This is a genomic window from Halobaculum halobium, assembly GCF_030127145.1.
GTDB classification, from domain to species: domain Archaea; phylum Halobacteriota; class Halobacteria; order Halobacteriales; family Haloferacaceae; genus Halobaculum; species Halobaculum halobium.
The window spans coordinates 1551617-1607082 of sequence record NZ_CP126158.1 but is presented as its reverse complement, the minus strand read 5'-3'; the positions used below and the strand labels follow the sequence as shown (position 1 = coordinate 1607082).

The following is a 55466-nucleotide window of genomic DNA, read 5'->3' as shown; positions in this document are numbered from 1 at the left end:
TCGGCGCGCACACGACCGCCGACGACCCCAGCGTCTACCGCGAGGAGGGCGAGGTGGAGAAGTGGAAGGCGAAAGACCCGATCCCGCGGCTGGAGCAGTTCCTGCGGAATCAGGGCATCCTCGACGACGACCGCGTCGCCGAGATCGAGGAGTCTGTCCGCGAGGAGGTCGCCGACGCCATCGACGCCGCCGAGTCGACGGTTCGTCCGGACCCCGACTCGATGTTCGAGCACGTGTTCGCCGAGCAGACCCCGGAGATCCGGCGACAGGCCGAGGAGTTCGCACAGTTGCGCGAGACGCACGGCGACGAGGCGTTCGTCGAGGAGTGAGACCATGAGCACCCAAGAACACGAAGCCACGCAGAACCTGACGCTGGTACAGTCGGTCCGCGACGCGCTCGCGACCGAGATGGAGTTGGACGACGACGTGCTCGTCATGGGCGAGGACGTCGGCAAGAACGGCGGGGTCTTCCGCGCCACCGAGGGCCTGTACGACGAGTTCGGCGAGGACCGCGTCATCGACACCCCGCTGGCGGAGTCGGGGATCATCGGCACCGCCGTCGGGATGGCGGCGATGGGCCTGAAGCCGGTCCCCGAGATCCAGTTCTCCGGGTTCGCCTACCCCGGGTTCGACCAGATCGTGAGCCACATGGCCCGGCTGCGCACGCGCTCGCGGAGCCGCTACACGCTCCCGATGACGCTGCGCATGCCCTACGGCGGCGGCATCCGCGCGCCCGAGCATCACTCGGAGTCGAAGGAGGCGTTCTACACCCACGAGGCCGGCCTGAAAGTGGTCATGCCCTCGACCCCGTACGACGCGAAGGGGCTGCTCATCTCGGCGATCCGCGACCCCGACCCGGTCGTCTTCATGGAGCCGAAGCTGATCTACCGCGCCTTCCGCGGCGACGTGCCCGAGGGCGACTACGAGGTGCCGATCGGCGAGGCCGTCACCCGTCGGGAGGGCTCGGACGTGTCCGTGTTCACCTACGGCGCGATGACGCGCCCGACCATGGAAGCCGCCGAGGAGCTCACCGAGGAGGGAATCGACGCGGAGGTCGTCGACCTGCGCACCGTCTCCCCCATGGACCGGGAGGCGATCGTCGAGTCGTTCAAGAAGACCGGGCGCGCGTGCGTCGTCCACGAGGCGCCCAAGACGGGCGGGCTCGCGGGCGAGATCACGGCGACGCTGCAGGAGGAGGCTCTCCTCTATCAAGAGGCGCCGGTCAAGCGCGTCACGGGCTACGACGTGCCGTACCCGCTGTACGCGCTGGAGGACTACTACCTCCCGAACGCGGCGCGAGTCGCCGACGGTATCAAGGAGGCCGCGGAGTTCTAACCCATGGCCGAGAAGGAGTTCAAACTCCCCGACGTCGGCGAGGGCGTCGCCGAAGGGGAACTCGTCAACTGGCTGGTCGCCCCCGGCGACACGGTCACCGAGGACCAGCCGGTCGCCGAGGTCGAGACCGACAAGGCGCTCGTGGAGGTCCCGTCCCCGTACAACGGGACGGTGAAAGAGCTGCACGTCGAGGCGGGCCAGATGGTCCCCGTCGGCGACGTGATCGTCACGTACAACGTGCCCGAGGAGGGAGAAGACGAGCCGAGCGAGAGCCCGGCGCCGGCCGCGGAGCCCGAACCGGATGCCGGAGCTGAACCGGAGGCCGAATCGGACCGCGACACCGCACCCGCCGACGACGGCGCCGCCACCGAGGCGGCCGCGGAGTCGTCGGGACGCGTGTTCGCGCCGCCGTCCGCGCGCCGCCTCGCCCGCGAACTTGGCGTCGACATCGGCGCCGTCGACGGCAGCGGTCCCGGTGGTCGCGTCACCGAGGGCGACGTGCGCGCACACGCGGAGTCGGGCGGCGCCGCAGACGACGGCGCCGACGGGGGATCGTCCGGGCCGAAACAGGTCGACATCGGCAGCAAGACAGCGGCCGTCTCGAAGACGGGCGACGGCGAGTCCGGCGGCGCGGCCGCCGCGGGCGCAACGCCCTCCTCCGTCGAAGCCGCGGGTCGCGACCGAACGCTCGCGGTGCCGGCGACCCGCGAGGCCGCCGGGGAGGCCGGGGTCGACCTGGACGACGTTCCGACCGACGAGTCGCGCGACGGCGAGGCGTTCGTGACGACCGAGCAGGTCCGGCAGTACGCACAGGCGGTGAAAGAGGCGAAGGCCGCGGAGTCGGCCGCCGGCGCCGACGACCCCGGCGCACCCGCCGCTCCCGCCGAGACGGGCAACGGCGCCGCCGCCTCCCGAGAGCCGGAGTCGGTGCCGTATCGGGGGGTGCGTCGGACCATCGGCAAGCAGATGGCCGAATCGAAGTACACCGCGCCGCACGTCTCCCACCACGACACCGCGGTCGTCGACGAGCTGGTCGACACTCGCGCGGATCTGAAGGCGCGCGCCGAGGAGCGCGACGTGAAGCTCAGCTACATGCCGTTCGTGATGAAGGCGCTCGTGGCCGGGCTGAAGGAGTTCCCGACGCTCAACTCCGAGTTGCGCGAGGACGACGAGGAGATCCTCCTGAAGAAGGAGTACAATCTCGGCATCGCCGTCGCGACCGACGCGGGGCTGATGGTCCCCGTCGTGAAGCACGTCGACGAAAAGTCGATTCTGGAGCTCGCCGAGGAGGTCAACGACCTCGCCACTCGCGCCCGCGAGCGAAAGGTGACGCGCGAGGAGATGCAGGGGGGCACGTTCACGATCACCAACTTCGGCGCCATCGGCGGCGAGTACGCCACCCCGATCATCAACTACCCCGAGACGGCGATCATGGGGCTGGGCGCCATCGACGAGCGCCCCGTCGCCGAGCACGGCGAGGTGCGCGCGGCGCACACGCTGCCGCTGTCGCTGTCGATCGACCACCGGGTCATCGACGGCGCGGAGGCCGGTCGGTTCACGAACTTCGTGATGGAGCGGCTGGAGAACCCGAGCCTCCTCCTCCTGGAGTAGTTCGGAGCGTCCGCCCGGGACCGCGCTCGCGTCCCCGTAACCGACCGGCGATCCGCGCAATTTTTGCACCCCGATAGCGACACCGCGAGCAACGGCCATGCCCGACCCCGTCACCGTCACCGACATCCGGCGGGCGCGCGAGCGGTTCGATCCCGACGTCGTCCGCGAGACGCCCGTCGAGCGCTCCCGATCGCTCTCGGAGATGAGCGGCGCGGACGTTCGCCTGAAGATGGAGCACCTCCAGCGCACGGGGTCGTTCAAGACCCGCGGCGCCTCGACCAAGATCGCCGCCGTCGCAGACGAGGGCAACGCCGAGCGTGTCGTCGCCGCCAGCGCGGGCAACCACGCCCAGGGCGTCGCGCTTGCGGCCTCGAACGCCGGGATCCCCTCGACGGTCGTCATGCCCGAAGACGCCCCGCAGGCGAAGGTCGATGCGACCCGCGGCTACGGCGCGGAGGTCGTCCTCCGCGGCCGGGAGTTCCAGGAGGCGGTCGCGCACGCCCGGGATCTGGCCGAAGAGCCCGGATCCGTCTTCGTCCACGCCTACGACGACCCCGCGATCGTCGCCGGACAGGGCACGCTCGGGCTGGAGGTCGCCGAACAGGTGCCCGACCTGGAGACCGTGATCGTCCCCATCGGCGGCGGCGGGCTCATCGCCGGGACCGCCACCGCGCTCGCGGCCGTCGCGCCCGAGGTCCGCGTCGTCGGCGTGCAGGCCGAGGACGCTGCGACGGTCCCCGAGAGCCTCGACAAGGGCGAGCCCGTCGACCGCGAGCACACGCGGACCATCGCCGACGGCATCGCCACGGGCGGCGTCGCAGACCTCACCTACGACCTCATCGAGCGCCACGTCGACGAGGTGGTCACCGTCAGCGACGACGAGATCGCCCACGCGATCCTCACGCTGCTCCAGCGCGCCAAGCAGCTGGTCGAGGGCGCCGGCGCCGCCAGCGTCGCCGGCCTGCTGTCCGGTCGCGTCGACGTGACCGACGAGACGGTCGTCCCGCTGCTGTGCGGCGGCAACATCGACATGTCGATGCTCGACGTCGTGCTCGAACACGCCATGACCGACCGCGACCAGCTCCTCCGTCTGCGCGTCCGCATCGAGGACGAACCCGGCGAGCTGTCGACGCTCTCGACTGTCCTTGCCGACCGCGGCGCGAACGTCCGGCACGTCCGCCACGACCGGGCCGTCGAGGACCTGCGCGTCGGCGAAGCGTACCTCGTCTTCGAGGTCGCTGCCGCCGGTCGCGAGCACGCCGGCCAACTCCTCGATGCGATCCGCGACCGCGGCTACGAAGTCGCGCGCATCAACTGACGCGGACGCACTCGCCGCTCCGGCGCCCCTGTTTACTCGGATCGTGGTACGCGCTCACGTTCCAGTCGAAACGGAGGGGTTGTTCCGGCGCCGTCTTCGATTTTCCCGCTCGAAAACAACTGAGAAACCGTTCGTAGTTGTCTGACGCACGCCCGTCACAGAGGAGACGAGCGGGTGCCGGAGCGTTGACGCCGTTCAGCTGTCGGACACGTTTGGCCGTCGCGCCCGTGCGTGCGGCCGTCGTTTCCGTTCGGGGACCTCGCTCGCTCCACCTGCCGTGAACCGCTCGACCGTTCGCCCTCACTGCCGCTCTCTGGGGCTTCGTTCCCGGGTCGCGTTCGGTTCCACTCACTCGGCCTCGCCCGCCCGGTGTTCGGAGATGATCTCGTCCACCATCGCCTCGGTCTGTTCGCGCTCGCGCTCGGCCGCGCGCCGCTCCCAGTCGTCGATCACGGCCTCGACGTCGCTCTCGCGGGCGACCGCGAGTTCGTCGACCTCCTGTATGGTCACGTCGTCGGCGGGACCGACGGGGATCGCGTGTTCGAACAGCACCTCCTCGGCCGCGTCCGACAGGCCGCCGGACCGAAGCACCACCCGGGGCTCCGTCTCCGCGAGCCGTTCTGCCGTGGCGCGGCCCGCGCCGGAGGCGTCGCGGAAGTACACCACGTCGCCGGCGGCGAGTCCGTACTGCTCGTCGGCGCGCTCGATCGCGCGCTTCGTGAACTGCTCGACCGCCTTCACGGGGACGAGGTCCCGCCCGACCGACACGTCCGCGAAGTTGTCGTGATCCAGCTTCCACAGCGTCTTCATGCGCGCGAGTTTCTCCTCCAACTCCTCGACCGTCTCCTCGGCCTCGTCGCGCTCGCGCTCCAGCCGGCTGTTCTCGCGGCGGATTCGCGTGACTTCCCGATCCCGACGCGCCTCCAGCCGTTCCTCGCGGCGGGCGTCCGACAGTTGTTCTTCCAACTCCTCGACCTCCTCGTCCTTCTCGTCCAGGTCGGCCTTGAGGTCCTCGACGTGCGCCTCGAGCCGGTCGACCTGCGACTCCAGATCGCGAATGCGCTTCTCCTCGTCGGTGAGTTCGCGCGGCTCCGGTCCGGACTCGTCGGTCTCCTCGCCGTCGTCGTCCCGCAGGTCCGAAAGCGCCCCCTCGACGGACTGCTCGTCGGCGACGACGCGAGCGATCACCTCCGCGCGGTCGATCCCGGCGGGAGTCTGCCGACCGACGCGCTCGAACTGGTCTTCGTGGCTATCGAACGCGAACAGCGCCGCCGCGAGGGCGTCGCGCTCGTGGTCGTTGTCGTACGCCTCCTCGCGCGTGCGGTGGAGCTTTTCGTCGACCGGGAGGTCGCTGCCGGGCGTCCACCCGGCGGCGTCGAAGCTCCGCCGGAATCGCTCGACGGTCTCGGGCATCGGCGTCACGTCGGCGGCGACGATGACCGGGCGACCCCGCTCGACGAGCCACTCGATCATCTCGGCGGTGTCGGCGGTCCGCGTCGAGTGCACGTCGAAGACCGTGCCGTCGAGGCCGACGACGGCGGCGGCGGTCGTCGTTCCCGGATCGATGCCGACGATCACGCGGTCGCGTCGCTTGACGAGGGGCTCGAACTCGATGCCGTCGCGGCGCTCGCGGTCGATCTCCACCCGCGTGTCGCCCCCGCGGCCGGCGCTCACCGGGATGTCCTGCGGGCGCGCCGCGACGGAGAACACGGCGTTCTGGTAGCCGCCGTACTTCTCCGTGATGTCGACCTCGTAGTCGAGCCCCGCATCGTCCAACGCCGATTCGACCTCGCGCGTGCGACGCTTCACGTTCCCGTGGATCCGGCGGGTGTAGCGGTCCTGGCTCCACCCGCCCTTGCCCGTCGAGCGTCCCCTGGACACCTTCACGGTCGTCGTGTCGGTGAACGCGGTCACCTCGTAGCCGACGTTCGCGGCCGCGAGGCGGGCGCTCGCCTCCGCCTCCTTCATCGGCTTCTTGCCGTACGGGACGCCGTGGCGGGAGGCGACCCGCGAGAGCGGTTCCGGACGCTCGGCGCCGGTCACCTGCACGAGCGAGGTCCCGTGCGGTAGCGCACGCAGGAAGCGGACGAGGTCGTCCTTGTCCGCGGCGAGTTCGTAGCTGTTGTCGGTGGCGACGACGGCCGGCTCGTCGGCCTCGATCCGTCGCCGAAGCTTTCGGTGGGAGACGACGTCCCGCTCGATCGACTCGCCGTCGAAGGCGACGAGGGCGTAGGAGGGCGCGTCGCCCCGGATGTCGCCGCTTTGAATGTCGACTCCGAACACGAGGGAGTCGAGCGCGCTCGTCCGGGCGTTCACGCCCGCGTGTTAGCGGCTGTCGCGTAAAAACTCCGCGCCGGTCACTCCTCGCTGTCGGGGAACGGGACCCGGATCTCGTCGCCGTCGTCGGGGTACCACACCTCGCCGTCGAACGCGCCGGCGGCCTCTCGTTCCAACCGCCGGGCCCGCCCCGCGTACCGCGAGGAGAGGTGCGTGAGCGCCAACCGCTTCGCGCCAGCGCGCCCGGCGATCTGGGCGGCCTCGACGGCGGTCGAGTGAGCCGTCTCGCGGGCGCGGCCGCCGTCCTCGTCGAGGAAAGTGGCGTCGTGGACGAGCAGATCCGCGTCCTCGGCGGCCTCGACGGTGGCGTCGACGGGGCGAGTGTCTCCGGTGTAGACGACGCGCCGACCGGGCCGCGGCTGGCCGACGACCCGTTCGGGCTCGATGACGCGGCCGTCGTCCAACTCGACGGCCTGCCCCTCGTGAAGCCTCCCGTACGCCGGTCCCGGCGGGATCCCCAACTCCTCCTCCGCCTTCTCGCGGTCGAACCGGCCCTTCCGATCGTCCTCGACGAGCGCGTAGCCGACCGAGGACGTGCGGTGCTCCGTCTCGAACGTCCGAATCTCGTACTCCTCGCAGTCGAGAACGACCGAACCGGGCCGCGCCTCGCGAACCGTCACCGGGAACGTCGGGTCGTGGCCGGCCGCGTGAACCAACTCCGTGAGGTGGCGCTTCGATCCCGGCGGGCCGTGAATCGCCAGCGGCGCGTCGCGGTCGTTGAAGTCGAGGCTCTGGATCAGCCCCGGGATGCCCAGCACGTGGTCGCCGTGGAGGTGCGTGACGAACAGGTGCGAGAAGCCGAACCCCGTGCCGAAGCGCATCATCTGGCGCTGGGTCCCCTCCCCGCAGTCGAAGAGGAACTCGTCGCCCTCGCGGTTCAGATACAGCGCGCTGGGCGCGCGCTCCACCGTGGGCACCGCGCCGCTCGTCCCGAGGAAGGTGACCCTGATCATACCCGTTCGTGCTGGTGCCGTCGGTGAAACGCTGTCGGAGCGCATCGACCGCCGATGGTGCAGACGGGTACCGGAGCCGAATCCGCTGCCGTCTCGGGATTAATCCGGGTGAATTCCGAGTGAATTCGGATTCGTGGCCGGCCTGGTATATGCCGTCGGGGACACGCCGACCGAACACGATGTCACGACACACGAGTGGCTGGGCCGCCGCGGCCGCGGCCCTGATGTTGGTGCTCGCCGGCTGTGCGGGCGGCGTTCCCTCCACCGGCGACGGAGGCGACGCGACCGCCGCCGGCGGGGACGACGGGGGCACCGTCAACTTCTACATCAGCGATCAGCAGAACGCGATCGACCAGTTCGAACACCTGAACGTCACGATCACGGAGGTCACGCTCGTCCGAGCCGACGGCGGGGACGACGGCAGTGACGATACCGAGGTCGCGGACGACGACACCGAGGTCGCCGCCGCCGACACCGAGGTCGCCGACGACGGCGACGAGACGAACGGGACGACCACCGAGTCCGCAGTCACCACGGCGTCGACCGAGACGCCTGAGTCCGAGGACGCTGACGAAGCGGGTGAGCAGGTGACTTACGAGGTCGACAACGTCACCCTCGACTTGACCGAGCTGCAGGGCGCCAACGCCTCCAAGCTGGGTTCGGTTCCGGTGCCCAACGGCACGTACACGAAGGTGTTCGTCGAGGTCGACTCGGTGAATGGCACGCTGACCGACGGCTCCTCGGCGGACGTGAAGCTGCCGTCGAACAAGCTCCAGTTGAACAAGGAGTTCACGGTCGGTAACGGCGAAGAGGTGGACTTCGTGTTCGACGTGACCGTGTTCGAGCGCGGTCCGAACGGCTACATTCTCAAACCCGTCGCCGGCGAGTCCGGCACGGGTGACGAGGTCGAGATCCGCGACGTGGACGACGAGCGCGAGGAGCGCGGCGAGTCCGGCGAGAATGACGCCGCCGACGGCGATGACGCCGCCGACGCCGAGGAGGCTGACACCGAGGAAGCTGACACCGAGGAAGCTGACACCGAGGAAGCTGATACTGAAGATCCTGACCGCGGCGAGAACGCCTCTGAGGACGCCTCAGGACAGTCCTCGATGGACTTCTACCTCAGCGACGAGCAGAACGCAATGGGCGACTTCGCCCACCTCAACGTCACCGTCACGAGCGTCGGCCTGAAGCAGGCCGGCAACGACTCGGGCTGGGTCGAGAACGACGTCGACGACCGCACGGTCGATCTGACGACGCTGCCGGGCGCGAACGCGACGAAGCTCGGCACCTTCGGCGTCGAGAACGGCACGTACACGAAGGTGTTCGTCTACGTCGGCGAGATCAACGCGACGCTGGAGAACGGCGACTCCACGACCGTGAAGCTCCCCTCCAGCAAGCTCCAGTTGAACAAGGAGTTCACCGTCGGCAACGGCGAGGACGTGGACTTCGTCTACGACATGTCGGTATTTAAGGCAGGTAACTCGGGCAAGTACATTCTCAAGCCGGTCGTGAGCGAGTCCGGAACCGGCGACGAGGTGCCCATCGAGGACGTCGATGAGGACGAGGAAGACGACAAGCAAGCGGGCGGCGACGCCGAACTGGCGCCCCTGAACGCCTCCTTCGTGGGGAACGTCTCGACGGACGCGAACGCGACCGTCGAGGTGACGCGCAACGGCTCGGCGGTGGAGAATGCGACCGTCGACGTCACACAGGAGCTCGACACTACCGAGACGAGCGGGACGTACACCACGGACGCGAACGGGACCGTCACGTTCGCGGTCGACGCGAACGCGACCGAGCTGAGCGTCGAGGTCACCGCGGGTGATGATGACGTCGAACTCGAACGCGAGTTCGAGAATGAAACGCGCGAGCCCGACGATGAGGACGACGAGGCCACACTCGCAGACCTGAACGCCACCTTCGTCGGCAACGTCTCCGCGGGTGCGAACGCGACCGTCGAGGTGACGCGCAACGGGTCGGCCGTCGAGAACGCGACCCTCGACGTCACACAGACGGTCGACGGTGACGAGATCGAGGAGGCGTACGTCACCGACGCGAACGGGACCGCCACGTTCGCGGTCGACGCGAACGCGACTGAATTGACCGTCGAAGCGACCGACGCGGACGACGAAACGGAACTCGAACGCGAGTTTGAGACCGACGGCGACGCGTCCGACGACGAGACGCAATCGGCCGTGGGAGCCCCGACGCTGCGGGTCGCCGTCTGACCGGCGAACGCGAATGAACGATCGGGCAGTATAGAACTGCTCGCGTAGACTTTCGCCGGGTTTCAGCGACTGGGAACCAGGTCTCGTTTATACCGGGATAGCCGTCCAATCCACATCTGTGAGGTGAGGCCCATGGCATATTCGAAAACCAACCCACTGGCCGAGGACTTCGGCTTCGACATCGGCGGACCGCTCGCCGCGTACTGGATCGCCCTGCTCCGGATCATCACGGGGTGGTGGTTCTTCCACGCCGGCGTGACGAAACTCATCGAGAGCGGCCTGAACTTCACGTACGGCCCGGCGTACATGCAGGGAATGACCGGCACCGCGCTCGGTCCCATCCCGGTGTGGATGGGGAACAACCTCGCGTGGCTCATCGCGCCGGGCGTCCCGCTGTTCGAGACGCTCATCGGCCTGGCGCTCATCGCCGGCGCGTTCGTCCGGCTGGCGGCCTTCGGCGGGGTCATCTTCATGACCCTGTTCTGGGTCGGCAACGCCGGCTTCGGGACCGGCCTCGTCAACAGCGACCTGATGGGGCTGCTCCTGTTCGCCACGATGATGGTGTTCGCCGCCGGCCGCTACTACGGCCTGGACGCGCTCATCGAGCGCCTCGACGTGGTGAAAGCGTACCCCAAACTCCGGTACCTGCTCGGTTAACGAGGTGACTCCAATGAAAGAATTCGACATCACCGACAAGATTGCGACGGCGTTCGGCGCGGGACTGATGCTGCTCGGCATCGTGGGGCTCGGCCTCGTCGAGCTCGTCGCGGGCAAGCCGTACAGCCCCGTACCGCTGACCAACGAGGCGGGCGACGTGATCGCGAACCCGGCCATCGACCCGACGCTGCGGACCGGGCTGGTCCTGCTCGGCCTGGCCGTCCTGTTCGCGTGGGGCGTCTACCGCGCGGCCACGCCGGACCGCGGCGTCGACCAGACGCCGACGGAAGTGACCGCCGACTGACCGCGAACCGAGGGCGGGCCGACCGCCGAACCGACCGCACGGGTCGAACCACTTCGCTCGCCGCTTTTCACGACACACCGTTCCGACTACTTCACACGCCAGCTCCGGCGTCAGTTCCTCGGCTCCGTACGGGGTCAGTCGTCGCGTTTGCTCCGAGTCGCCGGTCCTTCGAACGGCAGGGTTCAAGCCCTGCGAGGAACTAGCCGTTGTCAATGGACGGCCCGCTGTGGACGGACACGCACGCCCCCGCGCTCGCGGACCTCCCGCAGGAGGACGTCCGCGAGCGACTCTCGCGGGCGGTGGACGAACCGATGAACCTCGTGGTGCAGGGCCCACCGGGGTCGGGGAAGACCGCCGCCGTGCGCGCGCTCGCCGAGGCGGCCCACGACGACCCGGACAACGACCTCATCGAGATCAACGTCGCCGACTTCTTCGGCCGGAGCAAAAAGGAGATCCGCGAAGACCCCCGATTCGAGTCGTTCCTGACGGGGCGCTCGCGCATGGCGAAACGCGATATGATCAACCGCGTGCTCAAGGAGTCGGCGGCGAACGCGCCGATGTCGGGCACGTACAAGACGGTGTTGCTGGACAACGCTGAGGCTATCCGCGAGGACTTCCAGCAGGCGCTGCGGCGCGTGATGGAGCAGTACCATCGGACGACGCAGTTCGTCATCGCGACGCGCCAGCCCGCGAAGCTGATCCCGCCGATCCGCTCGCGCTGCTTCCCGGTGCCCGTCCGCGCGCCGACAACCGACGAGGCGATCGACGTGCTCCGGGGGATCTGCGAGGCGGAGGGCGTCGGCTACGACGACGACGGACTGGAGTTCGTCGCCAGCGCGGCCGCGGGCGACCTCCGGAAGGCCGTCCTCTCTGCGCAGACCACGGCCGTCGAACACGACGAAGTGACGATGACGGCGGCCTACGAGACCCTCGGCGAGGTCGGCACCGACGAGGCGGTGCTGGCGGCGCTGGAAGCTGCACAGGCGAGAGATCTGACGGACGCCCGCTCGACGCTCGACGACCTCCTCCACGACGACGGCTACGAGGGCGGCGACCTGCTCCGGGAGATCCTCCGCGTCGCGCGCTCGAAGTCCGACGCGTCGCCGGAGGCGGTTGCCCGACTGCACGCGCTGGCGGGCGAGATCGACCTCGATCTCGTCGAGGGGAGCGACGACCGTCTCCACCTCACGCACCTCCTCGCGGCGTGGGGCGCGGGTCGGACGACGACCGAGGCGACCGTCCGCGACCCCGTGGACGCGTGAGCGCGCTCTCCATCCCCGATCTCGCACCCGGGAGCGAGCGGCGCGTGCTCGTTCCGTTCGCGCTCGCGGTCCCGTTCCTTGCGCTCGTGCCCCCGCTCGGGCTGCTGCTCCTCGCTGTGGGCGCGTTCTCGGTGTACTTCTACCGCGACCCCGAGCGCGAGCCAGCGGGCGCGGGCGTCCTCGCGCCGGCCGACGGCCACGTCTCCGTGATCCGCGCGGACGGAGACCGCGTTCGCGTCGGCGTGTTCATGAGCCCCTTCGACGTGCACGTCTGTCGCGCGCCAGCCGACGGGACGGTGACGCGCCTCGACCACCGCGGCGCCGCGCACAAGCCCGCGTTCGCAAAGGAGTCCGAGCGAAACGAGCGGGTCGAGTACACGGTCGATCCCGGCGCCGGCGACTCCGGGGCGGCAACTGACGGCGTCCGGGTGGACGCCGACGCCGCAGGAAGCGACGCGGACGCTGCGACCCACGAGGACCGCGTCGACGGCGCGCTCATCGCCGGTTGGTTCGCCCGTCGGATCACCCCCTACGTTTCGCCTGGAGACGCGCTCACACGGGGCGAGCGGATCGGCTACATCGCCTTCGGATCGCGCGCCGACGTGGTGCTCCCGCCGGCGTACGACCCTGAAGACGTCCGCGTGCGCGTCGGTGAGGCCGTCCGGGCGGGCGAGTCGGTGATCGCCCGGCGTGACTGACGCGTCGCCGTCGCGGGTCGGGGCGGCCGCGACGTTCACTTTCACTCCGCACCGCCGTGCGACCGTCTCGCTTATGCCCGCCACCCATTCACTCTCGTGCATGCCGGGCAACCCGAAGGGCGACCGCCGGGAGCGCGAACTCGTCAACAGGCTCCACGACGCCGGCTTCGCGGTGATGCGTGCGCCCGCCAGCGGCTCGTCGACTGACCGGGAACTGCCGGACGTGCTCGCGGGCGACGGTCGGGTGTTCTACGCGGTCGAGGCGAAGTCCTCCTCTGGCGATCCGATCTACCTCCGCGGCGAGGAGGTCGAGGCGCTCATCTACTTCGCGCGCAACTTCGGCGCCGCCCCGAAGATCGGCGTCCGCTTCGACCGAGAGGACTGGTACTTCTTCCACCCGGGCGACCTGTACGTCACCGACGGCGGGAACTACCGCGTGAAGAAGGAGACCGCGCTCGCGGACGGCGAGACCATCGACGACCTGCTCGCCGCCAGCGAGGAGACGGAGTCCGACACCAGCGTCGCCGAGGTGCTCAACGCCGTCGAGCAGGGAGTCCTCTCGGCCGAAGAGGCCGAGGAGATGCTGTAACGGCTCTCGCGACGGGAAGACACTTGCCGCGGGAACGACGACCCCGGCCCCGTGAGCGACACGTCTCCCCGTTCGTCGTCGCGACCGTCCTCCCTCCGCCACCTGCTCGCGGTCTGGTTGCTCGTCGGGGCGTCGTTCTTCGGGCTCGGGGCGGGGCTCGCTCGGGCGACCCTGGGGTACGACGGATGGGCGGTCGGAACACTCGCTCTCTCGGGGTGGGACGTCGGACTCCTGCTCGCGACGGCCGTGGTGTGTGGGGCGTGGGTCGCGGGAATCAGACCCTCGATCCGGGCCGGCGTCGGCTACTTGATCGTCGAGTTGGTCGTGCACCTGATCGTCGCGCTGGCGCTGTCGTGGGCCCGGCTCGGCGCGTGGGCTACCGTCGCGGCTCGCGCCGTCTCGATTCCCGTCGCGGCGGTCGTCTGTTTCACACCGCTGGGCGGGGCGGCGGCCGCTTGGGTCCGCGAGCGCGCTCGCCGCCTGCTGGGGGTGCCGCCGACCGAGTGACACGCCTCCCGACGGCGCGTCTCCGCATTAGGCGCCGTCGTCGTGCCGAGCCGACCGGAGCCCGATCACGGGCTTGTGCGGACGCTCGTCGGGCGCGACCCGGCGCAGGCGCGAGGCCGGGAAGCCGTAGCGCCGACGCCCTGACACGTCGAGCGGTCCCGGAGAGCGCGTCGCGTTGCCGACGTACACCGCCTCGATCACCGGCTCGTGGTCGCCGTAGTCGGCGTTGGTCTCGTAGTCGCTGATCCGCGTCCCGTCGCGCGTCCGATACTCGTCGGCCCGGGTCGTCGTGACGCCGGTAACGACGAGCAGTCTGTCGGCCTCGCGGTCGCGGACGAACGATCCGACGGCGGGTCGGTGATCGCCACACAGGAACGCCCCGGATTCGCGGACGCGGACGAACACGCCGCCGCCGCAGACGGCGCAGGCCGCGACGCGCTCGCCGGGCGCGGGTACGCGGCCGATGCCGACCTCCATGTCGACGCGCCGGAGGTGTTTGCAGCGGTTTCGCCGGATCGCGTGGTCCGGGCAAGTACAGGTATCGCTCGCGAGGTCGACGACGTAGGTACCGCCCTCGGTGTCGACCAGGTACCGGTCGTCGTCACGGAGGGGTACACCGCCATCGGCTCCGTTCGGGCGCGCTCGGTGCGGTCGGCGTCGCGACTAGCCGCGTCGCGGCCCTCGACACCGTCGCCGCCGCGGCCGTTGGATCTCCGGGCACGGGGGCCGCCCGGCCCGTCCGAGCCGTCAGAGGTGGACCCGGGAAATGCGGTCCGGTCGCGCGAACGGCGGTCGCCGTGGCCGCCACGGCCGGCGTCGTCGTGCCTCCGATCTGGTCGCCCGCCGGAGGTGCGTGCAGGCGTCATCTGATCGCTGAAAATACGCGCTGAATCGACCTAAGCCCTCGGTCGAGGGGGCGAGCGCTTCGAAGCCCTTTTGCCGGGTCCACGGATACGCCGGTGCATGGAAATCGACGCCGAGATGCGCCGAATGATCGCCGTCTCCGTCGGCGCAGTCGTCGTCTTCATCGGCCTTCTGGTCGGGATCGGGCTCCAGTACACCGACGGCCACAACCTCTCGAACGTCGGCGCCTACTACCTCATCGCCGCGATCAGCCTGTTCATCCTCCTGATGGCCGTCGCCGGCGTCCTCCTCGACCGCGGCGAGTAACCATCGACTGCGTCGCGAACTCGCGTTCTCGAATCCCGAGTGCACCGCCACGTAGCCAGTGCCGTCGCTCACTCGGGGGTCTCGCTCAGGCGGCGGCGTCGCCCGCGTCCGACTCGCCTCGCTCGCGCCAGTCGACGACTTCGTCGGCGTCGCGCAGTTGCCTGCTGTAGTACTCCAGGGGATGGGGTGCGACGCTGCGGTGGTTGTCTTCGTTCTCGCAGATCCCGTACTCACCGAGCGTCCGACACGACGGCGGCGGGTACTGCGCGCCGGAGTCGTCGCGGAGGTACGCGAACCGTTCGGCGACGAGATCGGGATCGAGCCCCGAGAGCGCGACCGCCTCCTCGGCGTCGAGGTTGAGCCCCGCGAGAAACGACAGCAGCGAGAAGCGCTCGTGGTGCCCCAACTCGTCTCCGCCCTGCGCCCGCCCCAGCAGTTTCGCGATGCACGGCGGGAAGTGCTCGGGGGCGACGACGTCGAGGTCGGCGGTGACGCTCCGATCGGCCAGCAGGTCGCGCAGGTCGGTTATCTCCGCCTCCAGTTCGTCCGCGAGTTCATCGCCGACGCCCTCGAACGGCAACCCCCCGCCGACGCGGTCCTCGACGGCCTCCCGGATCAGCCGGTACAGCTCCTCGCGCTCGGTGCGGACCTCGCCGTCGACGAGTTCGCGGTTCACGAGCCGCCAGTCGTCGCCCCAGTCGGGGTCGACGTACGCGAGGTACGCGCCGACGCCGAGCCAGAGCCACGTGCCCTCAACCTGCCCGGGTTTCGGGTCCTCGATGCGGACGGCGTCGGCCAGATCGAACTCCCGCAACAGGGTGTCTTGACCGACGCGGGCGGGGTCCCGGCGGGCGCCGTCGTCGCGGGCGCGCTCGAGGTCCGCTGTGAACCGCCGGTAGGCCGTGGCCGCCTCGGCCTCGGCGTATTTTTCCACGGCCGCACGCGAGTCGAGCAGCGAGACGAGGATCCGCGCGATGGGGTACGACAGTAGTTCGTCGCGGGCGTCCCACTCGCGGGAGTCGTCGGCCTCGACGGTGCCCTCGGTGAGCGCGCGCTCGACCCGTTCGCGCCCGCGGTCCACGGCGGGGTCGCCGTCGGCGACGAGCGCGGCCAGGTCGACGCCCGATTCGCGGACGGCCTCGCGGGCCGACGCGAAGAACGGGTACCGGGCGTGGCGCGGCTCCATGATCGGGTGTCCGTGGTGGTGGACGGAGGTTAAGCGCGACGGTCTGACCCGTGGTTGTTCGACGCGCTCGCGGTGCTGATTGGGGACGTGGCGACCGGGTCGGGACCTCGATTCGGCTGTAATCGCCTATCGCACCGGGAACGAGGGACCGCTACTCGACTCTCGGGGACTCTCGAATCGTTCAGTACGGGCTAGCAACCGTCCTCGCTACGGGCGACGTGTAGCTCATTCCGAACCGTTCCGGCTCCATCTCGTCGGTTCTACAGGGGAAGTTCCCTTGCGGTGCGAGTAGTAGTCACGGGGAACCGTCGTACCACTGCGGCGTAGGCCGGCGGGCCGAGGACGCTCCCGATGAACAGCAGGCCGATAGCGCCCGGGCTGGCAGCCTCACTACCGATCTGAACGATGAGGCTGTATTCAACACGACGACCGAACCCGCTCACCCACCGGGTTGCAACACGGCCGGACGGGTCCGCTCACTCGTGGGTCTCACGCGGCCAAAAACGGGGTCCGAACGCTGCGGAGTCCTGCAGGGATCTATCAAACGGCGAGACGGTTCTCAATAATACGGAACTCCCCTCGGCGATTAACCGGGCGAACCAAGTCATCGAACCGTACGATGCACGACAAGCGAAGCGGTGAGTGTGCGTAATGAGCGGAAGTCAGACCCGATCTCCAGAGGCCGAGCTCGGGTTGCTCGACGCGACGATGATCGGTATGGGGGCGATGATCGGGGCCGGCATCTTCGTGCTGACCGGGCTGGCCGCCGAAATCGCCGGCCCGGCCGCGATCCTCGTCTTCGCGCTGAACGGCATCGTCACTGCGTTCACCGGGCTCTCGTATGCAGAACTGGCCGCCTCGATCCCCAAAAGCGGCGGCGGATACGCCTTCGTTCGAGAGATCTTCGATGACCTCTCCTCGTTCATCATGGGCTGGATGCTCTGGTTCGCCTATATGATCGCGGGAGGGCTGTACGCGCTCGGCTTCGCGCCGAACTTCCTCGAACTGTTGCACGTCTATGGACTCGTTCCCCCGCCAGACGAAGTGGGTGCCGTCGTGGTACCGGTCGTCGACGCGGGGGTGCCGCTCGCTTTCCTCCTGGCGTTCGTCGCCGTGCTCGGTCTGGTGGCGCTCAACGCCGTCTCAACGGCTGCCAGCGGAAGCGCCGAGACGGTCTTCACGATCGTCAAGGTGAGCATCCTGGTCGTGTTCGTCGGCTTCGGCCTCGCGTCCCCGATGTTCTCCGGGGCCGAGTTTCAACCGCTGTTCCCCGAGGGGGCCGGCGCGACCGCGATCCTGCCGGCGATGGGGCTCACGTTCATCGCGTTCGAGGGCTACGACCTCATCACAACCGTCACCGAGGAAGTCGAAAACCCCCGGGAGAACATCCCGAAAGCGATCTTCGCGAGCCTGATCGCGACGGTGATCGTCTATCTGGCAGTCGTAACCGTCGCCGTCGGCACGCTGGGCGCAGATGGGCTCGCCGACGCCGGAGAAGCAGGCATCGCTGCGGCGGCGACATCGTTTATGCCGACCGGACTGCCGATCATCCAGAACGGTGGGGCGCTCATCGTCTTCGGAGCGGTCTTCTCGACGCTGACCGCGCTCAACGCGGTCGTGATCGCCTCCTCCCGGGTGGCGTTTTCGATGGGTCGGGAGGGACAGTTGGTACCGTCTTTCGGCCAGATCCACCACCGATACGGGACCCCGTTCGTGGCGATCCTCTCCAGCGCGGTCGTGATGCTCGGGTCGGTTGCACTACCCACACAGAGCGCCGGCAATATGGCGAGCTTGTTCTTCCTGCTGTCGTTTATCATCGTCAACGTCGCCGTGATCAGGCTCCGGCGGGAGCGACCGAACATGAACCGTCCCTACGAGATGCCGTTCTATCCGGCACCCCCGCTGATCGGCGTCGCCCTCAACCTGATCCTAGCCGGGGTGCTCGTCGAGTACCTGATCCGGACAGATCCACTGGCTCTGGTGCTCAGCGTGGCCTGGATCCTGCTGGGCGGAGTCGCCTACCTCGCGCTCAACAGAGTGCGAGCGCAACCGGACCGCGACCTGACAGACGCCGACACCGAAATCACACCGGAGGTTGAAGACTGAACCCCATGACCAGCACTCTCGACATCATCATCGCGGGCGGCGGGCGCGTCGGCTTCCAGACGGCCGAAATACTCGCCGACCTCGGACACGACGTAACGATCATCGAACAAGACGAGCGGGTCGTCACAGACATCGCCGACGAGTGGATGGCGACAGTCATTCAGGGCGATTCGACGAACCCCGACATCATCGAACAGGCCGGTATTGACCAGGCCGACACGATCGCGGCGCTCACGGGTGAAACAGGGCTGAATCTCGCGGTCTGCCTGGCCGCTTCAGAGCTGCATCCCGGAGTCCGGACCGTTGCGCGCATCGACCGGGCCGCCGGCGAGGCCTATACCCGCTTCGTTGACGCGGTGGTCTTCCCCGAACGGGCCGGCGCGCGCGTGGCGGCAAACGAAGTCGTCGGCAGCGACGTTCAGACGCTAGCGGACGTGACGGGCACTCTCGATATCATGCTGGTTCGCGTCGCAGAGGGGGCCCCGGCGGCCGGAAAGCAACTGACAGACGTGCGGTTTCCCGCGGGGGCGCTGATCGTCTCCGATGAGGACGGTCATCGGATCGCCCGCTCGGACACGACGCTGACACCCGGCGGCCGATACGTTGTCGCTGTCGAACCGAACGTCGCCGACGAAGTGATGAATCTGATGCGAGGGTAGTCACCGTCACCGTATCCGCCTCAAGCCCGGAGCGTGGCTGCGGACTCTTGTTCCGACTCGACAGCCTGAGTAGCTACCTCCCGGCTGCTTCAGGCGGTCGGTATCGAACCCGCCCGAGGTTCAACAGGGCTGGACTTTCGAACTCCACGCCACGGCGACGACGTCGGAACTAGAACCGACGCGGCCGACACTCAACCGACCTACGCAGACTCGAAGCCGTCCTCCCAGCGGAACGTCCCGTCGCGCTGCACGACCTCGCCGTCGACGAGCATCCGCGAGTCCTCGGACACGTCGGTTATCATGTCGACGTGGACCGCCGAGTCGTTGCCGGACTCGCCCTCGGGCACGCAGGCGTCGTACGCGCGGCCGAGCGCGAGATGGACGGTGTCGCCCATCTTCTCGTCGAAGAGGATCGAGTCGGTGAAGCGGTCGATGCCGCGGTTCATCCCGATCCCGAGTTCGCCCAGCCGGCGCGCGCCCTCGTCGGTGTCGAGTACGTCCGCGATGGCGCCCTCGCCCTGCTCGGCCGCGAAGTCGACCACCTCGCCGCCCTCGAAGGTGAGCGAGACGCCCTGCACGCGCTGTGCGTCGATGGTCATCGGCACGTCGAAGTACACCTCGCCCTCGGTCGCGTGCGGCGCGGTGAACACCTCGCCGGAGGGGAGGTTGTGGGAGTCGTAGGCGACGCTCGCGGCGGAGTTGACCGCCGTGCGGCCTTCGATGGACATCGTGAGATCCGTCCCTTCCTTCTCGATGCGGACCTCGCTGCCGGCGTCGAGGACCTCCTTCATGTTCGCCATCTCGTCGGCGAGCGACTCCCAGTCGCGGAGCACGGCGTCGTACACGAAGTCCCGATACTCCTCGGCGGCCATCCCGGCCTGCTGGGCGAGCGACCGCGTCGGGTGGACGGTGGAGACCCAGTCGGTGTCCATCCGCGCCTCGCGGGTCGCCGCGGTCGCCTTCCGCGCTCGCTGTCGACGCTCGCCGTCCACGTCCGCCAGCGCGGTGGTGTTGCGACCGCCGCCGATCCGGAGGTACACGTCTGCGGCCTCCAGCATCGCCAACTTCGGCTCGCTGTGGGCGAACTCGCGGTCGTCGTCGCCGGCGCGGAGGAACGCGCGGCCGACCTCGCTGGACCCGTACGTCGTGAGCAGCGTCGCGTCGCGCTCGCCCAGTTCAGCGGCGACCGCGACCGCCAGGTCGTGAGCGCCCTCGGCGACGTCCATCACGACTTGGTCGCCCGCCTCGACGCGGGCGCTCCAGTCGACGAGTACCTCGGCGTGTTCTCGCACTCGGTCGTCCATGCGTACGCCTTCCCGCCCAGCGTCTAAGAACGCGCGGTCTCGGACGGGGACGCTCAGCGCCCGGCCGCCGGCGAGTCGGTGCTCTCAGTCGAGTCGAGCCCCTCATGTGGGGACCCACCGCCGTCGTCGATCCCCAGCGAGGGACCCCGGACGGCGAGGATGAGGAGGACGACCGTCGCGACGGCGGCCAATTGGACGGCGTACACGTCGGCGCCGCCCGTTCCGGCGAGCGTCCGCCGGGGGACGGGGACCAGCAACGCGGCGTTGTTGATCCCGGCGTGCAGGAGCACGACGACGGGGAGGACGCCGCCGGATCCCTCGAACAGCCAGGTGAACACCACCGCCAGTCCGACGACGACCGGCACGTACAGCCCGAAGGGGTTCCCCCACTCGTAGGCGCCCGGGACGACGTACAGCGGGAGGTGCCACCCGGCCCAGACGACGCCGAGCAAGACGCTCGCGGCGAGCGGACCGAACCGTGACCGGAGGCGCGGGAGGAGATACCCCCGCCAGCCGAACTCCTCCTGCCCACCGCCGACGAGTGCGGTCGCGAGGACGGCGACCGCGACCGTCGGGAGGCGCCCGGGGAGCACCGACGGGGCGAGCGTCCCGCCGTCCGCGACGATCGCGACGGTGTGCGCGGCCGCGATCGCCGCCGGCACGCCGAGCGCGAGCAGGTACCAGCGAGGGGCGACCCTGATCCTGACGAGTCGGCGGAGCCACGCGCGGACGGATCGCCTCTCCAACCGGAGACGGACGACCGCGCCCACGGCCGGGCCGAACCCGCCGACGAACAGCAGAGCCGTCGCTGCTGGTGTCTCGGGGCCCGCGAGGACCGGTCCGGCGATCCACGCCGCCCAGGTGAACGAGAACGTCACCGCGAGAAACGATACGACCGGCCGAACGCCGTCGGGGACCTGCATATCCGACCGATGGGGCTCGTGCGGCGTATAGCCCGAGCCGCGACTACAGTGGCTGAAGCCGTGGGGCCGATTTAAGTACTCGCGGTCAGCACCGCGGAGGTGGTGAATGACCGACCGGACGCCGCCGCCCTCGCGGGCGCCATCGAGGACGACAGCACGCGAACCATCCTCGTGGCCACGCAGGAGGAGGCGGTGCCGGTGAGCGAACTCGCCGACGTCTGCGGCGTCTCCGAACCGACAGTCTACCGCCGGCTCGAATCGCTCCGCGAGCGCGGGCTGGTAGAAGAGCGGACCCGACTCGACGAAGACGGCCACCACCGCGGCGTCTACCGGGCCACCGTCGAGCGCGTCGCCTTCGACCTCGCCGCCGACGGCGTCGACGCGGAGGTGACCCGCAGAACGAGCATGGCCGATCGGTTCACCGACCTCGTGGGGGAGATGTAACGTGGTCGCGCCCGCGCTCCAACTCGGCGATATCACGCCCACGCAGGCGGTGTTCGGTGCGTCCGAACTCCTCGGCGTCGTGCTCGGACTGACGATCGGCTACATCGCTTACCGGGGGTATCGTCGCAACGACGCCCGCCCGATGCTGTTCGTTGCCCTCGGGTTCGTCCTCCTGTTCGGTGTGCCGGCGCTCGCGGCCGGCGTCTACCTGCTCGTTCCCGCAGTCAGCGAGGTCCACGCCGGCGCGGCGACGCAGATCGCGGAGCTCCTCGGACTCGTGAGCGTGCTCTACGGGCTTCGAACTGACTGACGCAGTCGGCGTCAGATCGTCAGGCGCGGGGAACTCGTCGGCGCCGCCGCCCACACCGCAACGCCTACGCCCCGCCTCGCCGACGCGCCGGTATGAGCATGCAACTCGGCGTGATCGGACTCGGTCGGATGGGCCAGATCGTCGTCGACCGCGTCCTCGACGCCGGCCACGACGTGGTCGCCTTCGACCTCTCGGCGGAGGCGACCGCCGCGGCCGCCGAGGCCGGTGCCGAACCGGCGGACTCTGTTGGGGACCTGTACGATAGACTCGAGGGCGAGGTGAGCGAGCCCTCGAACCGAACGGGGAGTGAAGCGACCCGTGAGGGCGGCGATGCCGGCGCCCGGATCTGGCTGATGGTCCCCGCTGGCGACCCGGTGGACGCCACGCTCGACGACTTGGAGTCGCACCTCACGGGCGACGACGTGGTCGTCGACGGCGGCAACTCCCACTTCGAGGACTCCGTCCGCCGCGCGGAGGCCACGGATGCCGCCTACCTCGACTGCGGCACGTCCGGCGGCCCCGCCGGCGCGGAGTTGGGATTCTCGCTGATGATCGGCGGTCCCGAGTGGGCCTACGAGGAACTGACGCCCGTCTTCGACGCCGTCGCAACCGGCCCCGCGGGCCACGACTGGATGGGCCCCGCGGGCTCGGGCCACTACGTGAAGATGGTCCACAACGGCGTCGAGTACGCGCTGATGCAGGCGTACGGCGAGGGATTCGAACTGCTTCACAACGGTCGCTACGACCTCGACCTGGAGGCCGTCGCGCGCACGTGGAACAACGGCGCGGTGATCCGTTCGTGGCTGCTGGAACTGTGTGAGGAGGCGTTCCGCGAGGAAGGCAACGACCTGGGCGACGTGGCAGACCGGATCGAGGGCGGCTCCACCGGTACCTGGACGGTGCAGGAGGCGCTCGAACAGGAGGTGCCGGTGCCGCTCATCTACCAGGCGCTGGCCGAGCGGTTCGATTCCCGCGAGGAGCGGTTCGGCCGGCGGCTCGCGAGTCGGCTGCGGTACGGCTTCGGACGTCACGACGTCCCTCGAAAGGACGAATAAGGCCCGCCGTTCGAGGCCTGGCTACGGGACGAACACGTTCGCCGTCCCGGTATCGACGGCTCCCGCCGTCGGTGGATAATCACAACCCTTGTTACCCCCCGCTTCCAAGCCGGAATCATGGTAGACCCCGTGGCTATCGGGTTCGGCGCGGGCCTCGTGTTGGTCTTCGTCGCGCTGCACGTCGCCCGCGGCACCGGCTGGGAGGCCACCGCGGACATCTCCGAGGAGGTCATCGAGCGACGCGCCTCCACCGTCGAGGAGACGGAGTTCCCCGAGCCGGGGAGCCGCGCCATCGGGGGCGGAAGCGTCCCCGCCGGTGCGGTCGCCGCCGGCGAGGAGGGCGAACTGGAGGAGGGCGCGGCGGCCGAGGAGTCGACGAGTCCGGCCGACATTCCCGAAGACGAGATCGAGTACTTCGAGGTCGAGTTCGTCAAAGAGGGCGAGACGATCGAACTCGCGAACAACGAGACCGTGCTCGAACAGGGCGAGGAACACGGCTGGGACCTCCCCTACGCCTGCCGGCAGGGGCAGTGCGTCTCCTGTGCCGGGCAGATCACCTCCGGGGGCAACTCCGAGGAGTACATCGAGCACGACAATCAGCAGATGCTCGGCGACGCCGAACTCGACGATGGGTACACGCTCACCTGCGTCGCGTACCCCCGGGACGACTTCACGATCGAGACCGGCGAAGCGCCGTAGTTCCCGGTCCGTCTGCGCTGCCTGAACCGTCCGCACTTTTGCGGGTTCTCTCGGATCTCTCAGCTCCCTCCGTCTCGTTCTCGCCGGCGTCGTCGTTCTGCCGGTTTGCCCACACAGTCGGTGAAATTGCCCGCTTCGATTCGATTCGGCGGCCGCTGGCTTCGAAGGGGTAAACACTCCCCGAACTGTCGTGATGGGTGACGGAGTGTACTCGTGACCGATGCCGACGAGCGCGTCGCCGGCTCTCTCACCGAGGGGTCGCTGGCGCGGCCGATGTTCGCCCTCGCGTGGCCGATCGTGGCGACCCAGCTGCTACAGGTGGCATACAACCTCACCGACACGCTCTGGCTGGGTCGGTTCTCCACGGACGCGGTCGCGGCGATCAGCCTCGCGTTCCCGCTGGTCTTCCTGTTCATCTCCATCGGCGGCGGCCTCAACGTCGCCGGCTCGACGCTCGTCGCTCAGTACACCGGGCGCGCGAGCGATCCGGACGCCGCCGACGACGCCGCCGACGGCACCGGCGGTGGCGACGACTCGGACCCGGTGGACACGATCAGCCACTCGCGTACCGCCGGCACCGTCGCGGGCCAGACGCTCACGGTCGTGACGGCGGTCGCGGTGACGTTCGGCGTCCTCGGCTACCTCCTCACGGACGACCTGCTGTCGGTGCTCCCGTCGTCGCCGGCGACGGCGGGGCAGGTCGTGCCCCTGGCGGCCGACTACATGGAGGTGTTCTTCCTCGGGCTGCCGTTCCTGTTCGGCTTCTTCGTGTTCTCGTCGCTGATGCGGGGGTACGGCAACACCCGCGCGCCGATGGTCGTGATGGCGCTGTCGGTGCTGATCAACGTCGTGATCGACCCGCTGCTCATCTTCGGCGTCGGCCCGGTGCCCAGGCTCGGCGTGCAGGGGGCGGCCCTGGCAACGGTGCTCTCTCGGACCGTGGCGACGGTGGTCGGGCTGTACGTCCTCCTCGGCACCGACGCCGGGCCGCGGGTCCGGCTGCCGGACTTCCGCCCGCAGCGTCGGTTCGTGGTGCAGATCGTCCGGGTCGGGGTTCCCTCGGCGATGGAGCAGTCGGCCTCGGCGCTCGGACTGATCACGCTTACCGCGATGGTGGTGACGTTCCGCCCGGAGGTCGTCGCCGCATACGGGCTCGGGAACCGCCTCGTCTCGCTGGTGTTCCTCCCGGCGCTCGGGCTCGGCCGCGCCACTAACACCATCGTCGGACAGAACCTCGGCGCCGGCAACCCCGAACGCGCCGAGCGCGCGACGTGGCTCGCCGCGAAGGTCGCGACCGCCGTGATGCTCGTCGTCGCCGTGCTCGCGGTGGCGTTCGCCGACGAGGTCGTCGCCGTCTTCATCTCCACGGGCACGGACGCGGCCGCCGAGACGATCCGGCTTGGCGCCGAGTACATCGGCGTCCGCGCGATCGAGTTCGGCTTCATCGGCGTACTCCAGGTCGTCCTCGGCGCCTATCGCGGCGCGGGTAACACGAAGACGGCGCTGGCGTTCTCGCTGCTCGCGCTGTGGATTGGTCGGGTGCCGATCGTCTACGCGCTGGCGATCGCCGGCGACCTCGGACCGTTCGGCATCTGGGTCGGCATGACCGCGGGCCAGATAATCGGCGCCGTCGCCGCCGCGGCGTGGTTCACCCGCGGGACGTGGAAGGAGGCGGTCATCGACGAGGCCGACGACGCGCGTGGCGCGTGACGCCGCGACGTCGACCTGTGGCGGTTCCGAAGGCTTATTCGCCGGGCTGTGGTACGATGGTGTGAGGGCGGCTAGTTCAGCGGACAGAACGCTTGGTTCCGGACCAAGAGGTCGGGGGTTCAAATCCCTCGCCGCTCGCTACTTCTCGCGCCGCGCGCTTCTTCGCGAACAACAGCGCGAGCACTGCGGAGCGTGTGTGAGCACCCGTCATTTGCCGGACTCAGCGTCCCGATCGACAGCAACCGTTGTGATCTGTCCGTCCCCTCAGAACGTGTACGCCATCATCGCCTCGTCGACGTACTCGTCGTCGATGGTGTAGTGGTCGCGGCGGATCGCTTCCGTCTCCCAGCCGTTGTCGCCGAGGAACTCCAGCGCGGCGGCGTTGGTCACCGGGACGCTGTTGTACACCTTCCGGAAGCCGTTGGCCTCGGCCCAGTCGAGCCCGCGCTGGAGGAGCTTTCCGCCGATGCCCGACCGACGGTACTCTGGGACGACTCCCACGGTCTGTTTCGCGGTCTCGCGCACCCGCGACACCTGCGGCAGATCGAGGTGCGTCCACCCGACGAGACCCTCGTCGATCGTGGCGACGAAGAACAGCCGCGACTCCACCGAGTTGTGCCGCGTCACCGTCTCCTCGTACAGCAACTGCTCGGCGATACTCTCGGCGACGACGTACGTCTCCTCGTCGGTGACCGCGCGGATCGCCGCGACCAGTCCCTCGAAGTCGTCCTGACGGGCCGGTCGGATCGTGAACGACGTGCCGGCGGTCTCGTACTCCTCGACGGCGCCCACGTCGAGCGCGACCCGGAGCGTCCCGCCGTCGTCGTCGAGGTACCCGCGGGACTCCAGCCGGTCGAGTTCGCGCTCGAACTCCTCGGCCGGCGCCGAGACGGTCTGCTGAACGACGTGACGGTTCGCGGTGCCGTGTCGCTCGACGTACTCGTAGATCCGCTTGCTCACCTCGGTCTCGAACGTTGGCCGCTCTGCCACCTCCATGGAGAGACGTTCGCGCCCCGGGGCTTAGCGTTTGTCACCTACTAACACGCGACACGGTCCAGTCGGGCTACTCTGTGACCCCTCACTCCCAGGGCTTCACGAGCACCTTCACCGCCTCGCGCTCGTCCATCATGCGGTACCCCTCTGGAACGCCGTCCAGCCCAACGGTCTCGGTGAAGATCGGGGACGGGTCGAGCGTCCCCTGGAGCACGTCGGCCATCAGTTCCCCTGCGTACGCTCTGACGGGTGCGACGCCGCCGCGCAGCGCGACGTTGTCCCCGAAGAACGGGAAGAGATCGAGGCCGCCCTCCATGCCGTGGGGAACGCCGACGTAGCCGACGGTGCCGCCCGGACGGGCCGCCTCGACGGCCGTTTCCATCGCGGAGGCGGCGCCCACGCACTCCAGCACGTGGTTCGCGCCGCCGTCGGTGATATCGAGTATCGCGTCGACCGCGTCGTCCCCGCGCTCGGCGACCGTGTGGGTGGCGCCGAACTCCTCGGCGATGTCGAGGCGGTCCTCGTGGTGGCCGACGGCGACGATCCGTTCGGCGCCCAGCCGGCGGGCGGCCGCGACGCCGCACAGTCCGACCGCGCCGTCGCCGACGACGACGGCGTCCTCGCCGGCCTCGACGCCCGCCGAGCGGGCCGCGTGGTGGCCCGTGCCCATCACGTCGGTGAGCGGGAGCAGCGATTCGAGCGCGTCCTCGTCGTCGGTGTAGCGGTCCGGAACCCGGACGAGCGTGCCGTCGGCGTGCGTCGAGCGGACGAACTCGCCCTGCGCGCCGCCGTTGTCGCCGCCCCACGAGTCGCGGTTCACACAGGAGGTGTGCAGACCCTTCCGACAGAACTCACACGAGCCGCAGGAGATGGCGAACGGGGCGAGCACGCGATCGCCAGGCTCGACCGAGCGGACGTCCTCGCCGACTTCCTCGACGACACCCATCGGCTCGTGGCCGACGCCGGTGCCGGCGTCGCGGTCGCTCTCGCCGCGGTAGAACCACAGGTCCGACCCGCAGATCGCGGTGTGGGTCACGCGGACGATGGCGTCGGTCGGGTCCTCTATCTCGGGCTTGTCGACCTCCTCGACCCGGATGTCGCCGGGGCCGTGGAACACTGCTGCGCGCATACTGCGTCCCAGGACCGCCCGCGGCTTCAACCCCATCGTGTCGGCGATCCCACCCCTCCCGGACGCGACCCGTCTCGTCGACCGATCGCCGCCCTCTCTGGTCGGATTTGGGTCGCAGTTCGGCCTCCTGCCGACGCTCGACTTCGGCCGCGCGTCGGCCTGGGTGAACGTCGTTCTGCTGGCGACGCTCGTCGCCGGCTGAGCACGGGCGTACGGCGAGATTCGCTCGCGGGAGACGCTCGGCTCGCTCGTGTCCGCCCTGCTGCTGCTCGCGGAGAACGTGCTCGCGCTGTACTACTCCTTCTCCGGGTCGGAACTGCCTTTCGCGGCCGTCGAAGCGATGCTGGCGTTACAGTCGCTGGAGACGGCCGCGATCGCGTTCCTCGTGTACGTCTCCGTTCAGTGGCGTCACGCGGCGATCGCGGCGAACCGCCGGCGGACCGTCAGGGTCGCGCCGCAGGCCGGGCACGTCAGTGCCTCGACGCCGTCGCGGTCCCGGTCGCGTACGACCCAATCGCCGTCGGCCGGCGCGGCGTGATCGCACTCGGGGCAGAACAGCATGTCCTTCGGGGGCGGTCGGCGGATGTGCGTGGAGGGATCGTCCATATCCCGCGTAGGTGCTCAGGAGGGATAACTCCGATCCTCTAGCTATCGGGCGTGAGACGGCCCAAAACGGATGATCGTGTGTGACAGACCGCTCCGTTCTGGCGGTCTCTCCGCCCGCTGCCTCACAGCCGTCCGCTCGGGGAGAACACACCGTCGGGATCCCACTCGCGCTTCGTCTCGCGGAGCCACCCGTAGTTGTCGGCGTACACGTCGCGGGCGGCGGCCGTGCCGCGTTCGGTGCCCGAGAAGTTCGGGAGTTCGCCCGTCACCGTCCCGGCTTCGCGGACCCGCTCGGCCGACTCGAGTGCCCACGAGACGTGCGCGTCGTCCGCGTCGGGGTCGGACCAGCACGCCTCGAAGTTACACACGACCTCGGCGTCGCGCTCGGGAACGGCGGTGTCGCCGGGGCCGAGATCCGCGATCGCGCCGCCCATCGGCCAGACCACGACGGTGCTGTCGGATTCGGCGGCCGGGTCCGCGGGCAGCGCCGCCATCCGGTCGGCGACGAGGTCGACGAGGTCGTCGGTGAACGACTCGACGGCGACGGACTTCCAGTAATACCGACCTCCCGCCTCGGAGTCGCCGCCGAGGTACGCCTGTAGCTCCCGATAGGGCACCCGTTCGGCGCGATCGAACACCGGGTCGACGTCGTCGCCGGCGAGCGATCGAAACGGCGCGAGCGCCCGTTCGCCGTCCTCGGGATCGCCGCCGTGTGCGCCGAGGACACACAGCGCCAGGGCTCCGACGGAGTCGTCCGGGATCTCTGGCTCGTCGGGAATCCGGGTCACGTACGGCGAGACGTTCGTCTCGCGGGGAGCCGCTCGGTGGAGCCGGCGGTACGCCCGCAGGAGCGCGGCGAGCTCGGCGGCGTCTTCGACGGCGAACCAGGCGTCGCACATCGCCAGTTCGTCGGGGACCGACACGAGGTCGAACTCGAGTTCGACGGCGACGCCGAACTCGCCGCCGGCGCCCCGGATCGCTCGAAAGAGATCGGAGTTCGACGCCGCGTTCGCGCTGACGCGCTCGCCGTCGGCGGTCACCAGGTCAGCGCGGACGAGGCGATCGCACGCGAGGCCGTGCGCTCGCGAGAGGTAGCCCGTGCCGCCGCCGAGCGTCAGCCCGGCCACCCCGACCTCCGGGGCGACGCCCTGCGGGGTCGCGAGTCCGTGGTCGGTCGTTGCCGCGTCGAGTTCGCCGATCGTCGCGCCCGGTTCGACGACGGCGACCCCCGCGTCTGGGTCGACTGTGACCGCTCGCATCGCGCCCACGTCGCACACAAGCACCCCGTCGCCGGTCGACGTCCCGACTGAGGAGTGTCCGCCCGAGCGCGTCGCGATCCCGATCCCCATCTCCCGGGCGGCGTCGACCACGCGGGCGACGCCCGCGGGGGTGGTCGGGTACGCGACGGCCGCGGGGAACGCCTCGCAGAATCCGTTCCAGACGCGGCGCGCGGCGTCGTACCGGCCGTCGTCGGGCGTCACCACGTCCCCGGGGAACAGCACGCGCCACTCGCCGGTGGCCTCGCGGGTCGTCGCAGCGCCGTCGCCCGCGAGCCCCGCCGAGAGCGACGCGATCGTGTCGGTGTGCTCGGCCGCGAGAGCACGGGCGTCCCCGCGGTCGAACCCTTCGCTGGCCGTCGCGTCGGCGACCGCGTCTGATTCACTGGTCATACCACCCGGTTACCATCGAACGACCAAAAACCGTCGGACGGCGATGAGAAGACGGCGGCCGATCGGGAGCGGCGGCTGGTCGCGGCAGCGTGCGCAGGCGGCAAGCGACCCGGCGCGATGGCGCAACGGCTATCGGCGGGCCGACCCGAGTAGCCCGCATGGAGCGACGACGGGCGCTGGCGTACGCTCGGGTCGGCGTCGCGTACCCCGTCGGTACAGTCGTCGCGGCCGCGGTGGTCGCGGGGTTGCTCGGGTGGGACGTCGGACTGGCGGTGCTCGCGCTCTCGATGGGCTCGGCGGCGACGCTGGCCGGACTGCTCGTCTCGGAGACGGGCGGGATGCGCCCGCCGGAGGCCGACCGCGGGCGCGAGCAACAGCGCGGGATCCTCGGCCTCGGCGGCAACGCTGGTCCGGGGGGACGCGACTCGAACGCCGACGTGCCGGACGTGGCCCGGAGCCGTCAGGCCCGACTGCGCGTGTTCTCGCTGGGGCTGTTCGTGCTCACCGTCGCGCTCGTGCTGCTGCTCGGCGGCGTGGTGCCAGGGTTGTAGGCGGGACGGATCCAGGGCTGTAAGCGAGACGGATCCGGGGCTCTAGGCGGGCCTGTTCTCGGTGCGATCGCGTCGCGGAGCGCTGCGGCTCGCGGTCGCGGCGTCGAAAGAATCGAAGATCGGTCGAGCGGCGGTTCGCGTCGGCGTCGATGGAGGTGGTGGTGGCTGGGGGCCTACTTCACATCGCGCCGCCCATGCCGCCCATGCCGCCCATGCCGCCCATGCCGCCGCCCATACCGCCGGCGGGGTCGTCGTCGCCGTCGTCGGAGCCGCCGCCCTTGAGGTCGCCGGCCGCGATGACGTCGTCGATGCGGAGGATCATCGTCGCCGCCTCGGTGGCGGACTCGATGGCCTGCGTCTTGACGCGGCGCGGCTCGACGACGCCCTCGGCTTCCATGTCGATCACGTCGCCCGTGTAGGCGTCGAGGCCGGCGCCGAACTCGCCGCCGTCGTGGCGGGCGCGCAGGTCGACCAGCGAGTCGATCGGGTCGAGCCCGGCGTTCTCGGCGAGGGTGCGCGGGATGACCTCCAGCGCGTCGGCGAACGCCTCGACGGCCAGCTGCTCGCGGCCGCCGACGGAGTCGGCGAAGTCACGCAGTTCCAGCGCCAGCTGGGTCTCGGGCGCGCCGCCGCCGGGGAGCACCTGCCCGTCCTGCAGCGTCGTGCGGACGACGCCCAGCGAGTCCTCGATGGCTCGCTCGACCTCGTCGACGACGTGCTCGGTGCCGCCGCGGAGGACGAGCGTGACCGAGCGGGCGTCCTCGACGTCCTCGACGAAGATGCGCTCGTCGCCGCCGATGTCCTTCTGGGCGACGGAGCCGGCGAAGCCGAGGTCGCTCTCCTCGAGGTCGTCGAGGTTGGCGACGACGCGGCCGCCCGTCGAGCGGGCCAGCCGCTTGAGGTCGGAGTCCTTCGCGCGGCGGACGGCGAGGATGCCCTCCTGCGCGAGGTAGTGCTGGGCCATGTCGTCGATGCCGTCGCCGACGAAGACGACGTCCGTGCCGACGGCGCTCAGCTTGTCGACCATCTCCTTGAGCTGCTCTTCTTCCTGGTCGAGGAACTGCTGAAGCTGGTCGGGGTCGGTGACGTTGACCTCGGCGTCGATCTCGGTCTCCTTGACCTCGATGGCGCCGTCGAACAGCGCGACGTTGGCGTCCTCGACCGCGTAGGGCATGTTCTCGTCGACGCGCTCCTTGTCGACGATGACGCCCTCGATGAGCTCGGAGTTACCGATGGCGCCGCCGACGACGGTCTCGACGGAGACGTTGTCGGTGTCGACGGTGCCGTCGTCGTCGCGGACGGCGAGCACGGCGTCGACGACGAGCTCGGCGAGCGTGTCGCGAGCGGACTCGGCGCCCTTGCCGGTCATCGCTGTCGCGGCGATCTTCTCGAGCGTCTCGCGGTCGTCCGCGGTGACGTCGATCGACTGCTCGTCGAGGACCTCCTTGGCCTTCTCGGCGGCCTGGCGGTACCCCTGCGCGATGGTCGTCGGGTGGACCTCCGAGTCGATGAGCTCCTCGGCCTGGTCGAGCAGCTCACCGGCGATGACGACGGCGGTCGTGGTGCCATCGCCGACCTCGTCCTCCTGGGTCTCGGAGACCTCGACGATCATGTTGGCCGCCGGATGGTCGATGTCCATCTCCTTCAGGATGGTCACGCCGTCGTTCGTGACGACGACGCCGCCCGAGGAGTCGACGAGCATCTTGTCCATTCCTTTCGGGCCGAGCGTCGTGCGGACGGACTCCGCGACGGCCTTGCCGGCCGTGATGTTCATCGACTGGGCGTCCTTGCCCGACGTTCGCTGGCTGTCCTCCGAGAGTACGATCATGGGCTGATTGCCCATTCGCTGGCGCTGAGACATGAGTCACTCTCTGATTGTTTCCGATTCTATAAAAAGGTTCCGGCAGATGCTCGTCAACACCTCGCACGACCCTGATTCGAGCGTGTGTGAGAGGTTATCAAAGAGAGTTTATATACCGAACCGCGAGTCGCAGGACCGTCGGCGGCGCGGTCGCCGCGCGCTGCGTAGAACTGTCGCCGATCGGGGCGTTACCGCGGCTCCTCGGTGTTGTTCGTCGGGGCCGACAGGTCGGGCGCACCGTGGATCTCGTTGTGCTTGCGCTCGAGGAACGAGTAGACGGCGCCGTGGGGGGCGCCGTCGAGGATCATCCCCGTCGCGCGCCGGACGGCCTCGACCTCCTCGGGCTGGCCGATGACGCCGAGGGTCGTCCCTTTGATGACGACTTCGGCGCCCGAGAGGTCCTCCATCAGCTCTCGCGTGCGGCCGTTCTCGCCGATGAGGCGACCCTTCTGGCGCTGGAGGTCGTTCTTGTTTCGCGTCTCCGATGCGAGGTCGACCAACTCGAACCGTCGCAGGTCGTGCTCCAACAGCGAGAGGGCCGAGTCGGGCGTGAACCCGCGGCCGATGGCGCGGACGATGTCGGGAGCGACCAGGCCGGCGACCGGGTCGCCGACGGCGTCGATGGCGACCGACCCCGACTCGGAGTCGATGTCGAGTCGAACCTCGGCGCGGTCTTCGATCTCCCGCATCGTCTCGCCGCCCTCACCGATGAGCACGCCGATGCGGTCCTGCGGAACCTTCACGTGCTGCATACAGCCTGAATTCCTGCTGCACGTGGTTAAGAGTTCCCTCGGGAACCCGCCGCGTCAGCGGGTCACACGCGCGAACCGAGACCAGACGACTGCGGTCACCTCGTGCTACTCGTCGTCGTCGCCGGCGCGGTCGGCCGGGTTCGGGTCCGTCGCGGGATCGGGTTCGGCGGCCGGCTCCGCCTCGGGCGCGGTGACGTACTCGTGGAGGTCGTCTGCATCGGTATCGAGCCCCTGTCGCGAAAAGAAGGAAGCGACGTTGCGGCAGTCGCGCTTCAGGAAGTCGTCGGCGTTCGGGTGGTGGACCGTCACCGCCTGTCCCAGGTCGATGACGACCAGTTCCCCGTCGTGGATGATGAGGTTGTACTCCGAGAGGTCGCCGTGGACCAGCCCCGCCGCGTAGAGGCGCCGCATGTACTCGCGGACGACCTCGAAGGCGGTCTCAGGGTTCTCGACGTTCACCTCTGCGAGCCGCCGGGCGCGGTCGTCGGCGTGGCCGACCAGTTCCATCACGAGGACGTTGCGCTGGACGGCGATCGGCTCCGGCACGCGGACGCCGGCCTTCCGGGCCCGCGAGAGGTTCGAGAACTCCTTGCGCACCCACGCGACGACGACCTGCTTCTTGTCGGAGCCGATCCCCTCGAATCGGGGGTCACCCTCGAGGTAGTCGCGCATCTGCCGGAAGTTCGAGGTGTTGATCCGGTACACCTTCGCGGCGACCTCGCGCTCGTCGGCGCCGAGCGCCTCGTACACGTTCGCCTCCTTGCCGGTGGACACCGGGCCGCCGAACGCGGCGATGTGGCCGTCGCGGGTGAGTTTGTACAGCGCCGCGAGCGTGGCGTCGTCGAACACCGACGCCTCGACTTTGAACTGCTCGGTGTTCTTGATCCGCTTGCGGAACTCGTCGAACTCGTCGTCCTGTCTGCGGGCGATCTTGTCGGCCTCGGTCTGGGCGATGTCGGCCAGGTCGAGGTCCTCCCACTCGTCGCCCGGCGCGTCCGCCTCGTCGGGTTCAACGAACCCGAACTCTCCGGTCATCTACTACCACGTACGCGCTCGGGCATGAAAAGCACCGGTACCCGAAGACGCCGCCGCGTCGTCGCCGTCGGCGTCGACCAACTCAGGCGATGTGGCCTTCATCGCGCAGCTGATCGGCGTCTTGGCTCTCGTAGCGGTGTTCGATGTCGGCCTTCTCGTCTTGCCAGTCCCACGGGCTGACCAGGACGAGGTCGCCCTCGCGGATCCAGGTTCGTTTTTGCATCCGGCCGGGGATGCGCGCGGTGCGCTCGACGCCGTCGTTGCACCGGACTTTCACGCGGTTGGCGCCGAGCATCTCGGTCACCTCGGCGAACACTTCGTCGTCGTCGGGCATTCGGAGATTCTTGCGACCGGTCCCGTCGCCGTCGCTCATACTCCTGTGTTCTCGCGTCCGACAGTTAAGTTCGGCGGGTACGAGCGGCAGCGAGCACCTCGATTCGAACGGGGAGGGTGACGATCCGTGAGCGAAGCGACCGTGGGTACACCGACCCCCGGGTGACTTCGGCGACGATCACAGACCGAGGGTCGCGCTCGGAACCCGCCGGCCTTTTCAAGAGCTACCGCCACGACCGGGTATGATCGACAAACTCGGCACCGCCGGCGTCGCCGGCGCCGTCCTGCTGTTTGCCGGCCTCGCGCTCGTCGCGTGGTCGGCTCCGATCGTCGCGGTCGGCCTGGCGCTCGTGCTCGCGGGCACCGGTCTCGTGGTGAAGGGCCTCGCAACCAGCCTGATGCGGCAGTTCGGGTTCGCGTAGTCGCCTCCGCGTCGGGTCGTCGCCGCTCTCGCTTACGCGTCGAGTTCCCGCAGCACTTCCCGCCCCGGAGCGATCAGCTCGTTCAGGGAGTCAGCGAGCGCGCCCTTCGCGTCCGCGGGGTGAAGCTCGCCCGACTCCAGATCCGCCGCCAGCGACTCATAGTCGTCGTACTCGAGATCGCCGCCGTACTCCTCGGGGCGCTCGACGACGACCGTGTCGAAGCGCGGGAACACCGAGTACTCGAAGATCTCGAGTACGGGGTTCTCGCGCTCGTTCCCCTCGTCGTCCGGTTCCGGATCGCGCGTCGGCGGGCAGAACGCGCCGTTGATCTTCTCGGCGATGTCCTCGGCGGAGTCCTCCATCGAGATGGTCGTGCCCGACGACGATGACATCTTGCCGACGCCGGTGTCGAGGTCCGCAAGGATCGGCGTGTGCAGGCACGGCCGGGCCTCGTAGTCGTGGTCGCTCTCGCCGGCCATCGCGGGAATTTGCTCGCGGTGGAGCATGTGGACCTTCCGCTGGTCGAGGCCGCCGACGGCGAGATCGAGATCGAGGTAGACGATGTCCAGCGCCTGCATCAGTGGGTACACTAGGTGGCTCACCTTCGCGGTGTCGCCGCCTTGGATCTCCGCCATCGCGCGCTGGGCGCGATTGAGCGTCGTGGACACCTCCAGTTCGTGGGTGTCGAGGACGTACTCCTCGTCGAGCTGGAACTCCGAGCCGTAGACGAACTCCGTCGACTCGGCGTCGAGACCGTACGCGAGGAACTGGTCGCGCATGCGCTCGGCCGTCTCGCGGATCTCGGCGAACGTCCCCTTGTCGTTGAGGTACGCGTGTACGTCCGCGAGGAGGACGACGACCTCGAAGCCCGCTTCCTGCAGGTCGATGAGCTTCGTCGCCGTCAGCATGTGTCCGATGTGGAGGACGCCCGACGGCTCGTATCCGACGTACACCCGCTTGCCGTCCGGGTCCTCGGCTAGCGCGCGTACCTCCTCCTCGGTGACCACCTCGGTCGCGTTCCGGGTGATCAGATCGTGGGCATCCATACCCGAGGGTGTCGCGTGGGCCGAGTATGTCTTTCGGATGTGTGTGACGCGTTGTTCGGCGGTTCTCCTTCGGCCAGTCGGCGGCTTTCCGTCCCGTTGATTACTCTTCGATCCGCTCCAGCACCGGCTCGGGGTCGTACGTCAGCGAGATCGACCGCGAGCGCCCTCGGCCCTCCACCTCGGCGTACTCCGTCTCCACGAGCCCGAGCTGGTCCAGCTTGTTGACGATCTCCGAGTAGCGCGTGTAGCCCAGATCGGTCCGGTCGTGGAACGCCTCGTACACCGACCCGGCCTGCTCGCCGTCGTGTTCCGCGAGCACCTCCACGAGCGCCGTCTCCGAGTCCGAGAGTCCGCGGAGACTGCGCGAGAGGTGGACGTACTTCGACTTGTCGTACGCTTCCTCCACGTCCTCGATGCTGATCGTCCGGGAGGCACGCATCTCGGCGTTGAGCCCGGCCCGACGCAGGAGGTCGATGCCGACCCGGAGGTCGCCCGACTCGGCGGTCAGTTCCGCGACCGTATCGAGTTCGGTGGCGCCGAGGACGCCGTCGTGGAAGCCGCGCTTCGCCCGTTCGCGGAGGATGTCGACCACCTCGTCCACGTCGTACTTCGGGAAGTACACCTCTTCCGGGCGGAACACCGACTGCACGCGCGAGTCTAACTCCTCGATGACCGACAGCGAGAGGTCCGAGGAGACGCAGATGACCCCGACCTTCGCGCCGGCGTGGGCCTCGTGGGCCCGAAGTAACGAGTAGAGGGCGTCGGAGGCCTCGTTCTCGTAGAACAGGTAGTTCACGTCGTCGAGCGCGACGACGAGTACCTCGTCGTCCTCGACGAGGCGGTCGGCGATCTGGCCGAACAGCTTCTTGAACGAGATGCCGGAGCTGGGGGGCTCGTAGTCGAAGATTCCCTCGAACACCCGCGAAAACACCGCGTAGCGGGTGGAGTCGACCTGGCAGTTGACGCGGACCGTCCGCACGTCCGTCTGCGCGCGAAGCTCCGAGAACAGCTTCTGCACCGAGGTGGTCTTCCCGGTACCGGGCGGGCCCCGGACGACGGTGTTGAGCGGACGCGACCCGCGAGCGGCCGGTCGAAGCGCGTATTTCAGGGACTCTAACTGGCTCTCTCGGTGTCGGAACGTCTCGGGGACGTAGTCGATCTCGAAGACGTGCTCGTCCCGGAAGACGGACTCGTCCCACGACAGCATCCCGTCTTCGGGGTCCCCGGCCATGATACCGAACCCTCCCTCGCCCGGCCACTTAATCGTTCCCCGGTTCCGGAGTGAAAGTGAAAACCCTGTCGTGACCGCGTCATCCCACGATCGAACCCGGATACAGTTTCAGTACCGCTCCGGTCTGCAGCGCGCGTCGACGGGGGCGAACGGGGTAGCGCGAGAATGAGCCGGCACACCGGCGAGGCGATGCACTACTGAGACGATTCACCGGCGTGTGGACGCCCACGGCGACGCCGATCGTACCGCCGGCTTGCAGTGCGGGACGACCCGAATCGAGAGCCGGTCGTTTCAACTGCGCGTTACTTTTGGGCTATCCCGACCACCTCTTGCGATCCGCTCCGACTGAATCCGACTTAATCCGACGAACGTGTCGGCGGGATTGACGAGGATATCGATCGTTGTGGCAGGTAATGACGGACGAGAGCGCGGGGGGCGAGACGAACAGGGACAAGACCGCGGGAGACGCGCGGTCATCGTCCCCGAGTGACGCCGGGCGTCCGCACGTCCTCGTCGTCGACGACGAGGTCGACATCCGGGAACTGTACGCCGATCAGCTCGCCGGTGAGTACGACGTGTCGACGGCGGCGTCGGGGCCAGAGGCGCTCGACGTGCTCGACGACTCGGTCGACGTGGTGCTGTTGGACCGCCGGATGCCGGGGCTGCACGGCGACGACACGGTCGAACGGATCCGCGCGACCGGCGTCGACGTGCGCGTCGCCGCGGTCACCGGCGTCGGCGCCGACCTCGACGTGGTCGGCCTCCCGATCGACGCGTATCTGGAGAAGCCGGTCGACCGTTCGGAACTGTTGGACGCCGTCGATCGGCTCGTCCGGGTCGCCCGCTACGACGACCGGGTCCGCCGGTACTTCGCGGTGATGCACAAGCAGGCGGTTCTGGAGGACTCGGGCGTCGTGCGGACCGACGGCGAGTACGGCGAGCTCGCCCGCCGTCGCGAGGCGCTAGAGGCGGGAATCGACGATCTGCACGCACGCCTCGACCACGAGGACTACGAGCTCCTGTTCCGCGACCTCGAAGACGCCGGTTACGACTCCCCCGCCGATCTGTACGTCTGAGGCGTCCGCCCCGGCCCCCGCGCCCACGGTCGCCGGCGCCCTGTTCCCCTCCCGATCGCCGGCGCTCTGTTTCCCGGCCGACCCGGTGTCAGAACTTCTCCAGCAACCCCTCGTAAAACGCGGCGTCGGTGCCCGCAGTGGACCCGGAACCGCCGGACCCGTCGCCGCCGCCAGCACCGTCGCCGCCCGCCTCCCGCGCAAGCTTCTCGACGATCAACTCCGGTGTCGACCGCGCGAGGTGGTCTTTTTTCGGTGAGCGGTTCACCACCAATTCGCCGTCCTCCAGCCCCACGGCCTCGATCCCGTCGACCGCGACGTCGACGGTCGCGGCCTCGCGGATTTGCCGGGCGAGGTGGGAGACGAATACGCCGGTCGCGCCCTGCTCGTCGAGGGCTTCGAGGATGCCGGCGATGATCTTCGCGGAGGCGCCGGGCTCGGTGATCGATTCCAGTTCGTCGACGAGCACGAGCCGCCCGGACGCCCCCGAGACGAGGTCGCCGAAGTCGCGCAGCGTCGACTCGAACGCGCCGGCGTCGAGCGTCCCCTGCGACTTCGCGTAGTAGTGGAGCTCGGAGACGCGCCCCACGCGCGCCGACTCGGCCGGGACGGGAAGGCCCATGTGCGCGAGCGTGACGATCAGCGCGACGAGGTCGAGCGTGGAGGTCTTGCCGCCGGAGTTGACGCCCGACAGCAGGGTGACGCCCGAGACCGCGTAGTTGACGGGTTCGGCCTCCTCGAACGAGACGTCCAACAAGGGCGATCGCCCCCCGTCGATCGCGAAGCCCGCTCCCGTGTCGTTGAGCTCGGGGACGACGCAGTCGAAGTCGCGGGCGAAGCGCGCGACCGCCAGCTCCACGTCGAGTTCGAGCGCGTCGGCGACGAGGTCGTCGGCGGGCTCCCGGAGGGCGGCCAGGTCCGTCGCGAGCGACGACTTGAGCGCCGCCGCCCGGCGATCGCGAGCGGTCTTCAACTCGGTTCGCAGCCGGTTCAGCGGCTCTTCGTTGTGCTCGGTCGGGAACGTCGGGTCGCCCGCGAAGACCCGTTCGGTGAACTCCGCCTCGCTTTCGGCCAGTCGGAGCGCGTCCACGAGGTGTTCGCGCGCACTGCGGATCGCGGCGTCGTACTCGTCGGCCAGTTCCCGCGAGAGCAGGCTGTCGACGCGGGCGCCCTGCTCGACCAGCGAGAGGAAGTCTGTCCCCTCGATCGTCACGTCCTGCTCGCGGATGGCGTCGCGGAGGTGGTCGTTGGCGACGGACTCGGCGGTCGAGACGGCGGCGTCGAGGTCGTCGACGGCGTTCGCCAGTCGGGTCAGCTCCTCGTCGCCGCGGACGGTGCCGTCGTCGTCGAGTCGAGAGAGGGCGTCCCGCAGCGCCTCGGGGTCGAGGGCGGGCTCGATGTCGGCGGCCTCGTGCACGTCGAGCGCCGCGAGCAGCGCCGTGCGATTCTCCGCGAAAAACGCGAGCAGGCGCTCGGGGACGACCTCCTCGTGGTGATCCTCGGGATCGGTGATGACGCGCACGTCGCCGTCGACGTCGACGCCGGCGAACTCCTCGTCGAGCGCGACCACCGTGCTGTACGAGCGCGCCAGTTCCGCGAGGTCGCGGGTGTCCTCGACGACTTCGACCGACAGCTCGGGGAAGGCGTCGTTCACCGCCGCGTAGCGTTCGGCGTCGGCGGTCGCGAGCGCCCGCTCGCGCACCCGAAGCCCGCGGGGCTCCGAGAGCTGCTCGACGCCCGCAAGCGCCGACAGCACCGCCTCGGTCGGCTCGTGGTCGACCGCCTCACCGGCCCACTCGCGCACCTCCTCGATGCGCGACTCCGCGGCGGAGGGGTAGATCGTTCGCAGGCGCTTCTCCGCGTAGCCGGTGACGGCGCGCTCTTGGAGGAGCGAGAGCGCGTCCTCGTATACCTCTCGGGCGCGGTCGGTCGCCAGCCAGCCGCCGGGATCGCCGTGGCGCTCGCGGATTGCGCCGCGCGCGATGGCGGCCGCCCGACCATCGGTGAGTCCGTCCGCCCGGGCGAGCGTCGCCACGTCGCCGCGGCGCAGCGCCGCTTCCGCGCCGTCGAGCTCCGTGAGGGCATCGGCCGTCTTCTCGCCGACGCCCGGGACCGACGTGAACTCCATTCGCCACCCGATACCGGGGCGGGGGTCAAAACCGTGCCGGGGACTGCGTGGCCGAGCGAAGCGAGGCCACGAGAACGCGGGCGGGGAACGAAGTGCTCCGCGAGCAGGGCGAGCCCGACCCGTGGGAGACCGCGAGAACGCGACCGGGGGGCGTAGCGACGCGTGCCCGGGACGGCGCTCAAGTCGTCGCTCGCGACGGACTGGTCAGGGCCCGTCGTCCGCACTGCCGAGCAGGTCCCACCCGACGTGGTCCTCGATATCAGTGACGAAGGATTCCACGCTGTCGACGACGCCGTAGTCGTCCGCGACGCCGCCGTGACGGTCGCCCTCGACGACGCGATTCCGGTCGGCGTCGTAGTAGAACGGCGTCCCCTCGCGGCTGATCCCGAACAGGTACGCGCCGTCGATGTCGGCGGGGACGCCCGCGTGGTCGGTCGCGCGTACGTCCTCCGGGTCGATCGCGTCGGGAGTAGGGGTGGACACATCGTTCCATGTGACCGTCCAGCATGGAGAACGTTACGGCGACCCGTCTAAGGCAGCCGCGCGTCCCTCCGCGACGGCGTCGCGTGCGGCCCGCGCCGCGTTCGGACGACTTTTGCGTGGCGGTCACGTCAATCGGGCCATGGACGACGACGTTGCGGCGAAGGCGGCGGCCGCGCGGGAGGCGCTCGCGGAGCGCGACGGCGTGCTCGTCGCCTTCTCGGGGGCGTCGATTCGTCGGTCGTCGCGGCGCTCGCGCGCGACGCCCTCGGCGACGACGCAGTCGCGTGCACCGCGAAAAGCGAGACGCTCCCAACCGAGGAGTTGGACGACGCCCGACGGGTCGCCGACGACATCGGCATCGACCACGCAGTCGTCGAGTTCTCCGAGCTGGACGACCCGGACTTCGTCGCCAACGGCGACGACCGCTGTTATCACTGCCGGACGATGCGCCTCTCGCGGATGTACGAGGCGGCCCGCGAACGCGGGATCGGCACCGTCTGCGACGGAACAAACGCCTCCGATCCCGGGGAGGGTCACCGCCCCGGCCTCCAGGCCGTCGAGGAACTCGACGTCGTCTCTCCCCTGCTTCAGGCGGGAATCACGAAAGACGAGGTGCGCGCTATCGCCGCCCACTACGATCTTGCCGTCGCCGACAAGCCCTCGATGGCGTGTCTCTCCTCGCGGATCCCGACCGGACTGGAGGTGACCGAGGAGCGCCTCACGCGCATCGAGAAGGCCGAACGGGTCCTTCGGACGTGGGGGTTCTCGCAGTTCCGCGTCCGCGACCACGACGGCCTCGCGCGCATCGAGGTCGGCGCCGACGAGTTGGAGGCGGCGCTGAACCCCGACTTCGTCGCCGCCGCGCGCGAACACATGCTCGATCTCGGCTTCGACCACGTCACGCTCGACCTCCAGGGGTACGAGACCGGGAGCGTCAGCCCCGAGGGCGAGGCCGACAACGGCGTGCACCGCGACGGCGAACCGGTCGTCGAGGACGTGTTCGCGCGCGACTATCCGACCTCGTAGGACTCCGGTCCCAGCGCCGCGGGATCGCTGCTGACCCGTCCGCCCGGCCGACCCCGCTCAGTAGTTCTCCTGTGTCGTCGCCTCCGGCAGGAAGTCGGTGACGTTCTCGCGGATTACCTCGGCGACGGGGGCGTCGCCGTCGCCGGATTCTCGGTCCCCGTCGTCGACCCGAACCTCGTTCACCGCGCAGTTTCCCTGGTCCTGATCGAGCACCGCCGCGACCACGTCGATCCCCTTCATATCCCCGGTCACGACGTACAGCGGGCCGCCGTGAGTGACGACCGCGACCGTCTCGCCGTCGCCGAGCTCGGCGCGAAGGTCGGCAAACGCGGTCAGCGCCCGCGCTCGCATGTCGAGCAGCGACTCGCCGCTCTCGGGGACTGTTTCGGCGGCTGCGTAGCCGATCGCAGAGAGCGTGTACTCGGGGTACGTGCCGAACAGTTCGTCGTAGGCGAGCCCCTGCAATCGGCCGAAGTCGCGCTCGCGCCACCGGGCGTCGAGCGTCGCCTCCGCGGCCGTCGAACGAGAGACCGCTCGGGCGGTCTCGACGGCGCGTTCGAGGTCGGAGGCGACGACCCGGTCGACGGCGTACTCGTCATTGAGGAACCCCGCGAGGGCGTCGGCCTGCTCGCGGCCGCGCTCGGTCAACTCCGTCGGCGCCCACCCTTGGACGCGGCGGTCGCGGTTCCACGTGGTCTCGCCGTGGCGACACAGCAGGATCGTTCCCATTCGCTCCGGACTGGGCGTGGGGAGGCCAAAAGCGTGTCTCGGGACCGCGGTCGGCGGTCGGGTGGGCTAGTTCCCGGTCCAGCGCAACAGCGCGAGCGTCCCCTCGAACAGCACGATCATCGTCGCGCCGACGATGATCGGCGCCATTCCGGTCGGATCCGGCGAGACGATGAACGCCAGGCCGACGAACCCCGACCAGAACAGCAGCCGACGGTCCTCCATCCACTCGCGGGTCACCAGCCCCATCATGATTGCGAGCTGGATGAACAGCGGAATCTGGAAGACGATCGCCATGTAGCCCATCAGCAGGAGGATGAGGTTGAACGTCTCTTTGAGGCTGAACGCCAACTCGGCGCTCCCCTCGGTGTAGCTGATGAAGTAATCGAAAATCACCGGGAGGACGATGAAGTGCGCGAACGCGACCCCGATGATCCCCAGAATCAGGCTCGTCGGCACTGCAGCCAGGTAGTATCGCCGCTCGTGCGGGTACAGGCCGGGACGCATGAACCGGTAGGTCTCGTAGACGAACACCGGAAGGCCGACCAACAGGCCGGCCAGCGACGCGACCTTCAGCTTCGTGAGTAGGAACTCCAGCGGACCGTACACGCGGGGGCGGTTCTGCTCGAAGCCGACGTGGGCGTCCCACAGGAACTCGATGATCTGCTCGGCGCTGGGGACCGTCGGCGACACCGTCCCGATCAACAGCACTGCGACGACGACGACACCCGCGATGCCGAACACGAGGCCGAGACGGCGCATCATCTCCTCGATGTGCGCGGCCAGCGGCATCTCCTGGTCGGATTCGGGGCCGCCGCCCTCGCCGCCGAGCGCGCCGACACCCTTGTTCACCGCGTCCATCCCCTTCTGGGCCGCCGTCATGGCGCCCCCACCATTCGTCGCCGCGCCTTCGCCGCTGGCGGCCGCAGTCTCACCGCTGGCGGCCGGAGCCCCGCCCTCCCCGGTTCGTTCGCCGGCGACCGCGTCGGGAACCGGCTGCGACCCGTCGATCTCCTGTGTGTCCCCGGCGATCGGAGTCGGCTCCAACGAGTCGCGTTCGACCCCGCCGTCACCGTCGCCGTCTCCGTCGTCTCCACTGCCGCTGTCTCCGTCGCCGCTGTTGCCGCTGTCATCGTCCAGGTCGTCGTCCGAGTCGAGTCCGCCGTCCCCGTCCGAACTGACCCCGTCACCGTTGTCGCCGTCCTCGAACGGACTCCGGCGGTCGATCCCCAGTTCCTCGTCGGTGGTCCGTCCCTCCGACGACTCGCCGTCCTCTGCGCTGGTGTCGCCGTCGGTGTCGCCGTCCTCGTCAGCGCCGTCGTCGTCGCCGCTATCGCCGTCGTTGGGATCCGGACCCGCGTCCCGGTCGTCTTCCGTGTCGGCCGGATTCGCGTCCGCGTCGTCCGGGGCGTCGTCGGCGTCTGTGTCGGCACCGTCGTGAGCCGGGTCGCCGTCGGATTCGGCGGGCTCAGGCGGTTCTGCGGACTCGACCGTCTCCGCGTCGCGGTCGCCGTCGGCTTCGGCCGACGGCTCGTCCGGCGGATCCGAGTCCGCGGTCATGGGTGGGCTTCGCCTCCGGTCCGTTATAGGCCTTTTCTGATTGCCTCACCGACCGGCGGCACTCACCGCCGTCCGTCGGGCGGGTGGGCGCCCCGACCGCCGAACAGTCGCCGCGTTCGTCGCCGTCGACGCGACGCGTTCCTTGAAAAGGTTGATAACCAGCAAGTCGCTCTCATCTGGTATGTCGAGCGCGCTCGACGAGGACACGCAACAGACGCTGGCGGACGGCAGGGCCACCGCCGGCGCGATGCTCAGGTCTGCGCAGAAGGACCTCCAGAAGGTGTTCCTCGTCTTCCTCGCCGGATTCATGGGGACGTTCTACGCCCTCCGGCTGTACGTCTGGGACTTCCTCAAGTCTGTCACGCGCGCCCAACTCAGCGATGCCGCCGGTCAGGAGGTCGAGATCATCGCGCAGACGCCGTTCGACGTGATCCTCCTCCAGGCGAAGATCGGCCTCATCGTCGGGATCATCGTCGGGGTCCCGCCGCTGTTGTACTTCTCTCGGGACGCGCTCCGCGAGCGGGGCGCTTGGCCGCAGGCGCCGGTCGCCCGCTGGAAGCTCGCGCTCATCTTCGTGCTCGCCGTCGGGCTGTTCGCCGGGGGCGTCGCCTACGGCTACCTCGTGTTCTTCCCGTTCATGTTCGCGTTCCTCGCGAACAACGCGCTCTCGGCGGGGATTCTCCCGACCTACTCCATCGTGAAGTGGGCGCAGTTCATCGCGCTGCTCACGTTCTCGTTCGGCTTCGCCGCCCAGATGCCGCTGGCCATTACGGCGCTCTCGTACGCCGAGATCGTCCCCTACGAGACGTTCCGCGAGAAGTGGCGCCACGCCGTCGTCGGTATCTTCGTGTTCGGCGCCGTGTTCTCGCCGCCGGACCCGTTCACGCAGGTGATGTGGGCGGCGCCGCTGCTGCTGTTGTACGCGGCGTCGCTGTACCTCGCGAAGGTCGTGGTCACCGCCAAGCGCGGCAGCGAGCGCATCGACGCGGCCGCGACCGCCCGGGTCCACTGGAACGTGCTCGCCGGCGTCGGCGTCGCCGCCGGCGCAGCGGTGTACCTGTTCTACGCCCGCGGCGGCGCCGCGGCGGTCAACGGCGCCGTCGCGGGGACGGGGCTGACGAGCTATCGATTCGCCACCGGCCTCGCGGCGCCGGCGCTGGCGGCGCTGTCCGCGGGCGTCGGCGTCGCCCTTACGCTCGTCGCGCTGGCGTACTTCGTGTACGCCGAACTCGACGAGACCACAGCCGTCGGCGGCGACGCGGGCGACCCCGACGCGATCGACCTCTCGGCGCTGGACGAGGTGGGCGTGCGCGCCGCCCCGCCGGAGGCGTTCGACGGCATGACCGAACCGGAGGCGCTCGAGGCGGCTTCCGCCGCGATGGACGCCGACGAGCCCGGCAAGGCGCAGGCGATCCTCGACCGCTTCGACGAGGCGGCGGCCGCTGGGACCGCCGGTTCGCCCGCAGAAGAGGCCGCGGACGGAGCGGAAGTCGGACGGTCTGGCCCGCCGCGCGATCTGTTCGCCGGCGACGTGGGCGTCGTCGGGGTGATTCAGCGGGGCGCCGGCTTCGTCGACTGGCGCGGCCGGTTCGGATCGCTGTGGAACGTCCTCCTCGGCATCGCAGGGACCGTCGCCGCCGCGGGCTACGTGCTGGTCGAGCGTCCCGAACTCGCGGATTCGGTGCTCGCGGAGTACGGCGCCAGCGCCGCGGGGGTCCTCTCTGTGCTCGGCGTGAGCGGGACCGCCGCGCTGGCCGCGTTCGTCGGCGCCGGCGTCGGGGTCGCCCTCCTCTTGGCCGGGATCCTCGCCGTCTACTTCGCGTACGTCGCCGGCACCGATCCCGACGCCGTCGACGTCGAGGTACTCACCACCGAGGAGGTGCGTCGCGCCCCCGACGCGGTGTTCGACGGCATCTCGGAGCGGCGAGCCAACTACCTCGCGGACCGCGCGGCCGCCGCCGGAGACTCGGCGAAGGCGCGCGCGGTGCTGGATCGCTTCGACGAGCTTCAGGCGGCCCACGAAGCGGCCGAGTCGTCCGCAGACGAGCCCGGCGGCACCGGCGGCACCGGCGGCTCGAGCGGCCCCTCGATCCCGGGACTCTCGAGCGACGCCGGCGACCGCGCCTCGCGCGCGACCGGGACGTTCCTGGAAGGACTCACCGGCGGCGGCCGCGACGAAGAGGACATCGGCGGGTACTACGACGACCTCGCGTTCATCGCCGCCTCGCTGCGTTCACGGCTGTTCATCCTGGTCTCGGTGTTCGGGGTCACGCTCGCGAGCGTGTTCGCGTTCCTCTACCTCGGCGGGATCGGCGACGTGAAGAACAACTTCGTGAACCGCATCCCCGAGGAGATCGTCGGCGTCGGCGCCGAGAACTTCGGCGTCATCGTGCTCCACCCGGTGGAAGCGCTCATCTTCGAGGTGAAGATCTCGACCATCGCGGGCGCCGTGGCCGTCCTCCCGTTCATGGCGTACTACGCGTGGCCCGCGCTGCGGGACCGCGGCTTCGTCCGCGGGCGTCGCCAGGTCGTGTTCGGGTGGGTGGCCGCGCTGCTCGCGGGGCTGCTCGGCGGGCTCGCGCTCGGGTACACCGTCATCGCGCCGGCGGTCATCTCCTGGCTCGTGAGCGACGCGCTGGCGGCAGGCATGGTGATCAGCTACCGCATCAGCGACTTCGCGTGGCTGGTGTTCTTCACCACCGTCGGGATCGGGTTCCTCGCGGACGTGCCCGTTTTGATGGTCCTGCTCAACACCATCGGCGTGTCGTACCAGGCGATGCGCTCGCGCTGGCGCGAGGCGACGATCGCGATCATGCTCGCGGCGGCGCTGTTCACCCCGGCGGACGTGTTCACGATGTTCCTCGTCACGATCCCGCTGATGGCGGCGTACGGCGTCGGGCTGGCGATCCTGTGGGTCCTGACGCTCGGTGGCCGGCGCAACCTCGCCAAACCGACCGTCGATCTGACCCGCTGAGGGCTTCGACTCGCCCCGCGGTTCCGACAGCGCCCGTCCTCCGCCCAACGGTACCCCCGGCGTGAGCCGGCGCTCCGCCGCGAGCCGGCGCTCCGCCGCGAGCCGGAGTCGAGTGCGAAGGTTCAATTATTCGCCTCCGAATATCCTGGTATGCCCAAGATAAGCGTCGAGATGCCCGGTGAGCTCCTCGACGATCTGGACGAGCACGTCGGCGACGACGGGAAGTTCGTGAATCGGAGCGACGCGATCCGCGCGTCGGTGCGCAAGACGCTGGACGTGCTCGACGAGATCGACGCCCGTCACGGTCGCCTGGAGGACGAGAGCGACGCCGTCGGCGACGCGGCGGGCGGGGCCGACGAATGAGCGGTGCCCGCGGCGTCGAACCCGCGGAACCGCGTCGGCTGCAGGTCCCGCTGGCGGCGGTCGTGCTCACCGCGCTGTTCGTGTCGGCGCTGGTCACCGCGCAGGTCATCTCCGCGAAGCTGTTGGCCGTCTCGCTCCCGGTGCTGGGCGCGGTGACCGCGCCCGGCGGGACGCTCGCGTACGCGGTCACCTTCTTCGCCTCGGACTGCCTCTCGGAGCTGTACGGCAAGTCGTACGCTCGGAAAGTGGTGAACGTCGCGTTCGGGATGAACTTCGTGCTGCTGGCGCTGGTGTTCGCGACCATCGCGACGCCCGCCGCGCAGGGCTCCGTCGACCCCGCCGCCTTCGAGACGGTGCTCGGCCTCTCGGGCAACGTCGTGCTCGGCTCGTTGGCCGCCTACGTGATCAGCCAGAACTGGGACGTGATCGCCTTCCACCGCATCCGCGAGTTCACCGACGGCGACGCGCTGTGGCTGCGCAACGTCGGCTCGACCGCGTCGAGTCAACTCATCGACACGGTCGTGTTCACGCTCGTCGCGTTCGCGGTCGCGCCCGCCGTCCTCGGCGTCGGCGCGGCGCTGCCCACGCCGGTGCTCGTGTCGCTCATCGTCGGGCAGTACGTCCTCAAGCTCCTCATCGCGCTGGTCGACACGCCGCTGGTGTACGCCGCCGTCGCGCTCGTTCGCCGCGACGAGGCGGAGTCGTCGGGCGTGAGCGCCTGAGAACAGGCCGAACCGCACCGCCTCCGTCCGCCCTCAGTCGACGCGTTCGGTGAACCCGAAGCGCGGCTTCACGTCGTCGACGACGATCTCGACGGTCTCGCCGGCCTCGGCGCCGGGGACGAACAGCGTGTACCCGTCGACGCGGGCGACGCCGTCGCCCTCCTCGCCGGTGTCGGTCACCTCGACCGTGAGTCGATCTCCCTCGCTCACTGGCGAGTCGGTGCGTCCGCGAGCGATCAGGTACCGCTCGGAGGAGCGCTTCCGGCTCGCCTCGGGGGTGTACGCCCGGACGTACTGGAACTCGGATTCCACGTCGGCGCGGAAGTCGGCCAGGTCGGGCCCGTCGAACACCTTCACGACGAAGTCGCCGCCCGGCTTCAGGAGTTCGAGCGCGGTGTCGAACGCCTGCCGGCAGAGGTGGATCGAGCGGGCGTGATCAAGCTGGTACTCGCCGGTCATGTTCGGCGCCATGTCGGAGACGACCAGATCTACGGGCCGTTCGAGTTCGGCGTCGTCCGCGGGATCCGGATCGACGCCGAGGGCCTTGCGGAGGTAGTAGCGGGTTCGCTCCTCGGTCATGTCGCCGCGGACGGTCTCGACGTGGGGGAACTCGAGCTCGTCGATTCGCTGGAGGTCGACGCCGACGACGCGGCCGGCTTCGGTCACCTCCTCGGCGGCGACCTGCAACCAGCCGCCGGGGGCGGCGCCCAGGTCGACGACGGTGTCGCCGGTGTCGAACAGGCCGACCTCCTCGTCGATCTGGCGGAGCTTGTAGGCGGAGCGAGCGCGATACCCCTCCTGTTTTGCCCGGTTGTAGAAATCGTCTTTGCGAGCCATGGTCAGTTACCCGTGCGTTTCGCGTGGATGCGGGTAACTCGTTCGCTCGGCGGCGACGACGCGGACCGAGCCGCGGGTTGAGAGGCTTTATGACCAGCCACGCGCGAGTCTCGCCAACAGGATGGTCGAGCCGATCCTCAAGTGGGCCGGCGGGAAGCGCCAACTGCTCTCGGAGATCACGGGCCGGTTTCCCGTCGAGTTCGAGCGCTATCACGAGCCGTTCGTCGGCGGCGGCGCCGTCTACTTCCACATCGAACCGGACGGCGGCTCGATCAACGACCTCAACGACCGCTTGGTGACGCTGTACGAGACCATCCGCGACCGCGACCCCGACGACCTGATCGCGGAGAACCGCTCTCACGAGCATTCCGAGGAGTACTACTACGACGCCCGCGACGACTTCAACGAACTCCGCGAGGTCGACGAGAAAACCGCCGCCGAGCGGCTCCGCGAGGCCTCGCTGTTCATCTATCTCAACCGGACCTGCTTCAACGGCCTCTACCGCGAGAACAACAGCGGCGAGTTCAACGTCCCGGTCGGTCGCTACGCCAACCCCGACTGGGTGCAGGCCGACCGGGTCCGCGCGCTTCACGATGCGCTCCAGGGCACGTCGATCCACAACGAGGACTTCGAGTACGTCCGCGAGGCGGCGAGCGCGGGCGACCTGGTGTACTTCGATCCGCCCTACGAGCCCGTCTCGACCACCGCTGACTTCACCGACTACCACGCGGAGGGGTTCGATCGCGACGACCAGCGACGCCTCCGCGACCTCGCGGTCGACCTCGACGAGATGGGCGTCTCGGTCGTCCTCTCGAACTCGCCGCCGGTCGCGGAACTGTACGAGGGCGTCGAGCAGTTCACCGTCCACGTCGTGGAGGCGACGCGGGCGATCAACAGCGACGCCGACAACCGCGGCGAGGTGGCGGAGGTGCTGATCACGAACGTCGCCGAAGGCACGCAGCGCCGGAAAACACTCTCCGAGTACCAGTAGATCGAAACCGTACTCGGATTACCCGTCGTCGCCGCGGTCGTCGCCGTCTGCTTCTGCGTCCGCAGCGTCGCCCTCCTCTGTGACCGGCGCGTTCGGCGCGTGGCGCTTCACCCTGTTCACGGCGTCGAGGGCCTTCGAGCGCGATGTGTATCCCTCGCCGGAGGTGCCGAGAATCGTCCCGTTGCGGTGGCGGAGCCGCCAGCGGAACTCGCCGCCGGCGTCCTCGTGCACTTCGATAGCGGCCGTGGCCATCGTGAGCCGGTCGGCGTCGGGTGCGTACTCGCGGACGCGGTCGACGGCCTCCGTCAGCGCCGACCGGGAGCTGTACCCCTCCCCGGAGTCGGCGATCGGTTCGCCGTTCGCGGCGACGAGTCGCCAGCGGTGGTCGCCAGCGGCGTCCTCGTACGTCTCGAACCGGACGCCGGAGTCGGCGTCGACGGCGGCCTCGCCGGCCGCCTCTTGGAACCGGTCGGCCGCTCTGCGGGCGTTCGACCGGTTCGCGTACCCCTCGCCGGAGTCGCCGAGGATGTTGCCGTTGCGGTGGACGAGTCGCCAGCGGAACTCGCCGCCCGCGTCCTCGTACACCTCGACTCCGGCGGGATCGAACTCCAGGTAGTCGGCCGGTCCGATCCCCGAGCGAACCGACTCGACGCCGTCTTTGGCGTTTCGTTTCGAAGAGAACCCGCGGGTTCCGGCCGCGATGGTGTTCCCGTTGTCGTGGCGGAGCCGCCACCGGTACTCGCCGTTGTCGTCGCGATACAGCTGGAATCGCGCGGACGGTTCCTCGGCGGCCGGCTCGGCGATGGGCTCGGGCTCCTCCTCGTCGCGCTGCCACACGACTGCGGCCCCGAGCGCGTTGCGCGTGACGCTGCGCATTCCGCGGCGGGCGGTCCGGTCGCTGGAGTAGCTCTCGCCGGAGGTGGCGATGATGTTCCCGTTTCGGTGGACGAGCCGCCAGCGCCACTTGCCGGCTTTGTCGCGGTACACGTCGAACGTGGCCGAACTCTTCGAGAGCGCGTTGACGTGGGAGGCCGCGGCGTTGAGGTCGTCGCGCACCGACGCCGTCTCCGCCCGGGCGGCGGCGGTCTCCTCGCTCGCCGCTTCGGCCTCGGTTCGAGCCGCTGCCGTCTCCGCGTTCGACTCCGCTATCTCGGATTCGAGGGCCGCGATCTGATCGTCGCGCTCTGCGACTGCCGCCTCCAACTCCTCGATGCGCCGGTCGTCGGCCTCGTCGTCGGCGCGGGCGTCGACGAGCTGTTCCTCGACCGCTTTCCGAGCCCGACTCTGCCCCACCGAGATCGGTGCGAGCGCACCCGAGAGCGTGATGAGCGCCAGTCCGAGGGTGTACACGGCGACGACTCCCTGCGCGGTTCCGGAATCGAGCGCCCACTCCTGCGGGAAGGCGGTGAGGAACCACGCCATCGCGGCCAGACAGACGACGAGCCCGACGTACACCAGTCGCTTCGCCGTCCGATGGAACGACTGGCCGACGACGAGGCCGGCGAACGCGGTGGCGAGGCCGACCCCGGAGAAGAGGTACGCGATCCCCCGGGCGCCGGTTCTCCCCGCCCCCATCGAGGTGAGAAACAGCATCATCCCCACGACAGCCACGACCGTCCCGGCAACGAACAGCCAGTAGCCGTACACCTCGTCGGTGGTGAAGGGCTCTCCAAACCGTTTTTCATACGTCGAGACGAGCGGACCGGTTTCAGGTTCAGCCATGTTGTCTGTTACCACGTTCTGTCCTGGTTCCTTTAAATTACGCACTACCCTATCGAGACCGGGGCGCGAACTGACGGCCCCGGTTCGGGCGTCCTCGGTCGTCCGCGTTCGTTGGGGCGCGGAATCGAGAGGCTCGCTTGGAACGGGAACCGCGGGTATTTTTACGGGCACACTCGTAGCCCGCGATATATGTTCAAGGCCATCGTGAGTGCGTCTACCCTCCGCGACGCGCTCGACTCGGTGAGCGTGCTGGTCGACGAGTGCAAGATCCGGCTCAACGAGGACGAACTCGCGATCCGCGCCGTCGACCCGGCCAACGTCGGCATGGTCGACCTCACACTCGAGGCCGCCGCGTTCGAATCCTACGAGGCCGACGGAGGGGTCATCGGTGTCAACCTCAACCGCCTGGAGGACATCGCCGGGATGGCCGACTCTGGCGATCTCATCCAGTTGGAACTCGACGAGGAGACCCGCAAGCTCCTCATCCAGACCGACGGCCTGAGCTACACACTCGCGCTCATCGACCCCGATTCCATCCGTCAGGAGCCGGACATTCCGGACCTCGATCTCCCCGCGGAGATCGTCGTCGAGGGCGCCCAGCTCGACCGCGGGATCACCGCCGCCGACATGGTGTCGGACCACATCCGCCTGCGCGTCGACGAGGCCGAGGAGGCGTTCTTCATCGAGGCGGAGGGCGACACCGACGACGTGGACCTCCGACTCGACCGCGAGGACCTCATCGACCTGCAGGCGGGTCCCGCCGACTCGCTGTTCAGCCTCGACTACCTCAAGGACATGAACAAGGCCATTCCGAAGGACGCCGAGGTCCGCGTCGAACTCGGCGAGGAGTTCCCCGTCAAACTGCACTACGAGTTCGGCGAGGGGCTGGGGCAGGTGACCTACATGCTCGCGCCGCGCATCCAGAGCGACTGACGACCCCACCAACGGCCGCCCGGTTTCTCAGTGTCCCATGACCGCCCGTACCGCCCGCACTGCCGTCTGGTTCGACCTCGACGGCACGCTCGTCGCCGCCCCGGAGTACGGCGCCGTGCTGGCACGCGCCTGCGACGCCGCCGGCGTCGACGACATCGACGGCTTCCGAGCCGCGTACCACGACGCCTTTTTCGATCACTTCGGCGACCTCGCGGCCGATCCGTATCGCCGTGCGGCGACGGACGCGCTCGCTGCGATCGGCGCCGACGGCGACGCCGACTCGGACGCTGTCGCCAACGCAGCTGCCGCCCCGACTGCGGACGCCGACGCTGACGGCGACGGGGAGTCCGCAGTCGGGACGTTCGTGCGGCGCTGCGCGCCGCTGAGATCGACGCGGCCGAGGCGCCGCCCGCGGTTCGCGAGTCGCTGGCGACGCTCGCCGCCGCCGAGGGGGTCGCCGTCGGCGTCTGTACGAACGGCGTTCCAGACTGGCAGCGAGCGAAGCTCGACGCCCCGGGGCTCACAGAACACGTCGAGGCGACGGTCGTCAGCTACGAAGTCGGCGCCCACAAACCCGACCCGGCTCCGTTCGAACGCGCTGAGGCGTTGATCGACGCTGACCGGCGGGTGATGATCGGCGACGACGCGGAGGCCGACGTGGCCGGGGCGCGCGATCGCGGCTGGGACGCGATTCACGTCGACGGTCCCGCGGACGTTCCGGGCGCTATCGACTCGATGCGGTGATCGCCGTCGGTGATTCGTCTAGCGACCGCCGATCGGCGACGCTGCCTGCCCGCCTCACGTCGACCTACCGCGTCCGTCGACGGGCGCACCGAGCGTCCCCGAAAGCAGGGCGGCGCCCAGGAGGAACGCCGCGGCGGGCGCGAACACGAACCCGACGGTCGCCGCTGCCGCGAGCGCGACGACCATCATCGCCGCCGCGGCGCCCCACAGCACCGCCTCGCGGTCTGTCCACGCAGCGCCAGACCCGACGATCGCGGCGGCGACGGCGCCGGCGACGGCGACGGCCGCGAACAGGTCGACGAACGGTCGCGGGGAGGGGACCGCCGCCGCGGCGCCGATCACGGCCGCGGCCGCGAGGGTGCTCAACAGTCGACTCGCCGCCCGTTGCGGGGTGGAGGGATGCCCCGAGTGCATACCTGACTCTCATCGCCCGTCCGCTAATACCCCCGGGGACGTTCCCACCCGGCTGTCGAACGCCTCGCGGGGCATCCCGGCCGGGCGCCGCTCGCCGCGCCTGCCCCGCGGGGGTCACCAGGTCCCCGCCGGTTCGGTCGCCGCGCCGCGGGCCAGCACCCACACCACCGGAGCCAACAGCACCGCGCCGGCGACGAACGGCGACCAGTACGCGAGCACGTACGCCGAGGCGGCCACCGGCGGGCCGACGGTCCGCCCGAGGCTGCCGGCGCCCTGCGTGACGCCGAACGCCGCGCCCTGGGTCTCGTCGCTGGCGCGCTCAGACACCAGCGTCGACAGCGAGACGTTCAGCGCCCCGTTACCGAACGACAGCAGCGCGCCGACGCCGAACAGCGCGACCGTCGGTCCCGTCAGCAGCGGGCCAGACAGCAGTCCGCTCCCGGGGTCGCCCGCGAGCGGGAGCGCGGCGCCGATCTGCGGGGTGAACGGGAGGAGCGCGAGCGCCGCCGCCAGCGCGCTGCCGCCGATCACGGCCAGCCGGACCGCGCCGAGGCGGCGCTCCAACGGGCCGACGAGCGCGCCCTGGTTGATCGTGCCGAGCACGCCGATGTACGTGAGGAAGACGGCCGCCGCGGTCGCGTCGTAGCCGTAGAAGTCGGCCGCGAAGGGGATGAACATCACCTGGATACCGGCGAACGCGACCGAAGTGACGAAGTAGGAGGCGACGAGCGGGCGGAGCGCGTCGTCCGCGAGGGCGGTCCGGAACTGGTCGATCAGCGACCTGCTCCGGGCGCCGGTGGCGCGGGTGCGGTCGGGCTCGTTCAAGACGAGCAGCGCGGCGATCGCGGCGAGAAACGACAGTCCCGCCGCGAGGAAGCTCGGGAGCGTGAACCGCGTCGTCGGGACGAACCCCGGGAGAACGGCGTCCGCGGCGGCGACGACCTGGTCGCTGGCGGCGACGCCCCCAGCGCGGGGCCGAACACGAACCCCAACGAGAAGGCGGCGCCGACGAGGCCCAGCGCGCCCGCCCGACGATCGCGCGGCGTCACGTCGGCGATGTACGCCTGCGCGGCGGAGATGTTGCCGCCGGCGGCGCCCGCGAGCGTCCGCGAGAGCAGCAGCGTCGCGACGGCGGCCGCGGTGCCGGCGATCGCGCCGATCTCCGTCGCGAAGCCGAAGACGAGCCACGCGACGCCGGCCATCGCGACCGAGAAGGTGATCACGGGGCGGCGACCGCGCTCGTCGGAGATCCGGCCGAGCGTCGGCGCCGCGAGGAACTGCGCCAGGGAGTAGGCCGCGGCGATCAGCCCGATGAACACGTCGCTGACGCCGAACGAACGCACGTAGAAGGGGAGGATCGGAATGACGACGCCGAAGCCGAGCAGGTCGAGGAAGACGACGCCGATCACGACCGCGACCGCGCGACGGGAGCCACGAGCGTCGTCGTCGGTGTCCGCTGGGCCGGCTGCGGCCTCGTCGGCGCCGTTGGCGTCGTTGACGGGGTTGGCGCCGTTTGCGGGCTCTTCGGGACCGGTTGCTGCGTCGTCTGAACCGGGGGAAGACTCGTCGCGGGGAGCGCGCACGTCGGATCGTCGAGCGGCGGTGACTTAGCCGTCGCGGCGGGTTCTCACGACAAGACACTTGTCGATCCTGCGTCCACTGCCGACGATGCCCTCCGATCGCACCGCCCTCGCGGTCGTCCTCGTCGGGCTCCTCTTGATACCCGGCCCGGCGTACGCGTTCGCGCTCGACGACCTCGGCGGCGCCGACAGA

General features: G+C 69.5%; 52 protein-coding genes, 1 tRNA gene and 4 pseudogenes (2 of these 57 running past the window's edge). 33 read left to right on the top strand and 24 right to left on the bottom strand.

Annotated features, from left to right (window positions below; genetic code table 11):
- From pdhA to ilvA, 4 genes are all read left to right on the top strand, one after another.
- Window positions 1–329, top strand: partial view of a pyruvate dehydrogenase (acetyl-transferring) E1 component subunit alpha gene (pdhA, locus tag P0Y41_RS08415; RefSeq protein ID WP_284060920.1) — the end only. It extends 787 nt beyond the left edge of the window; only the last 329 of its 1116 coding nucleotides appear in the window; its start codon lies beyond the left edge, outside the window; its stop codon occupies window positions 327–329.
- Between the two features lie 4 nt (window positions 330–333).
- Window positions 334–1335, top strand: coding sequence for an alpha-ketoacid dehydrogenase subunit beta (locus P0Y41_RS08410; RefSeq protein WP_284060919.1), 1002 nt, complete (start codon window positions 334–336; stop codon window positions 1333–1335).
- A gap of 3 nt (window positions 1336–1338) precedes the next feature.
- Window positions 1339–2946 carry a dihydrolipoamide acetyltransferase family protein gene (locus P0Y41_RS08405; protein ID WP_284060918.1) on the top strand — a complete coding sequence of 536 codons (1608 nt, stop codon included), beginning with the start codon at window positions 1339–1341 and terminating at the stop codon, window positions 2944–2946.
- Between the two features lie 97 nt (window positions 2947–3043).
- Window positions 3044–4264 carry a threonine ammonia-lyase gene (gene ilvA / locus P0Y41_RS08400; protein ID WP_284060917.1) on the top strand — a complete coding sequence of 407 codons (1221 nt, stop codon included), beginning with the start codon at window positions 3044–3046 and terminating at the stop codon, window positions 4262–4264.
- A gap of 348 nt (window positions 4265–4612) precedes the next feature.
- On the opposite strand, the gene P0Y41_RS08395 is transcribed toward ilvA, so the two are convergent.
- Window positions 4613–6580, bottom strand: coding sequence for a DUF460 domain-containing protein (locus tag P0Y41_RS08395; protein WP_284060916.1), 1968 nt, complete (start codon window positions 6578–6580; stop codon window positions 4613–4615).
- Window positions 6581–6621: 41 nt separating this feature from the next.
- Window positions 6622–7554: a ribonuclease Z gene (rnz, locus tag P0Y41_RS08390; RefSeq protein WP_284060915.1), complete on the bottom strand. Its 933-nt coding sequence runs from the start codon at window positions 7552–7554 to the stop codon at window positions 6622–6624.
- A 179-nt stretch (window positions 7555–7733) separates the two neighbouring features.
- Between rnz and P0Y41_RS08385 the strand changes: the two genes are divergently transcribed.
- The 7 genes from P0Y41_RS08385 (at window position 7734) to P0Y41_RS08355 (ending at window position 13802) form a co-directional block, all read left to right on the top strand.
- Window positions 7734–9785: a DUF4382 domain-containing protein gene (locus P0Y41_RS08385; protein ID WP_284060914.1), complete on the top strand. Its 2052-nt coding sequence runs from the start codon at window positions 7734–7736 to the stop codon at window positions 9783–9785.
- 132 nt (window positions 9786–9917) lie between these two features.
- Complete coding sequence (locus P0Y41_RS08380; RefSeq protein WP_284060913.1) at window positions 9918–10442, top strand: DoxX family protein; 525 nt, start codon at window positions 9918–9920, stop codon at window positions 10440–10442.
- Between the two features lie 13 nt (window positions 10443–10455).
- Window positions 10456–10746, top strand: a complete 291-nt coding sequence (locus tag P0Y41_RS08375) for a hypothetical protein (protein WP_284060912.1) — start codon at window positions 10456–10458, stop codon at window positions 10744–10746.
- A 212-nt stretch (window positions 10747–10958) separates the two neighbouring features.
- A complete protein-coding gene (locus P0Y41_RS08370) occupies window positions 10959–12008 on the top strand; it encodes an AAA family ATPase (RefSeq protein WP_284060911.1) in 1050 nt (349 codons plus the stop codon).
- Window positions 12005–12706: a protein sorting system archaetidylserine decarboxylase gene (locus tag P0Y41_RS08365; RefSeq protein ID WP_390215107.1), complete on the top strand. Its 702-nt coding sequence runs from the start codon at window positions 12005–12007 to the stop codon at window positions 12704–12706. Before P0Y41_RS08370 ends, P0Y41_RS08365 begins: the two co-directional genes overlap by 4 nt.
- A 100-nt stretch (window positions 12707–12806) precedes the next feature.
- A complete protein-coding gene (gene hjc, locus P0Y41_RS08360; RefSeq protein ID WP_284060910.1) occupies window positions 12807–13295 on the top strand; it encodes a Holliday junction resolvase Hjc in 489 nt (162 codons plus the stop codon).
- Window positions 13296–13346: 51 nt separating this feature from the next.
- Window positions 13347–13802, top strand: a complete 456-nt coding sequence (locus tag P0Y41_RS08355; protein WP_284060909.1) for a hypothetical protein — start codon at window positions 13347–13349, stop codon at window positions 13800–13802.
- A gap of 27 nt (window positions 13803–13829) precedes the next feature.
- Here P0Y41_RS08355 and P0Y41_RS08350 read toward each other — a convergent pair.
- Window positions 13830–14518, bottom strand: a pseudogene (locus P0Y41_RS08350) (hypothetical protein); the annotation flags it as partial.
- Between the two features lie 247 nt (window positions 14519–14765).
- Between P0Y41_RS08350 and P0Y41_RS08345 the strand changes: the two are divergent.
- Complete coding sequence (locus P0Y41_RS08345) at window positions 14766–14972, top strand: DUF7472 family protein (protein ID WP_284060908.1); 207 nt, start codon at window positions 14766–14768, stop codon at window positions 14970–14972.
- 85 nt (window positions 14973–15057) lie between these two features.
- Here the strand turns inward: P0Y41_RS08345 and P0Y41_RS08340 are convergent, their stop codons facing one another.
- The gene (locus tag P0Y41_RS08340) at window positions 15058–16158 is read right to left on the bottom strand and encodes a DNA primase (protein WP_284060907.1); all 1101 of its coding nucleotides are present in this window, start codon (window positions 16156–16158) and stop codon (window positions 15058–15060) included.
- A 651-nt stretch (window positions 16159–16809) separates the two neighbouring features.
- On the opposite strand from P0Y41_RS08340, the gene P0Y41_RS08335 reads away from it, so the two are divergent.
- Window positions 16810–18264, top strand: coding sequence for an APC family permease (locus tag P0Y41_RS08335; RefSeq protein ID WP_284060906.1), 1455 nt, complete (start codon window positions 16810–16812; stop codon window positions 18262–18264).
- 5 nt (window positions 18265–18269) lie between these two features.
- The gene (locus tag P0Y41_RS08330) at window positions 18270–18923 is read left to right on the top strand and encodes a potassium channel family protein (RefSeq protein ID WP_284060905.1); all 654 of its coding nucleotides are present in this window, start codon (window positions 18270–18272) and stop codon (window positions 18921–18923) included.
- A gap of 200 nt (window positions 18924–19123) precedes the next feature.
- On the opposite strand, the gene P0Y41_RS08325 is transcribed toward P0Y41_RS08330, so the two are convergent.
- Entirely contained in the window at window positions 19124–20227 is a 1104-nt protein-coding gene (locus P0Y41_RS08325) for an aminopeptidase (RefSeq protein WP_284060904.1), read from the bottom strand.
- 53 nt (window positions 20228–20280) lie between these two features.
- Complete coding sequence (locus tag P0Y41_RS08320; RefSeq protein ID WP_284060903.1) at window positions 20281–21150, bottom strand: CPBP family intramembrane glutamic endopeptidase; 870 nt, start codon at window positions 21148–21150, stop codon at window positions 20281–20283.
- A 102-nt stretch (window positions 21151–21252) separates the two neighbouring features.
- On the opposite strand from P0Y41_RS08320, the gene P0Y41_RS08315 reads away from it, so the two are divergent.
- The 6 genes from P0Y41_RS08315 (at window position 21253) to P0Y41_RS08290 (ending at window position 25506) form a co-directional block, all read left to right on the top strand.
- Window positions 21253–21594 carry an ArsR/SmtB family transcription factor gene (locus P0Y41_RS08315; RefSeq protein ID WP_284060902.1) on the top strand — a complete coding sequence of 114 codons (342 nt, stop codon included), beginning with the start codon at window positions 21253–21255 and terminating at the stop codon, window positions 21592–21594.
- 1 nt (window position 21595) lies between these two features.
- Window positions 21596–21904, top strand: coding sequence for a DUF7521 family protein (locus P0Y41_RS08310; protein WP_284060901.1), 309 nt, complete (start codon window positions 21596–21598; stop codon window positions 21902–21904).
- A 98-nt stretch (window positions 21905–22002) separates the two neighbouring features.
- Window positions 22003–22959 (top strand): decarboxylating 6-phosphogluconate dehydrogenase, encoded by a 957-nt coding sequence (locus P0Y41_RS08305; protein WP_284063383.1) that lies wholly within the window; start codon window positions 22003–22005, stop codon window positions 22957–22959.
- A 117-nt stretch (window positions 22960–23076) separates the two neighbouring features.
- Window positions 23077–23658 carry a 2Fe-2S iron-sulfur cluster-binding protein gene (locus tag P0Y41_RS08300; protein ID WP_284060900.1) on the top strand — a complete coding sequence of 194 codons (582 nt, stop codon included), beginning with the start codon at window positions 23077–23079 and terminating at the stop codon, window positions 23656–23658.
- Window positions 23659–23931: 273 nt separating this feature from the next.
- On the top strand, window positions 23932–25368 hold the full coding sequence (locus tag P0Y41_RS08295; RefSeq protein WP_284063382.1) for an MATE family efflux transporter: 1437 nt from the start codon (window positions 23932–23934) through the stop codon (window positions 25366–25368).
- Between the two features lie 65 nt (window positions 25369–25433).
- Window positions 25434–25506, top strand: a tRNA-Arg gene (locus P0Y41_RS08290).
- A 126-nt stretch (window positions 25507–25632) separates the two neighbouring features.
- On the opposite strand, the gene P0Y41_RS08285 is transcribed toward P0Y41_RS08290, so the two are convergent.
- The gene (locus P0Y41_RS08285) at window positions 25633–26364 is read right to left on the bottom strand and encodes a GNAT family N-acetyltransferase (protein WP_284060899.1); all 732 of its coding nucleotides are present in this window, start codon (window positions 26362–26364) and stop codon (window positions 25633–25635) included.
- Window positions 26365–26446: 82 nt separating this feature from the next.
- Window positions 26447–27490, bottom strand: coding sequence for a zinc-dependent alcohol dehydrogenase family protein (locus P0Y41_RS08280; protein WP_284060898.1), 1044 nt, complete (start codon window positions 27488–27490; stop codon window positions 26447–26449).
- 37 nt (window positions 27491–27527) lie between these two features.
- Here P0Y41_RS08280 and P0Y41_RS08275 point away from each other — a divergent pair, with 37 nt between their 5' ends.
- Both P0Y41_RS08275 and P0Y41_RS18125 read left to right on the top strand, forming a co-directional pair.
- Window positions 27528–27692 (top strand): hypothetical protein, encoded by a 165-nt coding sequence (locus tag P0Y41_RS08275; RefSeq protein ID WP_284060897.1) that lies wholly within the window; start codon window positions 27528–27530, stop codon window positions 27690–27692.
- 48 nt (window positions 27693–27740) lie between these two features.
- Window positions 27741–27827, top strand: a pseudogene (locus tag P0Y41_RS18125) (hypothetical protein); the annotation flags it as partial.
- A 71-nt stretch (window positions 27828–27898) separates the two neighbouring features.
- Here the strand turns inward: P0Y41_RS18125 and P0Y41_RS18120 are convergent.
- Both P0Y41_RS18120 and P0Y41_RS08265 read right to left on the bottom strand, forming a co-directional pair.
- Window positions 27899–28051, bottom strand: coding sequence for a DUF8106 domain-containing protein (locus P0Y41_RS18120; RefSeq protein WP_465260680.1), 153 nt, complete (start codon window positions 28049–28051; stop codon window positions 27899–27901).
- Window positions 28052–28218: 167 nt separating this feature from the next.
- Window positions 28219–29766, bottom strand: coding sequence for an FAD-binding oxidoreductase (locus P0Y41_RS08265; protein WP_284060895.1), 1548 nt, complete (start codon window positions 29764–29766; stop codon window positions 28219–28221).
- A gap of 158 nt (window positions 29767–29924) precedes the next feature.
- Here P0Y41_RS08265 and P0Y41_RS08260 point away from each other — a divergent pair, with 158 nt between their 5' ends.
- Entirely contained in the window at window positions 29925–30317 is a 393-nt protein-coding gene (locus tag P0Y41_RS08260; RefSeq protein ID WP_284060894.1) for a hypothetical protein, read from the top strand.
- 178 nt (window positions 30318–30495) lie between these two features.
- Here the strand turns inward: P0Y41_RS08260 and thsA are convergent, their stop codons facing one another.
- The 4 genes from thsA to eif1A form a co-directional block, all read right to left on the bottom strand.
- Window positions 30496–32145: a thermosome subunit alpha gene (gene thsA / locus P0Y41_RS08255; RefSeq protein WP_284063381.1), complete on the bottom strand. Its 1650-nt coding sequence runs from the start codon at window positions 32143–32145 to the stop codon at window positions 30496–30498.
- A 221-nt stretch (window positions 32146–32366) separates the two neighbouring features.
- Entirely contained in the window at window positions 32367–32930 is a 564-nt protein-coding gene (locus P0Y41_RS08250; RefSeq protein ID WP_284060893.1) for a KH domain-containing protein, read from the bottom strand.
- Between the two features lie 105 nt (window positions 32931–33035).
- Entirely contained in the window at window positions 33036–33965 is a 930-nt protein-coding gene (rio1, locus tag P0Y41_RS08245) for a serine/threonine-protein kinase Rio1 (RefSeq protein ID WP_284060892.1), read from the bottom strand.
- Between the two features lie 82 nt (window positions 33966–34047).
- Complete coding sequence (gene eif1A, locus P0Y41_RS08240; protein ID WP_222917723.1) at window positions 34048–34338, bottom strand: translation initiation factor eIF-1A; 291 nt, start codon at window positions 34336–34338, stop codon at window positions 34048–34050.
- Between the two features lie 202 nt (window positions 34339–34540).
- Between eif1A and P0Y41_RS08235 the strand changes: the two genes are divergently transcribed.
- Window positions 34541–34720 carry a DUF7470 family protein gene (locus P0Y41_RS08235; protein WP_284060891.1) on the top strand — a complete coding sequence of 60 codons (180 nt, stop codon included), beginning with the start codon at window positions 34541–34543 and terminating at the stop codon, window positions 34718–34720.
- A gap of 32 nt (window positions 34721–34752) precedes the next feature.
- Here P0Y41_RS08235 and P0Y41_RS08230 read toward each other — a convergent pair whose 3' ends face one another.
- Together P0Y41_RS08230 and P0Y41_RS08225 are read right to left on the bottom strand one after the other, a co-directional pair.
- Window positions 34753–35766, bottom strand: a complete 1014-nt coding sequence (locus P0Y41_RS08230) for a tyrosine--tRNA ligase (protein ID WP_284060890.1) — start codon at window positions 35764–35766, stop codon at window positions 34753–34755.
- Between the two features lie 100 nt (window positions 35767–35866).
- A complete protein-coding gene (locus P0Y41_RS08225) occupies window positions 35867–36997 on the bottom strand; it encodes an ORC1-type DNA replication protein (RefSeq protein ID WP_284060889.1) in 1131 nt (376 codons plus the stop codon).
- Window positions 36998–37410: 413 nt separating this feature from the next.
- Between P0Y41_RS08225 and P0Y41_RS08220 the strand changes: the two genes are divergently transcribed.
- Window positions 37411–38073, top strand: coding sequence for a response regulator transcription factor (locus P0Y41_RS08220; RefSeq protein WP_284060888.1), 663 nt, complete (start codon window positions 37411–37413; stop codon window positions 38071–38073).
- Window positions 38074–38161: 88 nt separating this feature from the next.
- On the opposite strand, the gene P0Y41_RS08215 is transcribed toward P0Y41_RS08220, so the two are convergent.
- Both P0Y41_RS08215 and P0Y41_RS08210 read right to left on the bottom strand, forming a co-directional pair.
- Window positions 38162–40198, bottom strand: a complete 2037-nt coding sequence (locus P0Y41_RS08215) for a MutS-related protein (RefSeq protein ID WP_284060887.1) — start codon at window positions 40196–40198, stop codon at window positions 38162–38164.
- Window positions 40199–40402: 204 nt separating this feature from the next.
- Complete coding sequence (locus P0Y41_RS08210) at window positions 40403–40681, bottom strand: hypothetical protein (protein WP_284060886.1); 279 nt, start codon at window positions 40679–40681, stop codon at window positions 40403–40405.
- A gap of 139 nt (window positions 40682–40820) precedes the next feature.
- On the opposite strand from P0Y41_RS08210, the pseudogene larE reads away from it, so the two are divergent.
- Window positions 40821–41707, top strand: a pseudogene (larE, locus tag P0Y41_RS08205) (ATP-dependent sacrificial sulfur transferase LarE).
- 57 nt (window positions 41708–41764) lie between these two features.
- On the opposite strand, the gene P0Y41_RS08200 reads toward larE, so the two are convergent.
- Complete coding sequence (locus P0Y41_RS08200) at window positions 41765–42436, bottom strand: histidine phosphatase family protein (protein WP_284060885.1); 672 nt, start codon at window positions 42434–42436, stop codon at window positions 41765–41767.
- A gap of 66 nt (window positions 42437–42502) precedes the next feature.
- Entirely contained in the window at window positions 42503–43993 is a 1491-nt protein-coding gene (gene tatC / locus P0Y41_RS08195) for a twin-arginine translocase subunit TatC (RefSeq protein ID WP_284060884.1), read from the bottom strand.
- Between the two features lie 181 nt (window positions 43994–44174).
- On the opposite strand from tatC, the gene P0Y41_RS08190 reads away from it, so the two are divergent.
- From P0Y41_RS08190 to P0Y41_RS08180, 3 genes are all read left to right on the top strand, one after another.
- Complete coding sequence (locus P0Y41_RS08190; RefSeq protein ID WP_284060883.1) at window positions 44175–46967, top strand: twin-arginine translocase subunit TatC; 2793 nt, start codon at window positions 44175–44177, stop codon at window positions 46965–46967.
- A 150-nt stretch (window positions 46968–47117) separates the two neighbouring features.
- Complete coding sequence (locus P0Y41_RS08185; RefSeq protein WP_284060882.1) at window positions 47118–47330, top strand: ribbon-helix-helix domain-containing protein; 213 nt, start codon at window positions 47118–47120, stop codon at window positions 47328–47330.
- Window positions 47327–48052, top strand: coding sequence for a queuosine precursor transporter (locus P0Y41_RS08180; RefSeq protein WP_284060881.1), 726 nt, complete (start codon window positions 47327–47329; stop codon window positions 48050–48052). The genes P0Y41_RS08185 and P0Y41_RS08180 overlap by 4 nt, the downstream gene beginning before the upstream one ends.
- 33 nt (window positions 48053–48085) lie before the next feature.
- On the opposite strand, the gene P0Y41_RS08175 is transcribed toward P0Y41_RS08180, so the two are convergent.
- The gene (locus P0Y41_RS08175; RefSeq protein WP_284060880.1) at window positions 48086–48889 is read right to left on the bottom strand and encodes a 23S rRNA (uridine(2552)-2'-O)-methyltransferase; all 804 of its coding nucleotides are present in this window, start codon (window positions 48887–48889) and stop codon (window positions 48086–48088) included.
- A 121-nt stretch (window positions 48890–49010) separates the two neighbouring features.
- On the opposite strand from P0Y41_RS08175, the gene P0Y41_RS08170 reads away from it, so the two are divergent.
- Window positions 49011–49880: a DNA adenine methylase gene (locus P0Y41_RS08170; protein WP_284060879.1), complete on the top strand. Its 870-nt coding sequence runs from the start codon at window positions 49011–49013 to the stop codon at window positions 49878–49880.
- 18 nt (window positions 49881–49898) lie between these two features.
- Here the strand turns inward: P0Y41_RS08170 and P0Y41_RS08165 are convergent, their stop codons facing one another.
- Complete coding sequence (locus P0Y41_RS08165) at window positions 49899–51602, bottom strand: YegP family protein (RefSeq protein WP_284060878.1); 1704 nt, start codon at window positions 51600–51602, stop codon at window positions 49899–49901.
- A 189-nt stretch (window positions 51603–51791) separates the two neighbouring features.
- Here P0Y41_RS08165 and P0Y41_RS08160 point away from each other — a divergent pair, with 189 nt between their 5' ends.
- A complete protein-coding gene (locus P0Y41_RS08160) occupies window positions 51792–52535 on the top strand; it encodes a DNA polymerase sliding clamp (RefSeq protein WP_284060877.1) in 744 nt (247 codons plus the stop codon).
- Between the two features lie 372 nt (window positions 52536–52907).
- Window positions 52908–53279, top strand: coding sequence for an HAD family hydrolase (locus tag P0Y41_RS08155; RefSeq protein ID WP_321170863.1), 372 nt, complete (start codon window positions 52908–52910; stop codon window positions 53277–53279).
- A 54-nt stretch (window positions 53280–53333) separates the two neighbouring features.
- Here P0Y41_RS08155 and P0Y41_RS08150 read toward each other — a convergent pair whose 3' ends face one another.
- Window positions 53334–53693 carry a hypothetical protein gene (locus P0Y41_RS08150; protein ID WP_284060876.1) on the bottom strand — a complete coding sequence of 120 codons (360 nt, stop codon included), beginning with the start codon at window positions 53691–53693 and terminating at the stop codon, window positions 53334–53336.
- Window positions 53694–53807: 114 nt separating this feature from the next.
- Window positions 53808–55102, bottom strand: a pseudogene (locus P0Y41_RS08145) (MFS transporter).
- Window positions 55103–55361: 259 nt separating this feature from the next.
- Here P0Y41_RS08145 and P0Y41_RS08140 point away from each other — a divergent pair.
- A protein-coding gene (locus P0Y41_RS08140) for a DUF7979 domain-containing protein (protein ID WP_284060875.1) crosses the window boundary here: on the top strand, window positions 55362–55466 show its beginning. Its footprint extends 648 nt past the window's final position; 105 of the gene's 753 nt are visible here — the first part of the coding sequence; it begins with the start codon at window positions 55362–55364; its stop codon lies beyond the right edge, outside the window.

Coding starts and splice junctions, on each gene's coding strand:
- P0Y41_RS08285 (WP_284060899.1), bottom strand. CDS start 26,364: ATGGAGGTGGCAGAGCGGCCAACGTTCGAGACCGAGGTGAGCAAGCGG.
- P0Y41_RS08410 (WP_284060919.1), top strand. CDS start 334: ATGAGCACCCAAGAACACGAAGCCACGCAGAACCTGACGCTGGTACAG.
- P0Y41_RS08225 (WP_284060889.1), bottom strand. CDS start 36,997: ATGGCCGGGGACCCCGAAGACGGGATGCTGTCGTGGGACGAGTCCGTC.
- P0Y41_RS08200 (WP_284060885.1), bottom strand. CDS start 42,436: ATGGGAACGATCCTGCTGTGTCGCCACGGCGAGACCACGTGGAACCGC.
- P0Y41_RS08160 (WP_284060877.1), top strand. CDS start 51,792: ATGTTCAAGGCCATCGTGAGTGCGTCTACCCTCCGCGACGCGCTCGAC.
- P0Y41_RS08405 (WP_284060918.1), top strand. CDS start 1,339: ATGGCCGAGAAGGAGTTCAAACTCCCCGACGTCGGCGAGGGCGTCGCC.
- P0Y41_RS08185 (WP_284060882.1), top strand. CDS start 47,118: ATGCCCAAGATAAGCGTCGAGATGCCCGGTGAGCTCCTCGACGATCTG.
- P0Y41_RS08370 (WP_284060911.1), top strand. CDS start 10,959: ATGGACGGCCCGCTGTGGACGGACACGCACGCCCCCGCGCTCGCGGAC.
- ilvA (WP_284060917.1), top strand. CDS start 3,044: ATGCCCGACCCCGTCACCGTCACCGACATCCGGCGGGCGCGCGAGCGG.
- P0Y41_RS08320 (WP_284060903.1), bottom strand. CDS start 21,150: ATGCAGGTCCCCGACGGCGTTCGGCCGGTCGTATCGTTTCTCGCGGTG.
- P0Y41_RS08300 (WP_284060900.1), top strand. CDS start 23,077: ATGGTAGACCCCGTGGCTATCGGGTTCGGCGCGGGCCTCGTGTTGGTC.
- P0Y41_RS08250 (WP_284060893.1), bottom strand. CDS start 32,930: ATGCAGCACGTGAAGGTTCCGCAGGACCGCATCGGCGTGCTCATCGGT.
- P0Y41_RS08280 (WP_284060898.1), bottom strand. CDS start 27,490: ATGCGCGCAGCAGTGTTCCACGGCCCCGGCGACATCCGGGTCGAGGAG.
- eif1A (WP_222917723.1), bottom strand. CDS start 34,338: ATGAGCGACGGCGACGGGACCGGTCGCAAGAATCTCCGAATGCCCGAC.
- hjc (WP_284060910.1), top strand. CDS start 12,807: ATGCCGGGCAACCCGAAGGGCGACCGCCGGGAGCGCGAACTCGTCAAC.
- P0Y41_RS08170 (WP_284060879.1), top strand. CDS start 49,011: ATGGTCGAGCCGATCCTCAAGTGGGCCGGCGGGAAGCGCCAACTGCTC.
- P0Y41_RS08305 (WP_284063383.1), top strand. CDS start 22,003: ATGCAACTCGGCGTGATCGGACTCGGTCGGATGGGCCAGATCGTCGTC.
- P0Y41_RS08380 (WP_284060913.1), top strand. CDS start 9,918: ATGGCATATTCGAAAACCAACCCACTGGCCGAGGACTTCGGCTTCGAC.
- P0Y41_RS08235 (WP_284060891.1), top strand. CDS start 34,541: ATGATCGACAAACTCGGCACCGCCGGCGTCGCCGGCGCCGTCCTGCTG.
- P0Y41_RS18120 (WP_465260680.1), bottom strand. CDS start 28,051: ATGCTGTTCTGCCCCGAGTGCGATCACGCCGCGCCGGCCGACGGCGAT.
- P0Y41_RS08375 (WP_284060912.1), top strand. CDS start 10,456: ATGAAAGAATTCGACATCACCGACAAGATTGCGACGGCGTTCGGCGCG.
- P0Y41_RS08325 (WP_284060904.1), bottom strand. CDS start 20,227: ATGGACGACCGAGTGCGAGAACACGCCGAGGTACTCGTCGACTGGAGC.
- P0Y41_RS08345 (WP_284060908.1), top strand. CDS start 14,766: ATGGAAATCGACGCCGAGATGCGCCGAATGATCGCCGTCTCCGTCGGC.
- P0Y41_RS08335 (WP_284060906.1), top strand. CDS start 16,810: ATGAGCGGAAGTCAGACCCGATCTCCAGAGGCCGAGCTCGGGTTGCTC.
- P0Y41_RS08180 (WP_284060881.1), top strand. CDS start 47,327: ATGAGCGGTGCCCGCGGCGTCGAACCCGCGGAACCGCGTCGGCTGCAG.
- P0Y41_RS08295 (WP_284063382.1), top strand. CDS start 23,932: ATGTTCGCCCTCGCGTGGCCGATCGTGGCGACCCAGCTGCTACAGGTG.
- P0Y41_RS08340 (WP_284060907.1), bottom strand. CDS start 16,158: ATGGAGCCGCGCCACGCCCGGTACCCGTTCTTCGCGTCGGCCCGCGAG.
- rnz (WP_284060915.1), bottom strand. CDS start 7,554: ATGATCAGGGTCACCTTCCTCGGGACGAGCGGCGCGGTGCCCACGGTG.
- tatC (WP_284060884.1), bottom strand. CDS start 43,993: ATGACCGCGGACTCGGATCCGCCGGACGAGCCGTCGGCCGAAGCCGAC.
- P0Y41_RS08220 (WP_284060888.1), top strand. CDS start 37,411: ATGACGGACGAGAGCGCGGGGGGCGAGACGAACAGGGACAAGACCGCG.
- P0Y41_RS08385 (WP_284060914.1), top strand. CDS start 7,734: ATGTCACGACACACGAGTGGCTGGGCCGCCGCGGCCGCGGCCCTGATG.
- P0Y41_RS08230 (WP_284060890.1), bottom strand. CDS start 35,766: ATGGATGCCCACGATCTGATCACCCGGAACGCGACCGAGGTGGTCACC.
- P0Y41_RS08265 (WP_284060895.1), bottom strand. CDS start 29,766: ATGACCAGTGAATCAGACGCGGTCGCCGACGCGACGGCCAGCGAAGGG.
- P0Y41_RS08165 (WP_284060878.1), bottom strand. CDS start 51,602: ATGGCTGAACCTGAAACCGGTCCGCTCGTCTCGACGTATGAAAAACGG.
- P0Y41_RS08215 (WP_284060887.1), bottom strand. CDS start 40,198: ATGGAGTTCACGTCGGTCCCGGGCGTCGGCGAGAAGACGGCCGATGCC.
- thsA (WP_284063381.1), bottom strand. CDS start 32,145: ATGATCGTACTCTCGGAGGACAGCCAGCGAACGTCGGGCAAGGACGCC.
- P0Y41_RS08175 (WP_284060880.1), bottom strand. CDS start 48,889: ATGGCTCGCAAAGACGATTTCTACAACCGGGCAAAACAGGAGGGGTAT.
- P0Y41_RS08190 (WP_284060883.1), top strand. CDS start 44,175: ATGTCGAGCGCGCTCGACGAGGACACGCAACAGACGCTGGCGGACGGC.
- P0Y41_RS08260 (WP_284060894.1), top strand. CDS start 29,925: ATGGAGCGACGACGGGCGCTGGCGTACGCTCGGGTCGGCGTCGCGTAC.
- rio1 (WP_284060892.1), bottom strand. CDS start 33,965: ATGACCGGAGAGTTCGGGTTCGTTGAACCCGACGAGGCGGACGCGCCG.
- P0Y41_RS08330 (WP_284060905.1), top strand. CDS start 18,270: ATGACCAGCACTCTCGACATCATCATCGCGGGCGGCGGGCGCGTCGGC.
- P0Y41_RS08150 (WP_284060876.1), bottom strand. CDS start 53,693: ATGCACTCGGGGCATCCCTCCACCCCGCAACGGGCGGCGAGTCGACTG.